Source organism: Microbacterium sp. NPDC097977, from assembly GCF_040302605.1.
GTDB lineage: Bacteria > Actinomycetota > Actinomycetes > Actinomycetales > Microbacteriaceae > Microbacterium.
Genome location: NZ_JBEOUR010000004.1, coordinates 1 through 54,143 on the forward strand (window position 1 = coordinate 1; position 54,143 = coordinate 54,143).

The window sequence follows — 54,143 nt, forward strand, 5'->3', positions numbered from 1 at the left end:
GATGTCGTGGTCGGCGGCCGGGTTCGTGGACCGGTCGGTCGTTGTCATCTTCAGCTCTCCGTGTTCGCGTTCGTGTTCGTGTTCGTGTTCAGCAGGTCATCGGCGATGATCAGGGGAGGTTCGGTCGCGTCGACGACCTGCTCCACGCTCACGCCCGGTGCGGTCTCGACGAGCACCAGCCCTTCGCCGGTGACGTCGATCACGGCCAGATCGGTGATGATCCGGTCGACGACGCCGCGACCCGTGAGCGGCAGTGAGCAGGAGTCGACGATCTTGGCGGAGCCGTCCCGCGCCACATGCTCCATGAGGACGATGACGCGAGCGGCACCGTGCACGAGGTCCATCGCACCGCCAGGACCCTTGACCATCTTCCCCGGGATCATCCAGTTCGCGAGGTCGCCCGTCGCCGACACCTGCATCGCCCCGAGGATGGCCGCGTCGATCTTGCCGCCTCGGATCATCCCGAAACTCGTCGCCGAGTCGAAGAACGCCGCCCCCGGACGCACGGTCACGGTCTCCTTACCGGCGTTGATGAGGTCGGGATCCACGGCATCCTCGCGCGGATACGGGCCGACACCCAGAATGCCGTTCTCGGACTGCAGCACCACGGTGACCGCGTCGGGCACGTGGTTGGGGACCAGCGTCGGCAGTCCGATCCCGAGGTTCACGTACGACCCGTCCTGCAGTTCTGCTGCCGCCCTCGCGGCCATCTCGTCGCGGGTGAGAGCCATGTCAGGATCCTTCCGTGGCGACCGTGCGTCGCTCGATGCGCTTGGGGATGTCGCGGCCCACCTCGACCACGCGGTGCACGAACACACCGGGAAGATGGATGCGATCGGGGTCGAGCTCCCCGGGTTCCACGAGCTCCTCGACCTGTGCGATGCAGATGCGTCCGGCCATCGCGGCGAGCGGGTTGAAGTTGCGTGCAGCCTTGTTGAAGACCAGGTTGCCGTGCCGGTCGCCGGCCAGCGCGTGCACGAGCGAGAAGTCCGTCGTGATGGCCTCCTCGAGCACATACTCCCGCGGCCCCTGGCCGTTGTCGAAGGTGCGCACGTCCTTGACGGGCGATGCGACGGCGACGGACCCGTCGGGTGCGTAGCGTCGAGGCAGCCCGCCCTCGGCGACCTGGGTCCCCACCCCGGTCTGCGTGAAGAAGGCGGCGATACCCGATCCGCCCGCCCGCAGCTTCTCCGCGAGCGTGCCCTGCGGCGTCAGCTCGAGCTCCAGCTCGCCCGAGAGGAACTGTCGCTCGAACTCGCGGTTCTCGCCCACGTACGACGAGGTCATCTTGCGGATGCGCTGGGCGGCGAGCAGCACCCCGAGCCCCCAGTCGTCGACCCCGCAGTTGTTGCTCACCACGCTCAGATCCTTCGTCCCCTGTGCGAGGAGCGCCTCGATCAGCGCGATCGGATTGCCGGAGAGCCCGAACCCGCCGACCGCGAGCGAGGACCCGTCCGAGATGTCGGCGACGGCGTCGGCCGCAGAGGCCCAGTGTTTGTCGATCACGCGTGCTCCTTCGAAGGGTGACTGTCTCCAGCATCCCTCCGCACCGCGCGATCGGGAAGAGCGCCGCTTGCGATGTGGGCGTATCTGCCCGTAGCGTCCACATCATGGACAAACCAGCCCAGGTCGTTCCCGGCACGCAGGCGATCGCCCGAGCTGCGAGGCTCCTTCGTGCGGTCACGGCGAGCGGCGCGGACGGCGCCTCGGTGGTGGACCTCGCGCGTGCGGCGGACCTGTCGCGGTCCACCGCGCACCGGCTCCTGTCCGCCCTGCGCGTCGAGGGGCTGGTCGACCGCGACGAGGTGAGCGCCCGATGGATGCCCGGTCCCGAACTGTTCCTGATGGGTTCGGTGGCGGCGACCCGCTACGACGTGACGGGACTGGCGCGTGACATCGTCCGCTCGCTCGCGGTGAAGACCGAGGAGAGCGCGTTCCTCTCGGTGCGCCGCGCGGACGAGACGGTGTGCCTCGTGCGCGAGGAGGGCTCGTTCCCGATCCGCTCCTTCGTGCTGAGCGAGGGCGTGCGGTTCCCCCTCGGCGTCGCCAGCGCCGGACTCGCCATCCTCGCCTTCCTGCCCGACCACGATGTGGACGCATACCTGGAGCGGCATCCGGAGCTGGAGATCACATGGGGTCGCACGCACGGCACGAGCGCTCTGCGCACTCGGCTCACCGAGACGAAGGAGCGCGGATACGCCGTGAACCCCGGGCTGATCGTGGAAGGCAGCTGGGGGCTGGGCGCTGCGGTGTTCGACCGGACGGGTCGCCCGGAATGGGCACTGAGCCTCACGGGCGTCGGCTTCCGGTTCGGACCGGAGCGGATCACCGAGCTCGGACGCATCCTGCTCGCGCACGCGCACCAGCTCTCGGCACGGATCGCCGGCGCGCGACGCTGAACACGGTCACCGCCGAATCCAATTCATACCATCGGGTATATACTTTTTGGTATGCAACGTCAGGATGTCATCCCCTCCCTCGTGCTCTCGGGATACGCGCTCGGGCGCATCGCCGCCCAGGACGCGGGGAACGACGCGCCCGCCGCCCAGTGGCGGGTGCTCAATCTGCTGGAGCGATCCGGGCCCCGAAGGGTGGGTGAGCTCGCCGCGGCCGCACGCACCACGCAACCGGGCATGACACGACTCGTCGGCGTCCTGGAGCGCGACGGTCTGGTGCTCCGCTCCCCCGTCGCTGAGGACTCGAGAGCGACCGCGGTCGCCATCACCGAGGCGGGATCTGACGCGCTGCAGGCATGGCGCGCAGAATTCCGCGACACGCTGGCCCCGCGCTTCGCCGAGCTGGCAGACGAAGACTGGAGCATTCTCACGCGTGCGGCGGAGATCCTCGCCGCCCACACCACGAACGACCCGACAGGAGCAGCACAGTGAGCACCGCCACCCCCTCCGTATGGAAGCAGCCGGCACAGGTCTGGGCCGTGGCGTTCGCGTGCGTGGTCGCCTTCATGGGCATCGGCCTGGTCGACCCGATCCTCCCGGCGATCGCCGAGTCCCTGCAGGCGAGCCCGTTCGAGACCGAGCTGCTGTTCACCAGCTATCTCGCTGTGACCGGGCTCGCCATGCTGGTCACCAGCTGGATCTCCTCGCGCATCGGCGCGAAGAAGACCCTGCTGATCGGACTCGCGCTGATCGTGGTCTTCGCGCTCTTCTGCGCCCTCAGCGGCAGCGTCGACGCGGTCATCGGATTCCGTGCAGGCTGGGGGCTGGGCAACGCGCTCTTCATCTCCACCGCTCTGGCCACGATCGTCGGGGCGGCCTCCGGTGGCAGCTCGGCAGCGATCATCCTCTACGAGGCCGCCCTGGGCCTCGGCATCGCGATCGGGCCCCTGCTGGGCGGTCTGCTCGGCGAGCAGAGCTGGCGCGCTCCGTTCTTCGGAGTCGTGGTGCTCATGGCGATCGCCTTCCTCGCCGTGCTCGTGCTTCTGCGCGGTCCGGGCGAGAAGCGCACCCCCGTGCCATTCTCCGCGCCCTTCAAGGCCCTCGGCCGCCCCGCCCTCGCGGTGCTCGCCACCGCGGCGTTCTTCTACAACATCGGATTCTTCATCCTGCTGGCGTTCTCGCCGTTCCCGCTCGGGTTCGGGGCGATGGGCATCGGCTTCACCTTCTTCGGATGGGGCCTCGCTCTCGCCATCACCAGCGTCTGGGTCGCCCCGATGCTCATGCGTCGGATGCCGCGCACCCGGGTGATCCTCCTGGTGCTCCCGCTCCTCGCGCTCGATCTCGTCGTCGCCGGCCTCCTCGTAGAGTCCGCGGTCGCGCTGGTCATCTGCATCGTGATCGGCGGTCTGCTGCTCGGAGTGATGAACACCGTGCTGACGGAAGCCGTCATGGAGGCGACGGACCTCCCCCGGTCGGTGGCGTCGTCGGCGTACTCCTCGGTGCGCTTCCTCGGTGGCGCGATCGCCCCGCCGCTCGCAGCGGCACTCTGGCACGCGTTCAGCGCCACCGTCCCCTACCTGGTGGCGGCGATCGCGGTGCTGGTGGCAGCGCTGACGATCCTCCTCGGCAGGAAGACCCTGGCGCACATCGACGACGAGCCCGAGGACCCGGCCGCCGAGGATGCCGCGGCCATCCTGGTGGGCGATGCCGCATGAGGCGAGGACGCCGCCTGGCTACTGCTTGACCGTCACGGTGATCTCGGCGCTTCTCCGGTCGCTCTCCTCGTCGGGCACGGCACCGCGGAACCGGTACTCGAACTCGATCACCGTGGTGCCGAGTCCGACCGGAGCGAAGCGATAGTGGAACTCGCTCGGCGCGCCGACCTCCCCGTCCTCACCGAGATAACGCGAGTCGGCGGCACCCGGATCGAGGACGGCGGGATCCGGTTCGCGCGTGATCACCCACTCGTCGCCGACCGTGGGATTGATCTCTCCGAAGTCCACGACCAGCGCCGAACCGGGCGCGAGCGTCACGGCTGACGTGGTGTAGTCGACGGTCTCCGAAGAACCGGCGGCGCACCCCGTCAGCACCAGCGCGAGCAGCGCGCAGGCGAACACCGCCCCACCCTCGATAATCCGTCGCCGCATCGCCACCCCTTCGCGTGTGCCTCAAGGTAGCGCACGCGTGCGGCTCCGGGCAGCAGCGCCGTGAAAGCAGAAAAGCCCCGATGACTGGCGAGAGTCATCGAGGCTGATCCGTGCACCCCCTCGGACTTGAACCGAGAACCCACTGATTAAGAGTCAGTTGCTCTGCCGATTGAGCTAGAGGTGCGTGACCCGGTTTCCCCGGCCGAGGAATTACATTACCAGCCGACGGTCGCGGTGCGAAATCGAGCCTCCTCCTCCGGGTCCGCCGCGCGTGTCGCAGCGTGTCGAAGGGCTCGCGGTCGCGAAGGGTCGGGCGACTATCCTGGACGGGTGACTGCCTCCCCCAGCGCCGACCGCCGTTCCCTCGACCTCGATCTCGCCCTCGCGCTCCGCCTCGCCGACGCCGCCGATGCGCAGTCGCTTCCCCGGTTCGACAGCCCCGACCTCGAGGTGTCGACCAAGGCGGACCACTCCCACGTCACCGACGCCGACCTCGCGACCGAACGCGCCATCCGCGCGATCCTCGCGACGGAGCGGCCCGACGACGGGATCTTCGGAGAGGAGTTCGGCGCGGAGGGCAGCACGCACCGCCAATGGATCATCGATCCGATCGACGGGACCGCCAACTTCCTGCGCGGCGTGCCGCTGTGGGGCACCATGATCGCGCTGGCCGTCGACGGAGTGCCGCAGGTCGGTGTCGTCAGCATGCCCGCCCTGGGGCGCCGCTGGTGGGCCGCTGCGGGCGCCGGGGCCTGGACGGCGACGGACGCCGAGCCGCGCCGCATCCGCACCTCCGCCGTGTCGTCTCTCGATGACGCCAGCGTGAGCTTCCAGAGCATCACCCAGTGGGCGCAGTCGGGGCACCTCGACCAGCTGCTGACGCTCGCCGACCGCGTCTGGCGCGACCGCGCCTACGGCGACATCTACGCCTACATGCTGCTGGCCGAGGGCCGTATCGACATGGTCGCCGAGTTCGGCGTCAAGGAGTACGACGTCGCCGCGGCCGTTCCGATCGTGCGCGAAGCCGGCGGACGGATGACCGGATTCGACGGCACCGAGACGATCTCCGACCTGTCGACACTCGCCACCAACGGCATCCTTCACGATGCCTTCCTCGAGCTGCTGCACGACTGACGAAAGCGCATGATGACGAACCGCAAGATCTCGGCCGCCCTGGGCGCTCTGACACTGGCCGTCGTGCTCGCGGCGTGCGCCGGCGCTCCGGATGCCGCCGCCACTCCGGCGTCGGCGTCGCCGTTGCCCTCCGCCGAGGCGAGCACGGAGCCGAGCCCGACGCCGCCGCCTGCGACACCGACCGCTCCGACGTGTGACACGATCGTCTCCGCCGGCACCGTGAAGTTGCTCACCGACGCGGGATGGACGTTCCAGGAGAAGGAGTTCGTGGTCGGCGGAGTGCCCCTGCCCGACGGTCTGCTGTGCTTCTGGGCGGACTACACCGTCGCCTCCGACCACGGCCAGCTCTACGGATGGTCGCCCATCTCGGCGGAGGACGCGACCGAGGCGCAGTCGTCGCTGCTGGCCGCCGGCTGGACCCGCGAGGACGGGGATGACGGCATCTACATCACCGAGAACCCGCAGTACTCGATGGGTACGGACACGGAGGGTTACGGCATGACGTATCTCTTCGGTGACGGATGGGTGAAGTTCGCGGACACCCGGCAGAGCCTCATCCTCATCGAGTGGGCCGGCTGACCGCGACGCCCATCCGCATGGACGGTGCGATCGGTGAGAACGGCCTGCGCACCGTCGTCACCTCTGCGACGTGTCCAGCACCTCGTCGAGCAGCATGATCCCGCCGGTGGAGTTGACCGACTGCATGAGGTCGTCCACCCACTGCGGGTTGAGTTCCGGCTGTTCGGGGTCGTCGAAGGTGAACCGGAGCGGGATCGACGGGTGGATCCAGATGGTGGAGCGTCCGCCGGCATCGCCATCGGGATGCCGCCACGAGAGCGTGAAACTCTCCTGCCGGCGCAGCTTCGTCGCGATGACGATCTTCAAGTGCGCGAGCGCCCGGTCCTCGATGTGGATCGGGACATCGGACGCACCGTAGAACAGCGTGGCCATTCCCCCAGAGTACTGACTGATCGCGGCTCCGAGGACGGTTGCGACCGCCACATTCCAACCGCAGGTCCGGTGTATCGTCGCTCGCATGACCTCTGGGTTGTCGGACATCGCGAGAGAGCTCTACGTCACTCCGCTCGCAGAGTTCATCGCCGCACGCAATGCCCGCGCCGCAGACGCGTCGGACTCGACACTCGCCGCCGAGATCCGCGCACTGAAGAAGCCCTCGGTCGCCGCGTGGATCGTCAACGTGTTCGCGCAGGAGCGTGCCTCCCAGCTGGAGGAGGCGCTGCACCTCGCCGACGAGCTGCGGGAGGCTCAGGAGGACCTGGACGCCCGCGCGCTCGCGCAGCTGGGTCGCGACCGACGAGCGTTGACCAACCGGCTCGCCGCGGCCGCGGCGGAGCTCGCCGAGACGCGAGGAGGGCGTGTCACCGCCTCCACCCGTGAGGCGGTGCAGCAGACGATCACGGCCGCGTTCTTCGATCCTGTGGCCGCCGTCGCGGTTGCCTCGGGCCGGCTGCTTCGTGAGCTGGAACCCTCAGGCGTCTTCGACGAGGGCGCGGACGCCCTCGTCGGCGGTGGCGCTCCGGAGCTGCCGGATACCGCTGCCGCACCGCGCGATGAGGTGAAGGCACGCCGCGAACGGCGGGAGGCCGAACGCGCCCTGCGTGCCGCCGAACAGAGCAGGGAGCGAGCGGTGCGCGACGCGGCATCCGCGGACCGCAGCCTGCGCGCCGCGTCTCTGCGCGTCGAGGAACTGGATCGCCGGGAGCGCGAACTCGAGGCAGAGCTCGGCTCCATCCGCCGCGATGCGACGCGAGCCCGAGCCGCGCTCGAGGAGGCGGATGCGGAGCAGGCGGCCCGAGCGCGCTCCGTGGAGGATGCGGAGGCGGCGGTCGAACACGCGCGCCGCGGTATCGAGGATCCGCCTGGAACCTGACCCGCGAGCCTGATCCGGCCGCACGCTCGCCGCGATGCCTCCGTGGACATCGAAAAAGGCCCGCCTCCCTAGTGGTTACTAGGGAGGCGGGCCTCTTTGCTTGTGACAGCGACCTGGTGGAGCTGGGGGGAATCGAACCCCCGTCCAACGCTGAGACTCCACGTCTTCTCCGGGCGCAGTCTGTGCAGACGTTCTACTCGGCTCCGACCTTTGTCACAGACACCTAAGTCGACAAGCCCAGCCTGGGAAGAGTCCCACGTGACGTCCAGACGCCATCACGCAGCAAGATTCCTAGATGACGCCAGGATCCGTATCGGAATCACATACGGCCTGACGGACTATCGGGCTCGCTTATGCAGCGAGGGCGAAGTCGTTGCGCTTGGTTTCGGCAACTATTTTTTGCAGAGAGCGTTTACGAGATAACTCTGCATCCTCGGCCCGCTTCTCGTGGATTAACAGGCGCTGTCGAAACCGATCAGCCCCGTGTTCCTTCTCTCGAAGGAGCCGCTGTCACACTGTGGAATTACCTGCTCGGAACCGAAGTGCCCGAGCATCACAGACTACAACGTCCGACCGCGCTCCGCCATTCCACTCGCCGACGAAGCGCTGGCGTAGAGTCGCCCCATGAGTGAAGTCACCGTCACCGTCCGCGGCGAACACGAGATCCGCGTCGCCCCCGAGCGCGCCACGATCCGCGTCAGCGTGCGCGCCGAGGGCCCGGAGCGCGCCTCCGTCGTCGAGCATGCGATGCGCCTCACCGAGCCGGTCCGCGACAGCATCACGGCGCGCAAGGAGTCCGGCGCCGTCGTCGACTGGACGAGCACGCGCCTGTCCGTGCGCGCCGAGCGTCCCTGGAACAACGAGGGCAAGAGGCTCGCTCCGGTGCACTACGCGAGCATCGATCTGACGGCGACCTTCACCGAGGCATCCGAGCTCTCCCTCTGGGTGTCGGACATCTCCCCGTGGGACGGCGTCGAGGTCGGGTGGGTGAACTGGCACCTCACTCCCGAGACGAACGCCCGGCTGGAGAGCGAGGTCGCCTCCGAGGCGGTCGGGGTGGCCGTGGCCAGGGCCCGCGCATATGCGACCGCACTCGGACTCCACGACGTCGAGCCCGTCGAGATCGCGGATGTCGGGCTGATCACGCCCACCGCCGCACATCCCGCCGCGGGTATGGCGAAAATCCGTGGCATGGTTCAGGAATCGGGCGATATGACCGGCGCGTCGATGGCCTACGAGCCCGATGAGATCGTCATCACGGCGACCGTCGAGGCGCGGTTCATCGCCCGCTGAGCCGCCCGTCCGGGGCTCGGCCCCGGGCGGACGACGTCAGGCTGCGGCGAACGGAGCCAGGTCGGCGGCGAGCCGCTCCGACACCCGTGCATGGACGACCGTGCCGTCCTCGCTGTGCTCGACCGACAGCAGCATCCCCGTCTCGTGGATCGCCGCGACGAGGTCGCCTCGGTCGTACGGGACGACCGCGTGCACCTCGACCGCGGGCTTCGGCAGCGCTTCTTCGATCGCGGCACGCAGCTCCTCGACGCCTTCGCCCGACCGCGACGAGACGAAGTGCGCCTTGGGCTCGAGGCCCTGCAGCACCAGACGGTCGTCGTCGTCGATGAGGTCGGCCTTGTTGAAGACCACGAGCTCGGGCATGTCGCGCACGCCGACGTCGCCCATCACATCGCGGACCGTCTGCAGCTGGCCCGCCGGGTCGGGGTGGGAACCGTCGACGACGTGCAGCACGACGTCGGCGTCGCCGACCTCCTCGAGGGTGGAACGGAAGGCCTCGACGAGCTGGTGGGGAAGGTTCCGGACGAATCCGACCGTGTCGGTGAGGGTGTAGACGCGGCCGTCCGAGGTCTCGGAACGGCGCACCGTCGCATCCAGCGTCGCGAACAGCGCGTTCTCCACCAGTACGCCGGCGCTCGTCAGAGCGTTCAGCAGGCTCGACTTGCCGGCGTTCGTGTATCCGGCGATCGCGACGGACGGGATCGTGTTGCGTTTGCGCTCCGCGCGCTTCGCTTCGCGAGCGGGACCGAAATCGCGGATCTGCTTGCGCAGCAACGCCATCTTCGTGCGGATGCGACGGCGGTCGAGCTCGATCTTCGTCTCACCCGGTCCACGGGATCCCATACCGGCTCCGCCGGCGCCGACCTGGCCACCGGCCTGACGGCTCATGGAGTCACCCCAGCCGCGCAGACGCGGCAGCAGGTACTCCAGCTGCGCGAGTTCGACCTGCGCCTTGCCTTCGCGACTCTTCGCGTGCTGGCTGAAGATGTCGAGGATCACGGTGGTGCGGTCGATGACCTTGACCTTGACGACGTCCTCCAGAGCGCGGCGCTGGCTGGGCGCGAGCTCCGTGTCGGCGATCACCGTGTCGGCACCGGTGGCTGCGACGATGTCCTTGAGCTCCTGCGCCTTGCCACGCCCGATGTAGGTGGCGGCGTCGGGGTGCGGGCGACGCTGCAGCACACCGTCGAGCACGACGGCGCCGGCGGTCTCTGCGAGAGCCGCGAGCTCGCGGAGCGAGTTCTCGGCATCCTCCTGAGCGCCCTGAGGGTACACGCCCACCAGGACGACGTTCTCGAGCCGCAGCTGGCGGTACTCGACCTCCGTGACGTCTTCGAGCTCGGTCGAGAGTCCGCCGACGCGCCTCAGCGCGTGGCGGTCTTCCAAGTCCCACTGGTCGCCGTCCGACGACGCGTGCGACGCCGTCGATCGGTCCTGCAGCGCCTGTGCGGCGCCGAACACTCGAGCCTCCGTCCGCTTCTCCGCGTTCGCGAGTACCCGATCGACTGCTTCGTCGCCGGTGGAGTGTGAGGTGGTATCCGTCATCCGTTCCTAATCTCTGGGTTTCGTTGCGGTCCTTAACCTTAGCCCGCGGTGTCCGCTACGCTCACGGTATGGGGTCCGACCATTACTTCACTGCGGCCCCGGCAAGCCCCGAGAACCTGCGTCCGATCCGCGTGACGCTCGCAGGCCGAGAGCTGTCCGTCACCACTGCCGGTGGCGTCTTCAGCCCGGATCGGCTGGATGCCGGTACTGCCGTCCTACTCGCGAACATGCCTCCCGTACCGCCGGGAGGCCACCTTCTCGACCTCGGAAGCGGATGGGGTCCCATCACGCTCTCGATGGCCCTCGCCGCTCCGCATTCGACGGTGTGGGCCGTCGATGTGAACGAGCGTGCACTCGATCTCGTCCGTCGGAACGCGGCGGCGCACGGCCTCACCAATGTCAACGCCTCGCTCCCGCAGGATGTTCCCGCAGACGTGACGTTCCGGACGATCCGGTCGAATCCGCCGATCAGGGTCGGCAAGAACGAGCTGCACCGACTGCTGGAGAAGTGGATACCGCGCCTCGACGGGCGCAGCGATGCGTGGCTGGTGGTGCAGCGCAACCTCGGCGCCGATTCGCTGCAGAGGTGGATCGCCGCGACGTTCAGCCCCGGTTACAGCGTCCACCGCACGACGACCTCCAAGGGCTATCGAGTGCTCAAGGTCCGCAAGCACGGCAGTCCCCCGACCGAGCCCATCGCCCTCGTCTGAGTCCGGGCTCGAGGATGTTCACCCGCGCAGCAGTGCGGGCAATCGTCGCATGTCCGAGAACACCGTCGCACCCTCGCGCTCGAGCCACTCGGGCGGGGTGAGACCGCCGGAGTACCCGAAGACCTGCATCCCTGCGGCCCGCGCGGCCTGCACGCCGAACCGGCTGTCCTCCACCACGGCGCAACGTCCTGGAGCGACTCCGAGGCTGTCCGCCGCATGCAGGAAGAGGTCGGGGGCGGGTTTACCCTCCACGACGTCATCCGCACTGAAGATCCGTCCGGCGAAACGGGAGTGCAGCCCGGTCAGGCCCAGCGTGCGCCGGATCTTCGCGTGAGAGCCGCTGGACGCGACGCAGGTGCGAGTCGGGATCTCATCCAGCGCCGACTCCACACCGGGCACGGCGGTGAGTTCGCGGGAGAAGGCGTCCTCGTACCAGCTCTGGTACGGAGCCTCCCAGTCCTCGGAGAGCGAGGTATCGAGGTGGTGCTCGATCTCCGCACGGAAATGAGCAGCGGACCGTCCGACGAACCGGTGCAGGATCTCGCTGTGCGACAGCGACCATCCGAGGTCTGCCAGGACCCGACGATCCACCTCGATCGAGAGCCTCTCACTGTCGACGAGGACGCCGTCGCAGTCGAAGATGACGAGGTCGAACGGGCTCGAGGACCGCATCAGATCAAGTCGACCTCGCCGCTGTAGACGAGCTGTGCGGGGCCGGAGAGAGCGACGTGCTCGCCGTCCTCCGCCGGGAACATCCGCACGCCGAGCGTGCCTCCCGGAACCTCGACCCGCCAATGGTGGGGGGCTTTCTCCCCCGCCCAGTGCCTGACGGCGAGAGCGGTGGCCGCGACGCCGGTACCGCAGCTGAGCGTCTCGCCGACTCCCCGCTCGGACACCCGCATGGTGACATGGCCGATCCCGTCGCGCACGAGGGGCTCCCCCGGCACGACGAACTCGACATTCGCCCCGGCAGGCAGGATCGGGTCGAGCGCCGGGGCGCGGTGCAGCTCGAGTGAAGCCAGCTCGTCCTCGGAGGCGAGGGCCACGACCACGTGCGGGTTGCCGACGTCGATTCCGAGTCCGGGCCGGGTGACCGACAGCCCCTCCGCGGTCACGAGCGGGTCGTCGCCGGAGAGCTTCCACAGCCCGAGGTCGACCTGGTATCCGGTCTCGCTGCGGGTCACGTCGCGGACCCCCGCCCGCGTGCCGATGGGCAGCGTCGATCCGGGCTCGATCGTCGCAAGCCCCGAGCGGACGAGATAGTGGGCGAAGACCCGGATGCCGTTGCCGCACATCTCGGCGATGGACCCGTCCGCGTTGCGGTAGTCCATGAACCATTCGGCGGCGGGTTCCTCGAGCAACGACGCACGGCCCTCGTCGATCGCGGCGGAGCGCACGACGCGGAGGATGCCGTCGGCGCCGATGCCGAAGTGTCGATCGCACAGGACCGCCACCTGCTCCGAGGTGAGCTCGAGAGCACCCTCGGGATCGGCGATGATGACGAAGTCGTTGCCGGTGCCGTGTCCCTTGGTGAATGCGACCATGTGTCCAGTCTAGAGTCGCCCCTCAGCCCAGACCGATCACCCGTCGACGATCACCCGTCGACGATCAACCGCTTGCCGAGGTTCGTGACCGAGAAGCGCTCGTAGTCCAGAGCATCGTAGAAGGCGAGGACTCCGTCGTTGCCCTCTCGCACCATGAGCTGGACCTTCGGGCAGCCCATCTCCTCCAGCAGTCGTTCGACCTCGTGCACCAGTGCCCGGGCGATACCGCGGTGACGGTGGGACTCCGCGCTGGCCAGGTAGTAGATCCATCCCCGATGGCCGTCGTAACCCGCCATGACCGTGCCGACGATCGCTGACTCGCCGACGTCGCCCGAGGTGTCCTCGGCGACGAGGAACAGCTCCGGTTGCACCCGCAGTTTGCGTTCGATGTCCAGTCGCGGATCGTTCCAGGGCCGGGTCAATCCGGCTTCCGTCCACAGCGCGACCACAGGTTCCGTGTCGGCGCGTTCGAACGCCCGTACCGCCCAGCTCATGGCTCCAGTCTACGATCGGCAAGAATTCAGCCTCGTCGCACGTCTCAGCCTCGCCGCACGTCTCAGCCTCGTCGCACGCGGTACCGACCGCACAGGAAGGCGCGGTTGCGTGCGACCTCGAGGAGTTCGAGGTCCAATGCCCTGGGCAGCAGGGGCGCCCCGGACCCGAGGGTGACCGGGGCGTACTGGACCCAGACCTCGTCGAGCAGCCCGGCGTCGGCGAACTGCCCGGCGAGATCTCCTCCCCCGACGATCCAGATGTCCTTGCCGTCCGCGGCGGCCAGCATTTCGGGGTGCAGGTCCGCCACGTCGCCCTGCACCGAGCGGATGTCGGAGCCCGACGGCAGATCGAGCTCTCTGTGAGTGAAGACCCAGGTGGGCTGCGTGTATCCCCAACGCCCTTCTTCGTGCCGCATGACCCACTCGAAGGTCGAGGCCCCCATGGCCAGTGCTCCGATGGACTTCTCGAACGCATCGTAGGCCATCGGCCCCTCGGGGTCGATGTCCTGAGTCAGCAACCAGTCCAGCGAGTGGTCGTCTGTGGCGATGAATCCGTCGAGGCTGCTGGACGTGTAGTAGTGGATGGCCATGCTCCGACCCTTGCACGCGCCACCGACATCAGGAGGGCGTGCGTCAGAGGCGCAGCAGCGTCTTCGCGTCGACCGGCGGCTCGTGCCAGGTCAGTCCCGGGTAGCGCTTGAACCAGGAGACCTGACGACGCGCGTAGCGGCGGGTGAGCGCCTGTGTCTCGGCGATCGCCTCCGGCTCTGTGAGGCGCCCGTCGAGCTGTCCGAGCGCCTGGGCGTACCCGATCGCGCGAGGGGCGGTCGTCCCCCGTTCGAGCCCCCGCTCGCGCAGCTCGCGTACCTCGTCGATGAGACCTGCGCGCCACATCCGCTCCACTCGATCATCGAGCCTTTGGACCAGGACGCCGCGATCGACATGGAGTCCGCACAGCCGCGTGTGCTCCTGCCAGAGAGCAGGGGCTTCCGGCAGTGCAGCTCCGTGCGTGCGGCTCCCCTGTTCGATGACTTCGAGAGCACGGATGACCCGTCGATCATTCCGTGGATCGACCCGCGCCGCCGTCTCGGGATCGAGCAGGCGGAGCCGATCAAGCAGCACCCCGACGCCCTCGACCGCGAGTTCCTGCTCGAGACGCTCACGGATCACGGGGTCTCTTGGGGGGAAGGCGAAGTCGAACACGACGCTCGAGACATACAGCCCGGAGCCTCCGACGAGGATGGCGTCCCCTCCGCGCTGCTGGATCTCCGAGACCGCCGCCCGTGCCAGCGGCTGATACCAGGCCACCGCCGCGTCCTCGTCGACGTCACGCACATCGAAGAGATGATGCGGGATACCGCGGCGCTCGTCGAGCGGCAGCTTCGCCGTACCGATGTCCATGCCGCGATAGAGCTGCATCGCGTCGGCGTTCACGATCTCGGCGGGGTTGCCGCGTGCGCGCAGTACCTCGGCGAGATCGAGAGCGAGATCGCTCTTGCCTGTCCCCGTCGCACCGACGATCGCCCAGAGGCGAGGAGCTCCGAGGTCGCGGGAGGGGGCGGGGTCCGCCGCCTCGTGCGCGGAAGTCACACGCCGACGCGCAGGGTGGGGAGTCCGAGCGAGACCGCCCGCGCCCCGTCACCGGAATTCGGCGCCGGAACGGCACAGGACTCCGCCTGGCCGCGCTCCCATGCGTCTCCGCCGCGAGTGCGACGGATGCGCAGAGGCGCAGCGGAGGGATCGTCGGCGAGCAGGTGGAACGGTGCCGCGTGGGTGATGATCACCGACACCACGTCACCGGGGCGCGGAACGTCCGACCCGGGCGTGATCTCGAAGTGCACCAGCCGGTTGTCCTGAGCGCGCCCGGTGAGCCGGTGCGTCTCGGCATCCTTCTTGCCCTCGCCTGTCGAGACGAGGACCTCGACCTCGCGGCCGACCTGGCGCTGGTTCTCCTCGAGCGAGATCCGCTCCTGAAGCGCGATCAGGCGGTTGTACCGCTCCTGAACGACCGCCTTGGGGACCTGGTCACCCATGGTGGCCGCCGGCGTGCCCTCGCGGATCGAGTACTGGAAGGTGAACGCGCTCGAGAACCGCGCCTTCTCGACGACACGCAGCGTGTCCTCGAAATCCGCATCGGTCTCCCCCGGGAACCCGACGATGATGTCGGTCGTGATGGCCGCGTGCGGGATGCGCTCCCGCACGCGATCGAGGATGCCGAGGAAGCGGTCGCTGCGGTACGAGCGCCGCATCGCCTTGAGGATGCTGTCACTGCCCGACTGCAACGGCATGTGCAGTTGCGGCATGACGCTCGAGGTCTCGGCCATCGCGTCGATCACGTCGTCCGTGAACGCCGCCGGGTGCGGGCTGGTGAAGCGGATGCGCTCGAGGCCCTCGATCTCGCCGGCGGCGCGCAGGAGCTTGCCGAAGGCCTGGCGGTCTCCGAACTCGACGCCGTAGGAGTTGACGTTCTGGCCGAGCAGGGTGACCTCGATCGCCCCGTCATCGACGAGCAGCCGGATCTCGTTGAGGATGTCGCCCGGTCGGCGATCCTTCTCCTTGCCGCGCAGGCTGGGGACGATGCAGAACGTGCAGGTGTTGTTGCATCCGACGGAGATCGACACCCAGCCGCTGTGCGCGGAGTCCCGTTTCGTGGGCAGAGTCGAGGGGAAGACCTCGAGCGATTCCAGGATCTCGAGCTCGGCATCGCCGTTGTGACGCGCACGCTCGAGGAGCCCCGGCAGGGAGCCCATGTTGTGTGTGCCGAAGACGACGTCGACCCACGGTGCCTTGTCGAGTACGGCCTGCTTGTCCATCTGGGCCAGGCAGCCACCGACGGCTATCTGCATGCCGTCTTTCCGACGCTTGACCGAAGCGAGCTGGCCGAGGGTTCCGTAGAGCTTGCCTGCGGCGTTGTCGCGGACCGCGCAGGTGTTGATGATCACGACGTCGGCTTCGTCGCCCTCGGTGGCGCGGACATACCCGGCGCTCTCCAAAGAGCCGGACAGCCGCTCGGAATCGTGGACGTTCATCTGGCATCCGAAGGTACGCACTTCGTAGGAGCGCTGGCGTCCGTCGAGGTCGATTGCCGCCGACGACGAACTGATGATCGTCGGCTCACTGCGCGGAATAGTCATGGTCCTCCCATTCTACGATCGCCTAATCGCGGATGCCGTGTGCGGGCCGCCGGACCGACGCAGCCCTGATGCGCACGCCGCCCTCCCCAAGGCTCCCGCCGACGCAGTCCCGGGTGATCCGGCGCCGTCGAACCCGTCAGTCGGAGTCGACGAAACGCACACCGGACCGCGGTCCACGGAACGATGACTCCGCGAGTGCCGTCTTGGCGGCGTTCATGGCGACCGAGCCGTTGTACCCGCGCCGCGAGAGCTGACCCACCAGTCGCCGCAGTGCGGTGTCAGCGTCGAGGCGGGACAGGCTCTGCGCCTTGGACCTCGCGAACTCCAGCGCGCGTTCCGCATCGTCGTCGGGCAGTTCGTCGAGCGCCGCGTCGATGATGTCGCGCGGGAGGCCTCTCTGCGAGAGTGCGCGCGAGAGCGCGACCCGGCCCTGCCCCTTGCGTCCGACCCCGGAGGTGACGAGCTGGTCCGCGAGAACGGCGTCGTCGAGATACCCTCGCCGACAGAAGTCGTCGATGATGTCGTCGATCACACTGGTCTCGAGCCTGATCCGATCCTGCTCGTACCCCTTCAGCACCATGCGCGATTCGGAAATGGACAGGGAACGGGAGCGGAGCTTGCGTACGAGCACCTGCTCTGCCGCCTCACGCAGTGCATCGGCGTCCGGCGCCTCTCGGCCTCCTGCGGAATCCTCGACTCCTGCAGAGTCCTCGCCCGTGTGCAGCGCCCGCAGCCTGGGAGTCGATCTCGCCGCTGCTCCTCGTGCCGGGTGACGCTCGCTCGGGTCACGCGGACCCGTCGCTGCACCTGCACCTGCCGTTGCACCTGCCGTCGCCGAACCGCCACTCCACGTCGATCGCCACGCACCGATGCCATCGGCAGTGTTGCGCTGGCTGTCGACGCCTGCGCTCCCGGCACCTGCACTCTCGGCGGCACCGTCTGCGGGTTCGGTCGCTGGACGCGCCGGCGTAGAGACGGCATCCGCACTCCCGCTGTCGGCCGGTGTCGCACGGGGCGTCCGACCGAACAGCGGGATCACGGGGGCGAGCTGTTCCGGCTCGCCCCCGTGATCACTCATCGCTCACTCCGAGTACGAAGCTGACGCGCGCCGATGATCACGCCGGTCGGCGCTCGGCGAGCTCATCGGCGGGAGCCTCGGAGGCTCCGCCGATGCCGAGCTTCTGCTTGATCTGCGTCTCGATCGCCAGAGCGATGTCAGGATTCTTGAGGAGGAACGTGCGGGCGTTCTCCTTGCCCTGACCGAGCTGGTCGCCGTCGTAGGTGTACCACGAGCCGGACTTCTTGACGATCGCGTGCTCGACACCGAAGTCGATCAGGCTGCCCTCACGAGAGATGCCGACTCCGTAGAGGATGTCGAACTCCGCCTGCTTGAACGGCGGGGCCATCTTGTTCTTGACGACCTTGACCCTGGTGCGGTTTCCGACTGCGTCGGTGCCGTCCTTCAGAGTCTCGATACGCCGGATGTCCATGCGGACGGAGGCGTAGAACTTGAGCGCCTTTCCACCGGCGGTGGTCTCGGGCGAACCGAAGAAGACACCGATCTTCTCACGCAGCTGGTTGATGAAGATCATCGTGGTGTTCGTCTGATTGAGACCACCGGTGAGCTTACGCAGCGCCTGCGACATCAGGCGGGCCTGGAGTCCGACGTGCGAGTCGCCCATCTCGCCCTCGATCTCGGCACGCGGCACGAGCGCGGCGACCGAGTCGATGACGATCAGGTCGATGGCGCCCGAGCGGACGAGCATGTCTGCGATCTCGAGTGCCTGCTCACCCGTGTCGGGCTGGGAGACGAGGAGGGCGTCGATGTCGACGCCGAGCTTGGCGGCGTAGTCCGGGTCGAGCGCATGCTCGGCGTCGATGAAGGCGGCGATGCCGCCGGCGCGCTGAGCGTTGGCGATCGCGTGCAGAGTCAGCGTCGTCTTACCGGAGGATTCCGGGCCGTAGATCTCGACGATACGTCCACGCGGCAGTCCTCCGACGCCGAGCGCGACGTCGAGGGCGATGGAGCCGGTCGGGATGACGGCGACGGGTGCGCGCTCGTCGCTGCCCAGCCGCATGACCGAGCCCTTTCCGAACTGACGATCGATCTGTGCGAGTGCGGTCTCGAGGGACTTCTCGCGGTCAGCGGGTGATGGCATGTCGTGCTCCTAATGCTCGCATGGTGCCGCCTGTAGGCTGTCGCGGTCCTCCCGGCTGGGCGGAACTCTCCGACAAGGCGTATGGCTCTTCGGCTTGTTCCTCACGGTACGAGGCACCTCCGACATTGCGTCGTCGGTACCGAGAATTCGGGAGAACAGTTCCGCTGAACCACTTGTGCAGAACACTACGCCGATATCGAACACATCTTCGACGACACGCCGATTTCACGGCGCGTCCTACCGAACGAATGACGGGTGGGTGCGTCAGCGTCCGCGCGGCTCGAGCCGTCCGGCTCCGTGGCGCCGCTCGACAGGGACATCGGTCTCGACGCAGAGCGCCGACCAGATGTCGCGGGGCGGGACGCCGGCCTCGAGAGCCTCGTCGGCCGTACGGCCCGAGAGCTGAGGCAGGGAGAGATCGTTGACGAGAGAGGACGCACGGCCGCCGAACTCGGCGTCGACGGCGCGGAGGAATTCGCTACGACGCATGCGAGTCCGGGGATCCGGGCGTCAGTGCAGCGAGAGCTCGGGCTCGACCGATGCGACGAGGTCGTCGGGAACGACATCCGGGAACACCTGGATGCCCTCGAGGACCGAGATCCGGTCTCCCACTTCACGCATGATGATCGAGATCGGAACGTCGAGGGCGTCGGCCACCGATGCGAGGATCTCGCTCGAGGCCTCCTTCTGACCGCGCTCCACCTCACTGAGGTAGCCGAGGGCCACAGAAGCCTTGCTCGCAACCTGCCGGAGCGTGCGCCCCTTCTGCAGGCGGAAGTCCCTCAGCACATCGCCGATTTCCTGTCGTACAAGAATCATCGGAACCTCCTCCCAGGTCGTCCGATCGAGGTCTTCCTCGATGAGATCGCCAGTCTAGTCCTACCGAACTTCACAAAATCTACCCTTGCACGCTGTGGTTTCCGTGTGAGCACATTCCAGACAACCGTCGATGGCTCGCTCCTATTCCCCGACCACGCGCACGAGCAGCGCGAGTGCGGCTTCGACCGTGAGGGCACGGATCTGCGCCCGATCCCCCGAGAACCCGAAGACCTCTGCACTCGCTGCCTCCGGTGTCACGACGGCGATGTGCACGGTTCCGACGGGCTGGCCGTCGGGCGAGTCGGGTCCGGCGATGCCGGTCGTCGACACACCGACATCGGCGTCACGTCCGTGCACCTGCACCGCTCGGCGCACGCCGGAGGCCATCTGCAGAGCGACCTCGGCATGCACGGGTCCGTGGCGCGCCAGCAGCTCGGCATCGACGCCGAGAAGGCTGTGCTTGACAGGCGTCGCATACGCCACGACACCGCCGAGAAGAACGGTCGACGCTCCGGGAACCGCGACGATCTCAGCCGCGAGTGCCCCGCCGGTGAGCGACTCGGCGATGCCCAGCGTCCACCCGCGCGCCGAGAGCGCTGCGACGACCGCGGAGGATGCGGTCACGACGATCGCCGGGACCCTCGCACCTGCGCGACGATGTAATCGATCCCGCTCGCGACGGTGAGTATCAGCACCGCGATCATCAGGATCGCCGTGATGACGATCCACAGCTCTGCGCCGATCAGCACATGCAGCGGGAGCAGCGCCCAGGAGAGTGCGACGCCCTGCACGGCGGTCTTCACCTTGCCCATCCAGGCCGCGGCGACGACGTGCTCCTTCGCGACGACCAGGCGGTGCACCGTGATGCCGATCTCGCGGATCAGGATGACGATCACGAGCCACCACTGCAGTTCGCCGAGAATGGCCAGTCCGACGAAACCGGCCCCGGTGAGGAGCTTGTCCGCGATCGGATCCCACAGCTTGCCGAAGTCGCTGACGATGTCGAAGCGTCGGGCGAGGTAGCCGTCGACCCAATCGGTCGAGATCGCGACGATGAAGAGTACTCCGGCGACCCATCGCATCGCGAGACTCTCGATGCCGTACGTTCCTCCGAGGAGGAGAACGACGAAGAAGACGACGGCGAGCGGGATTCGCGCGACCGTGATCGCGTTCGGGAGCTGGCGTGGGATGCCCATCAGTCGCGCCCCGTCAATCCCCAGGCGTCTTCATCGCCGTCGTCATCGGACTCCACCACGGGCAGACCCTGGAACTGTGCCTCGACCGGATCGTGCGGCGCGCCAGCGGCCGTGGCTCCGACAGCCGTCGGCGCGGCGTTCGCGGCAGGAGCATCATCACCGCGCAGCTTGGCCATGACCTGGGGCAGCTGCTCGGCCGTGGCCAGCACGTCGCGCGCCTTGGATCCTTCCGAGGGTCCGACGATCTCTCGCGATTCGAGGAGGTCCATGAGGCGTCCGGCCTTCGCGAAGCCGACGCGCAGCTTGCGCTGGAGCATCGACGTCGAACCGAACTGCGACGAGACGATGAGCTCGGCGGCCGCGAGAAGGAGCTCGAGGTCGTCGCCGATGTCCTCGTCGACCTCCTTCTTCTTCGTCGGCTCCAGGGCCTCCTGCACGTCGGGACGGTAGTCGGGCCGGGCCTGACGCGTGACGTGCTTGACGACGGCGTCGATCTCCTTCTCGTCGACCCACGCTCCCTGCAGACGGAAGGGCTTGGACGACCCCATCGGAGAGAAGAGCGCGTCACCCTGTCCGATCAGCTTGTCGGCGCCGGGGCTGTCGAGGATGACCCGGCTGTCGGTGACGCTGGTCACCGCGAAGGCGAGCCGGGACGGGACGTTCGCCTTGATCAGGCCGGTCACCACGTCGACGCTCGGACGCTGCGTGGCCAGCACCAGGTGGATGCCGGACGCGCGCGCGAGCTGCGTGATGCGCACGATCGAGTCCTCGACGTCACGCGGGGCGACCATCATCAGGTCGGCGAGCTCGTCGACCACCACGAGCAGGTACGGATACGGCTTGAGCACGCGCTCGCTGCCCACCGGAAGCTGCACCTCGCCGGCGCGGACCGCGCGGTTGAAGTCGTCGATGTGTCGGAAGCCGAACGATGCGAGATCGTCGTACCGCATGTCCATCTCCTTCACGACCCACTGCAGCGCTTCGGCCGCCTTCTTCGGGTTCGTGATGATGGGCGTGATGAGGTGCGGAACCCCCGCGTAGCTCGTCAGCTCGACGCGCTTCGGGTCGATGAGGACCATCCGCACATCGCTGGGTCGCGCGCGCATCAGCAGGCTCGTGATCATGGAGTTCACGAAGCTCGACTTGCCCGAGCCGGTGGATCCGGCCACGAGCAGGTGGGGCATCTTCGCCAGGTTCGCGATGACGATGTTGCCCCCGACGTCCTTTCCGACGCCGATGGTCATGGGATGCGTGCTCTTGTGCGCCGCGGGCGAGCGGAGCACGTCGCCGAGGGCGACCATCTCCTTGTCGGCGTTGGGGATCTCGATGCCGATGGCGCTCTTGCCGGGGATCGGCGAGAGGATGCGCACATCGTTGGAGGCCACCGCATACGCGAAGTTGTTGCTCAGCTGCAGGATCTTCTCGACCTTGACACCGTGACCGACCTCGACCTCGTACTGGGTGACCGTCGGACCGCGCGAGAAGCCGGTCACCTTGGCATCGACCTTGAACTGGGTCAGCACGCTGGTGATCTGCTCGATCACCTTGTCCGTCGCCTCGGATCGCACGACCGGAGGCGGCCCTTCGACCAGGAGACCCGGCGAGGGCAGGATGTACGGCGCGACGGGAGCCTGCGGCCCGCGCTCCCCCGGACCCGCCGTTCCGAAGCCGTCGAGACCGGGAAGCTCGGGAGCCTCGCCGGTGTCGGACCCGTCGTCGAGGAGCGCCGTGGTCTGCTGCCCGGCGAGCGAGTCGGCGACCGCGCGCACCTCCGACAGCACCTCGGTGGCCGCGTCGTAGGGGTCTTCGACGACGACGGCCTGGTCGTAGGCGGGCGTCGGCTCAGCGGTCGTCAGCAGGGCCGTGATGTCGTCGGAGCCGAGGGTGCCCTCGTCGGGGTCCTCCTCGCGTCCGGTCTTGTTGCGTCGCCACCATGGCAGCACATCGGGGTCGTCGACCTTGTCGGCGTCGTCGATCGATGCGGCGTCCTTGGCGGGCTTCTCGGTGCGCTCCGCGTCGAACATCCACGCGTACAGGTCGCCGAGGCGCTGGCCGATGCGGTTGGGCGGCGTCTTCGTGAGGATCAGGATGCTGAGGGCGGCGAGGACCGACAGCAGGATGTACGCGCCGACCGGGGTGAGGTAGGACAGCGGTTCCCCGAGCATCCAGCCGAACAGACCGCCTGCCTCGCTGAGAGCGGGCATGCCGTCCTTGGGCTGCGGACGCACGAGGAGACCCGCGGAATCCGCGCGGCCTGCCGCTGTGTGGCAGAAGCCCGCGAGAGCGAGGATGAACAGCCCGAACCCGATGCCGATGCGTCCGTTGTCGTGCACGGACGACGGGTGGCGGAACAGCCAGCCGGCGAGCAGGAGGAGCAGGACCGGCATGACGAAGGCCACGCGCCCGACGAGAAGCCCCACCGAGTAGGCGCTGATGTTCGCAGCGACCTCGTTGCCGATGAAGAACCATTCGTTGACCGCGCCGGCGATCGCCAGCAGCACGAGCAGGAACGGGAAGCCGTCGCGGCGATCGTCCTTCTCGAGCGTCTCGGGCCCGAATGCCCGGAAGAGTCCGCCCACGCCGTGGGCGAGTCCGTTCCACGCCCGCACCGCCACCGGAGGCTTGTCGATCTCGTCGATGTACTTCTTGGGCGCCGCCTGAGCCTTCGGAGCGGCCTGCCTCTTCGGGCGAGGCGTGGCGCTCTCGGACGCGCGCGCTGATTTCGTGGTGCTCCTGGCCATGCTCTCACGTTACGGCGAGAGGCCGACATTCCCCGTAATGACGCGGCATTCCGGACGCTTCCGCGCCCCGGCGGCACGGTCAGGACATCCGATTCACCATCGTGTCGCGCGCGGGTCCCGACTCGGTGACGATGAAGCCCTCGGAGCGGTAGAGCGTCTTCGCGAAGTTGTCGTGCTCCACGCTGAGGCTGATCCGGGGATGCCCCTGGCTGCGGGCGTGGGCCACCAGCCGTCGCAGGAGCGCCCGCCCGACCCCGTGCGCCCGCCATACCGGCCGCACCCCGATGATGAGTTCGGGCACGGCCGTGCCGACGAACCCGAATCCCGGGTCGTCCTGCGCGAGGATCCGGTACCAGGCCGCCCCGATCGGCCCGTCGTCGGAGTCGACAGCCACGAAGCCCGCATCCGCCGGTCGCATCCACCCCGCCACGTAGCGACGGTGCTCGACGGCGGTGAGGATCTCATGCCGCGCGCGGGCTCCGCCCGCGCGCCAGTTCGCCGCCTCGACGACCATGTCGCCGAGGAAGCTCCCGTCCGCCTGTGCGGCGGTGCGGATCGAGAAGGCGTCCGGCATGCCTGGAGGGTACGACGCCCGCGTTACAGCCGCATGACGCGCGGCTGTGAACGGGGTCGCGGTCGAGGATCAGGCCTCGATGACGAGCGGGACGATCATCGGACGGCGACGGAGCTTCTGGTTCACCCAGCGACCGATGGTCCTGCGGATCACCTGCGAGAGCGCATGCGTGTCGCGGACTCCGTTGCCGGAGGCCTCCTTCAGCGCGGCGATGATCTTCGGCGTCACGTCGTCGAACACGGAGTCGTCCTCGGCGATGCCGCGGGCGTGGATCTCGGGCCCGGAGATGATCCGGCCGGTGGCGGCGTCGACGACGACGATGACGGAGACGAACCCCTCCTCGGCGAGGATGCGACGGTCCTTGAGGTCGGCATCGGTGATGGCACCGACGGTCGAGCCGTCGACATAGACGAATCCGAGGTCGAGCTGCCCGACCACGCGCGCGTCGCCGTCCTTCAGGTCGATCACGGTGCCGTTCGACGCGATGATCGTGCGCTCGGCCTCGACGCCCGTGTCCTGCGCGAGCTTGGCGTTAGCGATCAGGTGTCGGTACTCCCCGTGGACGGGGAGGACGTTCTTGGGCTTGAGGATGTTGTAGCAGTAGATGAGCTCGCCGGCGGCGGCGTGACCGGAGACGTGCACCTTGGCGTTCGCCTTGTGCACGACGTTCGCGCCGAGCTTGGTCAGGCCGTCGATCACGCGGTAGACCGCGTTCTCGTTCCCCGGGATCAGGCTGGACGCGAGGATGACCGTGTCACCGGGTCCGGGCTCGATCGCGTGGTCGAGGTTCGCCATGCGGCTGAGCACGGCCATCGGCTCGCCCTGCGACCCCGTGGACATGTACACGATCTTGTCGTCGGGGAGGTCCTTGGCCTTCTTGTAGTCGATCAGCAGCCCGCTGGGCACCTTCAGGTACCCGAGGTCCTCGGCGATCGTCATGTTGCGCAGCATGCTCCGTCCGAGCAGGGCGACGCGACGGCCGTGCGCGTGGGCGGCGTCGAGGACCTGCTGCACACGGTGGACGTGGCTGGAGAAGCTCGCGACGATGACCCGGCGCGGGGCCTTGCCGATGACCTGGTCGAGCACGGGGCCGATCGAGCGCTCCGTGGGGGTGAATCCGGGGACGTCGGCGTTCGTGGAGTCCACGAGGAAGAGATCGACGCCCTCCTCGCCGAGGCGCGCGAAGGCACGCAGGTCGGTGATCCGGCCGTCGAGCGGGAGCTGGTCCATCTTGAAGTCGCCGGTGGCGAGGACGAGGCCGGCGGGGGTGCGGATCGCGACCGCGAGAGCATCCGGGATCGAGTGGTTCACGGCGACGAACTCGAGGTCGAAGGGCCCGACCTTCTCGTTCTGCCCCTCCTTCACCGTCAGCGTGTACGCCTTGATGCGGTGTTCCTTGAGCTTCGCCTCGACGAGGGCGAGGGTGAGGCCCGAGCCGATCACCGGGATGTCGCTCTTGAGGCGCAGCAGGTAGGGCACGGCGCCGATGTGGTCCTCGTGGCCGTGGGTGAGCACGACGCCGACGATGTCGTCGAGGCGGTGCTTGATGGGCTCGAAGTCCGGCAGGATCAGGTCGACGCCCGGCTGGTGCTCCTCGGGGAAGAGCACGCCGCAGTCGACGATCAGGATCTTTCCGTCGAACTCGAAGATCGTCATGTTGCGGCCGATCTCGCCGAGTCCGCCGAGCGGGGTCACTCGGAGGGTTCCCTCGGCGAGGGCAGCGGGTTCTGAGAGCGGAATGGACATGTGGTCTCCTCAGTCGGATGCCCGAGGCATCCGTTCGTTCGTTACGACGCGCCTCGGCGCGTCAGGTGTCAGCGGGTGGTGCCGTGCACTTTCGGCAGGGCGCCGCCCGCGGCCGCGTTGCGGTCGGGGCGGAAGTTGGAGAAGTCGGCACCGGCGAGATCGCTCACGAGGTCGAGCTCGTCCTCGATGAGGGCGGCCTCCCACTCTTCGGGACCGACGAGCGGCAGACGCACGCGGGGGCTCGAGATGCGCCCGAGGCCGTGCAGGATGTACTTCGCCGCGACCGTTCCCGGCACGTGCGTCATGACCGCGCGCACCAGGGGCTCGAGACGCTTGTGCTCGACGGTGGCGGCGGCGAGATCGCCGCGGTTCACCGCATCGATGATGGCGCGGTACGGGGTGGCGGTGATGTTCGCGGTCACGCCGATCAGGCCGGTGGCCCCGATCGAGAGATGCGGGAGCGCATTCGCGTCGTCGCCGGAGAAGTACATCAGATCGGTCTGGTTCAGCACGCGGCTGACTTCGGAGAAGTCGCCCTTCGCATCCTTCACCGCGAGGATGTTCGGGTGCTTCGCGAGGCGCAGGATGGTCTCGTACTTGATCGGCACGCCGGTGCGCCCGGGGATGTCGTAGAGGATGACCGGCAGATCGGTGGCGTCAGCCACGAGCCGGAAATGCGTGAGGATCCCCGCCTGCGTGGGCTTGTTGTAGTACGGGGTGACGATCATGATGCCGTCCGCCCCGGCCTTCTCACTGGCCCGATACAGCTCGATCGCGTGCGCGGTCTCGTTCGATCCACCGCCGGTGATGATCTTCGCGCGACCGGACGAGACGGACTTGCCGACCTCGACGAGCCTGAGCTTCTCGGGGTCGGTGAGCGTGGAGGTCTCCCCCGTCGTCCCCGTCACGACGATGCCGTCGGCACCCGCGGTGATGACGTCGTCGATGTGCTTCTCGACGGCGGGCCAGTCGACTTCGCCGTCGGCCGTCATCGGAGTGACGAGCGCGACGAGGACCTGTCCGAAGGGATTGCCCGAATGCGTCATGCCCCCCAGCGTATCGCTTCGGCTGCTGCTGACGCAGACGGGGCGGGGCGGATGACGTCGCCGCGGGCGACGGCGATCTTCTCGCGGAGCAGAAGACCCGCCAGCTCACCGACCGTGGCCTCTTTGACATGCTTCCGGAACATCTCGATGCCGGTGATGCGCGTCTGCGCCTGCACGACGCCCTCACGGAGCACCTGGATGTCATCGTCCACCCGCAGCACGCCTGATCTCATCGTGCCCGTGGCGACCATTCCGCGCCCTGTGATCGTGAAGACGTCCTCGACCTGGAACTCCGCCCCGGTCGAGTGCACGGACAGCGCGCCGGATGCCGCAGGGCGCGTCCTGTCGTCGACCGTCGGCTCCGGCGCGGCACCGGAGGTCATCGCCGTGAGTCGCGCGGCCTCGGCCTCGTTGTACCGCCGGAGCACCTCGTTCGCGTCCTCGGCGTCTCGCTTTCTTCCGAACAGCCATCCCATACGGACGATCCTACGGAGCCACCTAGGCTCGACACCATGACATGGGTCACACACGAGTCGTCGACGGTCTACGCGAACCGGTGGATCGAGGTGCGGGAGGACCAGGTCACGGGCCCCGCCGGCGACGGGATCTACGGCGTGGTGACGATGCGGCATCCGGCTGTCTTCGTGATCGCGCTCGACGACGAGGATCGGGTCTGCCTCGTCACCCTCGAGCGGTACACGACGGGCGTCTCGATCGAGGTGCCGGCAGGGGGAAGCGACGGCGAGGACCCTCTCGTGGCCGCGAAGCGCGAGCTGCTCGAGGAGACGGGGTTCGTCGCCGCCGACTGGACGCCGCTCGGAACCATGAACGCCCTGAACGGCATCGCGGATGCACCCGAGCACGTGTACCTGGCCCGCAGCCTGACCTCGGCGGACGATTCCACGCGCACGCAGGCGGAGGAGGGCATCGATGCCGTCAGCTGGGTGCCGTTCGCCGAGACGCTGCGCATGATCGCCGACGGACGCATCACCGACGGGGAGACCGTGGCGGCGATCGCCTACGCCGGCATCCACCTGCGCAGATTCCGCTGAGCGGCGTCGGTGCGCCCGAGGGCGATCGCTCCGAGCACCCGGATCAGACGCGACCGCGCCTCGCCACACCTGATGTCACGGAGCTCGGGAGCAGGCTCGCGACTGCCACGATCGCCTTGTAGCGCAGCGACGGGACCGAGACGGCCCTGCCTCGCGCCGCATCGCGGAGACCCGCACGGACCACGTCTCGCGCATCGAGCCACAGGAAGGACGGGACGCCCTCGTGACCGGGGGCGAGTCCCATCCGCTCATGGAACGTCGTGTGCGTGAACCCCGGGCAGACCGCCGTCACGCTGACCTTCTCGGACGCGTATTCGACATTCGCCCAGCGACTGAAGCCGATGAGCCAGCTTTTGCACGCCGAGTACGTGGACCGAGAGATGAAGCCGGCGACGGAGGCGACGTTGATGATGCGTCCTCCGCGGCCGCGCATCGATCCGAGCGCGGCGTGCATGAGGCGCATCGATGCCTCGACATGCACCCGCAGGTGGCGCACCTCGTCGTCGATGTCGTTGTCGGCGAACTGCAGCGGCAGCCCGAAGCCCGCGTTGTTGATCAGCAGGTCCACCGGGTCCGACGCATCGCCGAGACGATCGGCCACGCGCTGCACATCGGCCGTGATCGACAGATCGGCCGCGAGCACCTCCACCGCCACACCGAATTCGCCGCGCAGTTCCGCAGCGACGTCCTCGAGAGCCTCGGTCGTCCGCGCGACGAGGATCAGATCCGCCCGTCGACGAGCCAGCTCGCGGGCGAACTCGGCGCCGAGTCCGGCGCTCGCGCCCGTGATGAGTGCGGTGGGCATCAGCGCTCGTATCCGAGGAAGCGGTAGCGGATGCCGGAGCGCGAGGTCTCCCATTCCGACTCGTCGACCAGCCGCCAGCCGGTCTTGTCGGGCGCGTAAGCGTCGCCGGTGACGTCGAGATCGAGCTCCGTGACCTCAAGGCGGTCCGCATCGGCGATCACCAGGCGGAAGATCTCCGCCCCGCCGATGATCCAGACCCTCTCGTGTCCGCGCACCGCATCGGTCACGGTGGCGGCACGTGTCGCACCCTCCGCGGACCAGTCCTGCTGCCTCGTGACCACGATGTTGTCGCGACCGGGAAGAGGACGGAATCGCGGGGGCAGAGAGTCCCAGGTCTTGCGCCCCATGATGACGGGCGCGCCGAGGGTCGTCTCCTTGAAGTGGGCGAGGTCCTCGGGGACGTTCCAGGGCATGCCGCCTTCGGCGCCGATGACCCCTCCCCTGGCTTCCGCCCAGATGAGGCCGACCCAGGTCATACCGCGACCGCCGCGCGGATCGGGGCGTGGTGCTGGTAGTCCTCGACGACGAAGTCCTCGTACCGGTAGTCGAACACGGACTCCGGGGTGCGGGCGAAGCGCAGCGTCGGGTACGGATACGGCTCCCGGCTCAGCTGCTCGCGCACCTGCTCGACGTGGTTGTCGTAGATGTGGCAGTCGCCACCGGTCCAGACGAAGTCGCCGGGCTCGAGCCCCACCTGCTGCGCGACCATGAGGGTGAGCAGCGCGTAGGAGGCGATGTTGAACGGCACTCCCAGGAAGAGATCGGCGCTGCGCTGGTAGAGCTGGCAGGAGAGCCTGCCGTCGGCGACGTAGAACTGGAAGAGGGCGTGGCAGGGCGCGAGGGCCATGTCGGGGATGTCGGCGGGGTTCCACGCCGACACGATGAGGCGACGAGAGTCGGGCGACTGACGGATCTGCTCGATCACCTCGGCGAGCTGATCGATGCTCCGGCCGTCCGGAGTCGGCCACGAGCGCCACTGCACGCCGTACACCGGACCGAGGTCGCCGGTCTCGTCGGCCCATTCATCCCAGATCGTGACCCCGTTTTCCTGCAGCCACCTGACATTCGACTCGCCGCGGAGGAACCAGAGCAGCTCGTAGGCGATCGATTTGAAGTGCACGCGCTTCGTCGTGATCAGGGGGAAGCCCTGGGAGAGATCGAAGCGGATCTGCCGGCCGAAGACGCTGGTGGTCCCCGTGCCGGTGCGATCCGACTTGTGCGTGCCGGACTCCAGCACGTCGCGGAGCAGGTCTTCATACGGCGTCGGGACGGCTGCGCTCATGTCTGCCAGACTACCCGCCCTCGGGGCGCGGATGCCCGATCGTCACGAGCCGACACAACCGCCCTCGGCCCGTCATCGGCCCCGTATCCTCGATCCATGTCGCCCGCACTCGCCCTCGCCGCGGCCGTGGCTCTGCTCGCGCTCGCCACCGCCGTCGGTATCGTGCTGCGCGTCCGCGACGGCCGCCGGCGAGCGGGCGGTCGACTGCGTTTCGACCCCGCAGATGCGGGCGTCGGCGCTCTGGGCTCTCATGCGACCCTGGTGCAGTTCAGCACCGAGATGTGCACCCGCTGCCCGCAGGTGCGACGGATGCTCTCGTCGTACGTCGCCGAGCACGACGGCGTGCACCATGTCGAGGTCGATCTCACCCATCGCCCCGACCTGGCGTCCCGCTATCGGGTGCTCCAGACCCCCACCACCTTCGTCGTCGACGCCTCGGGCGCCGTCGTAGCCCGCTTCCACGGCGTGCCGCAGCGCCACGCCCTGACCGACGCCCTCGCCGCCTGACGAGAGATCCTGGAGCAGAGATGACCAGCACCCCCGGTATCGACCCGCGCGGGCCGCGTTTCGCGGCCACGATCACGACAGTGCTTCTGCTGGTGGCCACCTTCCTCGGTCTGATCGGGATCTCGACAGCCCGGACGTTCGGCTGGTTCGCATACCAGCCGCTCGCGACGGCGGAATTCGGATCCGGCACCTGGGCGGTCGCCTCGGCATCGCTCGCCCAGCGGGCAGTCGACCCGGGCTTTCTCCTCGCCGTCGTGATCGCGTTCCTGTTCCTCTGGGGCGTCGCATGGCCATCGACCGCACCCTGGGGCGTCGTCTTCCGGCGGTTCGTGCGCCCTCGGCTCTCGCCTCCGACCGAGCTCGAGGACCCGCGTCCGCCGCGCTTCGCACAGGGCGTCGGGCTCTTCGTCGTCACCGTCGGACTCGTCCTGCATCTGGTCGGCGTGCCGTGGGCGCTTCCGATCGCGACCGCCGCGGCCTTCGTCGCCGCGTTCCTGAACGCCGCCTTCTCGGTCTGCCTCGGCTGCCAGCTGTACCTGCTCCTGCAGAGCGCAGGACTCGTCGCGCGCGGCTCCACCGCGACCTGAGGATCACGCGCCGGCCGCCCGACGGCTGTTCCCCCGCCTCGCCCCGCTCGGTAGGCTGACCGGACACGCGTCCGCACATCCCGCGGCGCGAGAATCGGAGAGATCATGCCCGTCACCAGCGAAGCCGCCACCACCTGGACCGGATCCCTCGCGGAGGGCTCGGGCACCGTGTCGTTCTCCTCGTCGAAGCTCGGCACCTTCCCCATCAACTGGAAGGCGCGCAGCGAAGGCAGCGACACGACCACCACTCCGGAGGAGCTGATCGCCGCCGCTCACGCCTCGTGCTTCAGCATGGCGCTGTCTCACGCGCTCTCCGAGAACGGCACTCCGCCCGAGCGCGTCGACACCAGCGCCTCGGTCACCTTCAAGCCGGGCGTCGGGATCTCCGGCAGCCACCTCAACGTCAACGCCGTCGTACCGGGGCTGAGCGCCGAGGACTTCCAGCGGATCGCCGCCGACGCCAAGGTCGGCTGCCCGGTCTCCCAGGCTCTCGCGGGCATCGAGATCACGCTCGAGGCCACGCTGGCCTGAGTCGCCTCAGCCTCGGGCCGCGCGGATCGCCGCGCGGATGCTCGCACGGGCGTCCTTGCGGCGCCCTGCGGCGTCCTGCACCACCCCGAGCCGATACCGTGCTCGCCAGTCGCTCGGGGCAGCGTCGGCCTCGGCTGCATACCGCGCGATCAGCGGGTCGGCATCCGCGCGAGCGATACGCCCACTGGGGGTGAGCTCCGACTCCGCCTCCGGCATGCCGCCCTCGGAATCGAGTTCACGGCCCAGACGGTCCGCCGCGAATCCGAACTGCATCTCCCGCACCAGCGCCCAGGCACCGATCGGCGCGAGCACGATCAATGCGACTCCCATACCGATCGACACCGCGGTGCCGACGGCGAAGAACATCACCGCGAGCCAGATCGCGACCGCGAGGTAGACCAGCAGCGCCGCGGCCATGAGGGCGACGCCGATCCTCGACATCATGAGCGGATGCCGATGTCGATCATGCTCTCCAGCCCGACGTGCACGCCGGTGGCCTGCGCGGCGAACGGCACCGCGAGGCGGATGCCGGGCGCGTAGGCGAGAGCGGGCTCGACGGTGTCGTGGGTGAAGGTGAGCGACTCCCCGGGTCCCGCGAGCACGACCTCCTGCTTCGCGATCACCCCTGGACGGCGCAGGGAATGGATGGGCACACTGCCCACCTGCTGACCGCGGGCACGCTGGTCGGCGTGAGGCGCGCTCACCGGCCCCTGCTCCGCCCTGGCGGCGGCGATCAGCTCGGCCGTCCGCACGGCGGTGCCGCTCGGGGAATCGACCTTCGCCTCATGGTGCGCCTCGACGATCTCCGCGGACCCGAAGAACGGTGCGGCCGCGGCGGCGAGGGCGGACCCCAGCACGGATCCGAGGGAGAAGTTCGGGATGAACACGGCACCGGTACCCGCGTCCTCGACGAGCGGACGCACCAGTGCGAGCCGCTGGGTCGACCAGCCGGAGGTCGCCACGAGCACGTTGATGCGGCGCTCGACCGCCGCGCGCACGACGTCGATGCTCACCTGGGGCGTGGTGGCGTCGATCACGAGTCCGGCGCCGTCCAGCTCGGCGAGATCGCTGCGCGATGTGAGCACGCGGCCCACCTCGAAGCCGTCGAGGTCGTCGATCACCGCGCGGATGATCGAGCCGAGCTTGCCGGTGCCGCCGACGAGTGCTACCTGGATGGTCATGCGCCCAGTCTATTTCGCTGCGGCTCCCTGCCCCGGCGGCGGGCCGAGGGCGGGAGGATCAGACCGGCATCGTGTCGGGGATGCCGGTGCGGAGCTCGACCGGAAGATGGCCGGTGTCGTTGTGCGTGAGCAGCGTCCACGGTCTGCCCTGCTTCTGCGCGATGACCGTGAGTCCGCAGTGCGCCTGGTTGAGGGTCATCCACCGCCACTCCGGAGCTCCGAGCACCTCGCGCACGAACCAGGAGATGACGAAGTTGTGGGTGATGAGGACCTCGTGGACGTCTCCCGGCTTGCGCACCAGGAACTCGTTGACGGCGTCGAACATCTGCGCCCGCCCGGCCTCGAGCTCGGCGTCGGTGACGGCCCCGAAGAACGGCTCGTACGCCGCGGGAGTCTCGTCGGTCATGCCGGTGGGCACGCAGTCGAACAAGAGCGCCGTCGGTGCGGGGTCGACCGACGGCAGGCGAGCGGCGATCGCCCTGGCCGTCTCGTTCGCCCGCAGCAGGGGCGAGTGCCAGACGGCGTCGAGCGGAAGGCCCGAGAGGCGGTCGGCGATCAGCTCGGCCTGGCGCTGACCACGGGGCGACAGGGGTCCGTCGGCGAGGCCGTGCTCGGCGTCCTGATGTTCGCCATGTCTGACCAGATATATGTAATGCGTCACAACTCGCTCGCTTCATCGACAGCGTTTGTCGGTTCCACCCCACCCTATGCCAGGTCTATGACAGCGTCGTGACGCCGCTCAGTTGCCGGCGCGAGTGAGCTCTGCGACCTGTGCGCGCGACAGCGTCACACCGGCGCCCTGCATCAGCTCGTCGACGTGCTCGGCGGCGAAGGCGTTCACGATCGGCGCAGCGACCGTGCGCTGGGCGAGCAGCCACGCGATCGACACGGCGGCGACGGGCACCTCGAGTTCGGTGGCGACCTGATCGAGGGCGCGGAGGATCTTGGTGCCGCGGCGGTTCAGATGTCCGCGCAGCTGCTCTCCGCGCACGCCCTTCGAGGCCAGCGCCTTGCTGCGGTGCCGCCCCGACAGGAATCCGTGCTCCAGCGCATGCGACGGGGTCACGGCGAGACTCTGCGCTCCCGCGACGAGTCGCAGATCCCCCTCGAACGGCTGACGCCTGACCAGGTTGTACGGAGAGTCGATGACCTCGATGCGCGGGTATCCGGCCGAGGCGAGGATCCGCGCCTCGACGAGGCGTTCGGGTGCGAAGCCGAAGGCTCCGAGCGCGCCGATCTTCCCGGCGTCGACCATCCATTCGACGGTCGCCAGCGTGTCTTCGAGGTTCGTCGTCCTGTCGAGAGTCGCGTCGAGGTAGAGCACGTCGATCCGCTCGACTCCGAGTCGGGTGAGCGATCCTTCGACGGCGCGAACGAGGTTGACGGATCCGAGACCCGGATTGTCGGCGTGCGCACCGATGCGCACGCTCACGACGGAGCGTTCCCGCTGACCGCGGGACTGCAGCCACTGGCCGATGATGTGCTCGCTGCGTCCGCCGGAGAAGCCGTCGGCGGTGTGGATCGCATTCCCCCCGAACTCGACGTAGCGATCGAGGATCCCGTGACTGGTCTCCAGGTCGACGTTCCAGCCGAACTCCGCGGCGCCGAGCATGAGCGGGAAGGTCTCGAAACCCGTCTCTCCGAGCGGGACGCGGATGCCCTCCCCTATTCCGGGTCCGACGATCGGGATGGGTGCCGACGGATGCTCCGCCACGCCCTCCTGCGCACGGTCGTTCGAGGCTCCTGCGCCTACGCCGAACAACCGCATATCCTCACCCCGCTTCGGCCGTGGACCACGGCCCGCATCACTGCCCGAATACACCCCCCGGTGCGTACTTCGAGAGTAGGCGAGTTCCGCGAACTCGCCGACCAATCCGGGGAACGGCGAGCGAACTTCCCATAACGGTTTGGTCACGTCGGGGACGACGAAGCCCGGGCGTCCTGACGGACGACCGGGCTCCGTGCGAAGCGCTGGGGATTACTCCGCAGCGGACTCCTCTGCCGCAGCATCCGCAGGAGCCTCGTCGATGACGGGCTCGAGCGACAGCTTGCCGCGGTCGTCGATCTTCGTGATCTTCACGAGGATCTTCTGTCCGACGGAGAGGACGTCGTCGACGTTCTCGACGCGCTTGCCACCGGCGAGCTTGCGCACCTCGGTGACGTGCAGCAGACCGTCCTTGCCCGGAAGCAGCGAGACGAACGCACCGAACGTCGCGATCTTCACGACGGTTCCGAGGAACTGCTCACCCACCTCGGGGTTGGTCGGGTTCGCGATCGCGTTGACCTGGGCGCGCGCGGCCTCGGCCGACGGTCCGTCGGTCGCGCCGATGTAGACGGTGCCGTCCTCCTCGATGGAGATCTGCGCGCCGGTCTCGTCCTGGATCGCGTTGATCGTCTTGCCCTTCGGGCCGATCAGCTCACCGATCTTGTCGACCGGGATCTGCACGCTGATGACGCGAGGCGCGGTGGGCGCCATCTCGTCGGGCGCATCGATCGCGGCGTTCAGGACGTTGAGGATCGTCAGACGGGCATCGCGGGCCTGCGTGAGCGCACCGGCGAGGACCGAGGTCGGGATGCCGTCGAGCTTCGTGTCGAGCTGGATGGCGGTGATGAACTCACCCGTACCCGCGACCTTGAAGTCCATGTCGCCCAGAGCGTCTTCCGCACCGAGGATGTCGGTCAGCGCCGCGTAGCGGGTCTCACCGTCGACCTCATCGGAGACGAGGCCCATGGCGATGCCGGCGACAGGTGCGCGCAGCGGCACACCGGCGTTCAGCAGCGACAGGGTCGACGCGCAGACCGAGCCCATCGACGTCGAGCCGTTGGAGCTCAGCGCCTCGGACACCTGACGGATCGCGTACGGGAACTCCTCGCGGCTCGGCAGGACCGGCACGAGCGCGCGCTCGGCGAGGAAGCCGTGCCCGATCTCGCGACGCTTCGGCGAACCGACCCGGCCGGTCTCACCGGTCGAGTAGGGCGGGAAGTTGTAGTGGTGCATGTAGCGCTTGCTCGTGGTGGGCGACAGCGAGTCGATCTGCTGCTCCATCTTGAGCATGTTCAGTGTGGTGACGCCCAGGATCTGGGTCTCACCGCGCTGGAAGATCGCCGATCCGTGCACGCGCGGGATGACCTGCACCTCGGCGTCGAGCGGACGGATGTCGGCGAGGCCACGGCCGTCGATGCGAGCGCCCTCGGTGAGGATGCGACCGCGGACGATCTTCTTCGTCACGGACTTGTACGCCGCGGAGAACTCCAGCGGGGCGCCGGCCGGGAGCGAACCCGACTCGGTGGCCTCGATGAGCTCTGCCCGGACGCGGTCCTTGATCGCGTCGTCCGCAGCCTGACGGTCGGACTTGTCGGCGATCTGGTAGACGCCGACGAGCTCGTCGTAGGAGCGGCCGGCGACGAAGTCGTAGACCTCCTGGCTGTACGCCGGGAAGACCGGGTACACGCCCGGCTCCTTCGACGAGGTCGCTGCGAGCTCGGCCTGAGCCTTGACGAGCTGAGCGATGAAGGGCTTCGACGCCTCGAGGCCCTGCGCGACGATGGTCTCGTCGGGCTTGGTGGCGCCGGCCTTGATCAGGTTCCAGCTGCCCTCGGTGGCCTCGGCCTCGACCATCATGATCGCGACGTCTTCAGAGCCGTCGGACTTGGTGACGACGCGACCGGCGACGATGAGGTCGAACACGGCCTCTGCGACCTGCTCGGCATTCGGGAACGCGACCCACTGGTCGGCGTGCTCGCCGTGGCCGGGGACGAACGCGAGACGCACACCGGCGACGGGACCCGAGAAGGGCAGACCCGAGATCTGCGTCGACGCGGAGGCCGCGTTGATCGCGAGAGCGTCGTAGTACTCGCCGGGGGCGATCGACATCACCGTGATGACGACCTGAACCTCGTTGCGCAGGCCGTCGACGAACGACGGACGCAGCGGACGGTCGATCAGACGGCAGACGAGGATCGCCTCGGTGGAGGGGCGGCCCTCACGACGGAAGAACGAGCCGGGGATCTTGCCGGCGGCGTAGGAGCGCTCCTCGACGTCGACCGTCAGCGGGAAGAAGTCGAAGCCCTCGCGCGGGTGCTTGCCTGCGCTGGTGGCCGAGAGGAGCATGGTCTCGCCGTCGAGGTACGCGGCGACTGCGCCCTGAGCCTGCTGCGCGAGGCGGCCGGTCTCGAAGCGGATGGTGCGGGTGCCGAAGCGGCCGTTGTCGAGAACGGCCTCGGTGGCGGTGATTTCAGGACCTTCCAAGAGGTCTCTCCTTCTTTGTTTAGGCTCGCGTACCCGTATGGCGCGCGAGCGTATTCATGAAGGAGCGGATGCGGCAGGATATGGGCGCGCGGGCATTCCCGCGAATGTCACCTGCGCTGGCCACCAGTAGAAAGCCACCCGACGCGACCCGCCGAGGAACCCACCACAGGGGACCAGCTCTCCGCCGATCGCTCCATGAGTCGATATGAAGTTATGCGGTCGACACGCGTCGACCGCCTCCAGCCTATCAGCGGCGGCCCGAAAAGCCCCGTGGGCTCGGCGCCCGGCTGTTCCGACATGCACCGTCCATGCGGCGTTCATCCCTCGGACGCCCTCGCGTGAGGAGCATCCGGTCTCGTGGGCACATGCGCATGTCAGTGATCGGATGCGGGTACCTCGGTGCCGTGCACGCCGCAGCGATGGCCTCGATCGGACACGATGTCGTCGGTATCGACGTCGACGAGCACAAGGTCGCGGTGCTCTCGGACGGCACGGCGCCGTTCTTCGAACCACGGCTCGAGGAGCTGCTGCGCGAGGGCCTCTCGTCTGGGCGCCTGCGGTTCAGCAGCGATATGGCGGAGGCGAGCGGATCCGACGTGCACTTCCTCGCCGTGGGCACCCCGCAGGTCGCGGGCGGGCACGCGGCCGATCTGCGCTTCGTCGACGCGGCCGTGGAGTCGCTGCTCCCCCATCTCCGCCGTGGCGATGTCGTCGCCGGCAAGTCCACGGTGCCGGTCGGCACCGCGGAACGACTGGCCGCGCGTGTCGACGAGACGGGCGCGACACTGGTGTGGAACCCCGAGTTCCTTCGCGAGGGCTGGGCCGTGCACGACACGCTCACACCCGATCGACTCGTCGTCGGCGTACCAGACGGAGCCGAGGGCGTCAGGGCCGCGACGCTGCTGCGGGAAGCGTACGCCTCCGCCGTGACCGCGGGCAGCCCGTTCCTGGTCACCGATCTCGCGACCGCCGAGCTCGTCAAGGGCGCCGCGAACGCCTTCCTCGCCACCAAGATCTCGTTCATCAACGCGATGGCCGAGATCGCCGAGGCCGCGGGCGCCGACGTCGCACTGCTCGCGGATGCGCTGGGCCACGACACCCGCATCGGCAGACGCTACCTCGGGTCGGGGATCGGCTTCGGCGGCGGGTGCCTGCCCAAGGACATCCGTGCCTTCACGGCACGCGCCGAGGAGCTGGGACGCGGAGAGGCCGTGGGGTTCCTCCGCGAGGTCGACGCGATCAACCTGCGTCGTCGCGACAGGGCGGTGCAGATGGTCGTCGACGCACTGGGCGGGCTCGTGTTCGGTCGACGGGTCGCGGTGCTCGGCGCGGCGTTCAAGCCCTTCAGCGACGACATCCGCGACTCCCCCGCGCTCGACGTCGCTGTGCGGCTGCGAGGGCTGGGCGCCGACGTCGTGGTGACGGATCCGGCGGCGCTCGCCAACGCGGCGGCCGCGCACCCTCAGCTCGGATACGCCGCCGAACGCGACGACGCGCTGCGTGACGCGGACGCCGTCGTGATCGTCACGGAATGGGACGAGTACCGCCGGGACCTCACCCCCGAGCATGCGGGATCGCTCGTCGCCGGGCGCGTGATCATCGACGGCAGGAACTGCCTCGACGCCGATCTCTGGCGCGCGGCCGGCTGGTCGTATCACGGCATGGGTCGCCGCTGACTCGCGGCCGCGCCGACGATCAGCCGACGCTGACCCCGCGCGGCGCTCGCGAGCGCCCGAGGTAGACGTAGTCGTCGTGTTTCGCGACCCGGCCGTCTCCGGCCGCACGGCCGTGCAGGCGTCGCCACACCCAGGGCAGCGCGTGGCGACGCCACCACAGCCCGGCACTGATCGCCTCGTCCTCGTGGAGCGACGCGTCGAGCGCACCGAGCGCATCGGCGTGCGGGACGCCGAGCACCTCCCCCACCCGGTACGCGAGGAAGCGATGACCGCGGCTGCTGAGATGCACGAGGTCCTCACCCCAGTGGGGACGCTCGGGCAGCGTCGGATGCAGATCGGTATCGATCAGGATCGCGCCGGTGCGTGCCGCGATACCGGCCAGTGCGGTGGCGAACGACGCGAAGCGCGCGGCGTAGACCGCTGCCGCACGGCGGTCGGGGAGAAAGGGCGTGACCAGGACCACGTCTGCGCCGATGCCGCGGAGGCGGGCCACGGCGCTCTCGAGCTCTGCGGCGAGCGCGGGCACGTCGACACGGGGTTTCACGAGGTCGTTGGCCCCGATCAGCACCGACACGAGGTCGGGACGGAGCTCGATCGCCCGCGGCAGCTGGATCTCGCAGACATCGCGCACGCGCTTCGAGCGGATGGCGAGGTTGGCATAGTGCAGTCCTCCCCTGGACGCGAGCAGCAGCGCCAGCCGGTCCGCCCATCCCCGCAGGGTTCCCTCGGGTCCGGGGTCGCACAGCCCCTCGGTGAGCGAGTCCCCCAGCGCGACGTACCGCTGCCAGCGACGGGCGACGATCGGCCGAGACGGCTCGGGTCTGGTCCTGCGGCGAGCACGCGCTCCCGCGTCGACGGCCTGCAGTGCGGTCGCCTCGTCGAAGTGCCCCAGCAGCTGGTCGCAGACGCTGGCCCAGCTGCGTCCCTGCACGGCCTGATGCCCGGCGGCCCCGAACGCTCTGCGCTTTCGGACGTCGCCGGCGAGATCGGCGACGCGCATGCGCAGATCGTCGAGATCTCCGGGGCGGTAGAGCCATCCGTCGATCCCCATCCGCACGAGGTCGAGCGGCCCGCCGCGTCCGGTGGCGACGACAGGCACTCCGCTGGCGTGCGCCTCCTGGAGCGTCTGACCGAAGGTCTCGCTCTCGCCGGGGTGCACGAACACGTCGAAGGAGGCCAGCGCGGCGGCGAGCGCATCCCCCTCGAGATGCCCGAGGAACACCGCGCCCGGCATCAGCGCTTCCAGTCGGGGTCGGGTCGGCCCGTCCCCCACGATCACGAGGCGCGCCCCGGGGATGTCCTGCAGCACCGCGAGGTCTTCCACCTGCTTCTCCGGAGCGAGTCGGCCGACGTAGCCGATCACCGTCTCGGCACCCCATTCGGCACGCAGCTGCACACTCCGGCGCATCGGCTGGAAGCGCTCCGCATCGACTCCCCTGCCCCATCGCCTGACCCGATCGACTCCGAGGTCGGCGAGTCGGAGAGCGGCGTCCTCCGAGGGCGCGAGCGTGAGGGTCGCGCGCCGGTGCAGGCGCGCGATGTGGGTGTGGGCGAGCCCCGTGGTCGCCGGGACCCGGTATCTCGCCGCGTACGCCGCGACATCGGTCTGATAGGCCGCCACCGAGGGCACGTCCAGACGCTCTGCGGCGAGCGCACCGCGCCATCCCAGCGCAAACGGCGAGGCGAGGTGCACGACGTCGGGCTCGAACCGTCGGAGGGAGGCCGCCACGCGATGCGCAGGCGAGGTCCCCACCCTGACGTTGCGGTAGCCGGGGAGCGCCAGGCTCGGGATGGCTTCGACGGCCGCACCGGAGATCTCGGTCGGCAGGCCGACGGCATCCGGTGCGAGCACGTGCGCCTCATGGCCCGTGCGCTCGAGGTGCCGGAGGATCTGCAGCACGGATCCGGTGACACCGTTCATGTGCGGAAGGAAGGACTCGGTCACGATCGCGACTCTCACCCGCCCAGGATGCCCGGTGTCGGCCGCGGCTGAGGCGCGAACGGGCTGCTGCCACCAGAAGTTCACCGGATGCTGGAGCGCCGGTCACCGGTTATCCCGACGTTGGTTGCCGTTCACCTCCGGCGCGCACTGTGGAGGGGTGCCGCTCGATCTGCTCACCGGCCCCTGGGCCCTCCCCGTCATGAGCCTCCTCGTGCTCGGCGACGCCTTCCTGGTGGTCGTGCCCGGGGAGATCGCCGTGACCGTCCTCGGCGCGATCGCCTCGTCGTCGGGGTCACCCTCGCTGTGGGCGGTCATCGGGTGCGCGGGAGCGGCAGCGGCCCTGGGAGACATCGCCTGCTACCTCATCGGACGCACCGTGGGTCTCGAGCGCTGGGCGTGGATGCGCCGCCCTCGCATCCGGGCGGCGCTGGACTGGGCCGGGCTCCGGCTCGACAGCGGCACGGCGAGCGTGCTCTTCACGGCGCGTTTCGTCCCCTTCGCGCGGTTGGCGATCAACCTCGTCGCCGGTGCCTCGCGCATCCATCCCGGCCGGTATCTCGCCCTCGTGACGACGGCCGCTCTCGGCTGGGCCGCGTACCAGGCGTCGGTCGGCGCGGTGGTGGCCGCGGTGATCCCCGGGGGTCCGGCGGTGGCCGTCGTCGTCTCTGTCGCCGTGGCTCTCGGTCTCGGTGCGGTGATCGACCTCGCGGTGCGACGGGGACGACGCGGACGACGCGGACGACGCGGATCGTCGGACTCCGCTCGGCCGCCGCGCAGCGACGTGGCCTAGGCTTGCGGGCATGAGCACCGAAGAAGGCGCCTCCTCCACCGAGGACATGAAGCGCAAGTTCAAGGAAGCGCTCGAGAAGAAGAACGCGCACCACCGTCAGGGCGAGTCGCACCTGGATGGCGACTCCGCCGTCCACGGCGCAGCGGCCCCGCAGACGCGGCGCGAGTTCCGACGCAAGAGCGGTTGACCGCACGGATGCGGGAGCCGACGAATCGCCGACTCCCGCATCCCTCTCCTCGACTCGGGTTCAGCCGCGCACCTCGCGGGCCCGTGCACGTGCCTGCTTGGCCGCCATCTCGTCGAGGGCGGACTCCTTGAGCCCCTGCACGTCGACGGCCTTCTCCTCGTCGACCATGCCGTGCTCGTCGACGCCGTCGAGCTGCGACTCCTCGAACGGGATCCGGCCGCTCAGCACCTGCGTCACGCGGTCACGGTCGATCTGACGCGTCCACGTGCCGATGAGCAGGGTGGCGACCGCGTTGCCGGTGAAGTTGGTGAGCGCACGCCCCTCCGACATGAAGCGGTCGATGCCGACGATGACGCCGACGCCGTCGACCAGGTCGGGGCGGTAGGCCTGCAGGCCGCCGGCGAGGGTCGCGAGCCCTGCACCGGTGACCCCGGCGGCGCCCTTGCTGGCGATGATCATGAACACGAGCAGACCGATCTGCTCACCGATCGTCATCGGCTGGCCCATGCCGGTGGCGATGAACAGCGAGGCCATCGTCAGGTAGATCGCGGTGCCGTCGAGGTTGAACGAGTATCCGGTCGGCACGGTGATGCCGACGACCGGCTTCGAGACGCCGATGTGCTCCATCTTCGCGATCAGTCGGGGCAGTGCGGACTCCGACGACGACGTGCCGACGATCAGGAGGTACTCCCTGGCGAGGTACTTCACGAGGCTGAAGATGTTGACGCGGGTGACCGCGTAGAGCAGCGTCCCCAGCACGACGACGATGAACAGGATGCAGGTGATGTAGAACGCGATCATGAGCACGCCCAGGCTCCAGATCGCGGCCACGCCGGTCTTGCCGACGACCGCGGCGATCGCGCCGAAGGCACCGAGCGGCGCGAGCCAGAGGATCATCCCGAGGATGCGGAACACCAGCTTCTGCAGGTTCTTCACCGCATCCATGATCGGGGCACCCTTCTCCCCGAGTCCCTGCAGGGCGAAGCCGACCAGGAGGGCGATGAACAGCACCTGGAGGACGCTCTCACCGGTGAACGCGGAGAAGAACGTGGTGGGGATGATGCCGAGGACGAACTCGGTCGTGGTCTTCGCCTCGGTGTCGGTCGCGTCGTAGCTCGAATTGGCCATGTCGAGGCCGGATCCGGGGTGGATGATGTTGCCGACGACGAGGCCGATCGCGAGGGCGAACGTCGACATGACCATGAAGTACAGCAGCGCCAGCCCGCCGATCTTGCCGACGGTGGCGGCCTTGGCGATCGATCCGACGCCCACCACGATCGTGCAGAAGATGATCGGGGCGATCATCATCTTGATGAGCGACACGAACCCCTTGCCGATCGGCTCCAGGCTCTGACCGACCTGCGGCCAGAGCAGACCCACCGCCGCGCCGAGGACGACCGCGATGATCACCGACACGTACAGCCAGGTGTGCCTGTCCCAGGCCTGCTTGCCGCGGCGAGAATTGAAACCGGGAAGGGAGAACCCCGTCGTGATGGCCATGTTTTCCTCCTTGATCATGAACGTCGTCGTCTCATGACCGACGGCGTCGTCGCCTGTCGGTGTGTTCACCGTCGCCGACTTCCCTCCGCGGCACCATTTGTGGTCGTATTGGTCACTACCGGGATCGCAGACCCCGCGATCACCGCCGATCGGAAGGACCCGATGAGACCCGCGCGCAGCATCGCCTCACGGGTCTTCCTCGTGCTGCTGGTCGCGGCGATCGTCCTCGGAGCGCTGGTCGCGGTGTTCCTGGTGGTGGATGCCCAGCGGGCCACCCATGCCGAGGCCGAACGCGTCACGGCGGCGACGGCGGCGACCGTGGCATCCTCCCCGCTCGTGGTCGACACGCTCGGGGGCGACGATCTCACGGCGACGAGCGTCGCACTCGAGCCCTACGCGCTGGACGTCATCGCCGATGCGGGCCTGGACTTCGTGACGATCATGACCCTGGACGGCACGCGCGTGACGCATCCGGATCTCGATCAGATCGGCGCTCGCTACCTCGGCACCATCCCCGATGCCCCGCGCCCGTTGACGGAGGTGTTCACCGGGACGCTGGGCCCGTCCGTGCGCACGATCGTGCCGGTGATCGGGCCCGGCGGCGCCGCGGTGGGCTGGGTCTCCTCCGGCGTGACCATCGAATCGATCTCGGAGACCCTGGTGCGCAGGCTCCCCCTCTCCCTCGGCATCACCGCGGGGCTCGTCGCCTTCGGGGCGCTCGGCGCTCTGGCGGCTCGCCGGTTCACACGCCGGATCGCCGGGGATCTGCCGCCGGGGCAGGTGCGCGACGCGGTGTCGTCGTACGAGTCCCTGCGCACCCTCGGCGACGCGATCCGGGCACAGACCCACGAGCACGGGAACCGCATGCACACCGCCGTCGCCCTGCTCGAGCTCGGACGCACGGACGAGGCGATCGAGATCCTGACCGAGACGTCGCGGCAGAGCCAATCCCTGGTCGACCAGGTCACGGCCCGTCGCGCCGGCGACCCTGCGGTGGGCGCGCTGCTGCTCGGCAAGGCGTCACAGGCCAAGGAGCGTGGCATCGACTGGCGGGTGCGCATAGATCCCGACACGCCGCGGTCGCCGCTGTCGGCGGTCGAGAGCGTCGCCGTGCTCGGCAACCTCATCGACAACGCCATGGATGCGGCGGGCGAGGCCGAGGAACGCTGGGTCGAGGTCGCTCTGCAGACATCCGCCGACGGGGGCATCCTGCTGGAGGTCTCGGACAGCGGCCACGGCATCCCCGCGCCGCTCCGCGAGCAGATCTTCGTCCAGGGATTCTCGACCAAGCAGGCGGACACGCAGGGACGCGGCGTGGGCCTCGCACTGGTCCGCTCGGTGGTGCTCGGGGCCGGGGGCACTGTTGCGGTGTCCGAGAATCCGACGACTTTCCGCGTCGTCCTCCCCCCGACGCGGGGGAAGGCGTCGACATGATCCGCACCCTGCTCGTCGACGACGACGCCCTGACGATCGAACTGCATCGGTCCTACCTCGACCGGATCGACGGCTTCGTCGTCGCCGGGGAGTGCGCCGGGGCCCGCGCCGCGCTCTCGGCCCTGCTGGCGCAGCCGTCGGATCGGCCGTTCGACCTCGTCCTGCTCGATCTGACCATGCCCGACGGTTCGGGGATCGACGTCCTGCGCGCACTTCGCGCCCGCGGTACGGCGATCGACGTGATCGCGATCACCGGTGTGCGGGACGCCGAGAGCGTTCGGCAGATGGCCGCGCTGGGGGTGTATCAGTACCTGGTCAAGCCGTTCCCGTTCGCGGTCTTCCAGGAGCGTCTGACCGCCTACCGCTCGTATCGCGAGCAGGCGCGATCGACCGACGGCGAGGCCACCCAATCGGAGATCGATGCCCTGCTGGGCCGTGCCACCGGCACCGTCCTCGTCCCCAAGGGGCTCTCCGACGCCACCCTGCAGAAGGTCACCGGCGCGCTGCGTTCCGGAAGTGCGATGTCGGCGAGCGAGGCTGCCGAGCGGCTCGGCATGTCCCGTGTCTCGGTGCGTCGGTATCTCGAGCACCTCGCCGCGTCCGGAGTGGTCATCCGCAGTGCACGGTACGGGGCGCGGGGTCGTCCGGAGACCGAGTACGGCTGGAATCGGCGCACAGACGGACGCGACTGACATGGCCCGGTCCCGAGACCGCGCGTACGCCGCTCGATCGTCGTCGAGCGGCGCACGCCGAGGTCACTCGCCGGCGAGACCGCCGAGCATGTGACCGAACGACCGGCCCTCGCCGAGGTAGGTCGCGGGATCGTACGGGTCGAGGACCTCGGTGGTGTCCCGCCTGGCGACGGCCTCGGCGAGCTCACGCGCGCCCTTCTCCACCCTCTTCGCGAGAGGGGCGACGTCGTCGCCCGCCCCGCCCCAGTCGCTGGAGGCCGCGAACACGCCCGTCGAGACGGCATCCGCATGCAGATAGGCGAAGAGCGGGCGGATCGCGTAGTCGATCGCGAGCGAATGCCGGGCCGTACCGGCGTTCGCGCCGATCAGCACGGGCATCCCGGTGAGGGCGTCGGGGTCGAGCACGTCGATGAACGACTTGAAGAGGCCGTTGTAGCTCGTGGAGAAGATCGGCGTGACCGCGATGAGCGCATCGGCGGACACCACGGTGTTGATCGCCGTCTCCAGCGCCGGCGGCGCGAACCCCGTGAGCAGGTTGTTCGTGATGTCGTGCGCGTAGTCCCGCAGCTCGACGACGTCGACCGTCGCCTCGATGTCGTGACCGGCAAGTGCCTTGACGGTCTCAGCGGCGAGGCGATCGGCCAGCATACGCGTGGACGACGGGTTCGAGAGTCCGGCCGAGACGACCGCGATCCGACGGCTGGCCATCTCAGGCGCCCTTCCGGCTCAGACCGAAGGCGGAACCGGCGGGAGCGGGCGTGTCCTGGTAGGGCGAGTCACCCGTGAGGTTGTCGCCCCGGTTCGCTCCGGGCCGCGCCTGACGCGTCGGGCCGTCGCCGAACTCGGCCAGCACTCGCGACGCATGGGTTGGCGCGTCCGGGACGTTCGCCGGACGATCCTTCGCCAGCTCCTTGCGCAGCACCGGCACGACCTCGGAGCCCAGGATGTCGAGCTGCTCGAGCACGGTCTTCAGAGGAAGACCGGCGTGGTCGATGAGGAAGAGCTGCCGCTGGTAGTCCCCGTAGTGCTCGCGCATCGCGGCATAGCGGTCGATCACCTGCTGCGGCGACCCGACAGTGAGCGGGGTCATCTCGGTGAAGTCCTCCATGCTCGGACCGTGCCCGTACACAGGGGCGTTGTCGAAGTACGGGCGGAACCGGTTCACGGCATCCTGCGACTTCGCCGCCATGAACACCTGACCGCCCAGACCGACGATCGCCTGCTCCGGCGCGCCGTGTCCGTAGTGCGCGTAGCGCTGACGGTACAGCTCGATCAGACGCTGATAGTGCTCCTTGGGCCAGAAGATGTTGTTCGCGAAGAACCCGTCGCCGTAGTAGGCGGCCTGCTCGGCGATCTCCGGTGTACGGATCGAGCCGTGCCAGACGAACGGAGCGACACCGTCGAGGGGACGCGGAGTCGAGGTGAAGCCCTGCAGGGGTGTGCGGAACTTGCCCTCCCAGTCCACGACGTCCTCCCGCCACAGCTTGTGCAGCAGCGCGTAGTTCTCGATCGCGAGCGGAAGGCCCTGGCGGATGTCCTGGCCGAACCACGGATACACCGGTCCGGTGTTGCCGCGACCCAGCATGAGGTCCATGCGGCCGTCCGACACGTGCTGGAGCATCGCGTACTCCTCGGCGATGCGCACCGGGTCGTTCGTGGTGATGAGGGTCGTCGAGGTCGACACGATCAGACGCTCGGTCTGCGCGGCGAGCGCAGCGAGGAACGTGGTGGGGCTGGACGACCAGAACGGCGGGTTGTGGTGCTCGCCGATCGCGAAGACGTCGAGACCGACCTCCTCCGCGTGCGTGGCGATCCGCAGGGTCGCCTTGATGCGCTCCTGCTCGCTCGGCGTGTTGCCGGTCGTGGGATCGCGGGTGATGTCGCTGACCGACATGATGCCGAACTGCACCGGGACGCCTGCCTGCTCGCTCATGATTGCTCCGTCTTCTCGAATCGGGTGCCGCGCATCCGGTTCTATTCATGTGAATGTATCTGAGTCAACGCGATGCCAGCAACTTTATTCCCCGAGTAGCCTCGGAGCATGCACAGCACCGGAGCCGACCCGACGAGCCCCGCCACCACGTCCGCCCCGAGACCGCGCAAGAGGGTCCCCTTCTGGGACAACGCACGGTACGCCTGCATCGTGCTGGTGGTGCTCGGACACGCGATCCAGCGCCTCACGTACGACTCCGACATCGCCCTCGCCGCGTATCTCGCGCTGTACGCGTTCCACATGCCGGCATTCGCGATCATCTCCGGCTACTTCTCGAAATCCGGCTCCCCCACCCGGGTGCAGATGGCGAGGGTCATCACCGACATCCTCGTCCCCTACGTCATCTTCGAGTTCCTCTGGACGCTGACGAAGTGGTTCGTCGAAGGACAGGCGGATCCGAACTTCACCAAGCCGTCGTGGACGCTCTGGTTCCTGCTGGCGCTGGGGATCTTCCGTCTGGTCCTCCCCTATCTCGCCCTGCTGCGCTGGCCGCTGCTGTGGACCGTGATCATCTCGGTGGGCGTGGGCTATCTGCCCAACGTCGACAGCACGTTCTCGCTGTCACGCACCCTCGGACTGCTGCCGTTCTTCGCGCTGGGATGGTGGCTGCGCGACCGCGACATCGTCACGCGCCTCCGCCTGCTCGACGTGCGCCCGTGGTGGGTCAGGGCGACGGCCCTGTGCGTGCTCGCGATCGCGGGCTTCGCGGCGTGGAACTGGATCGACATCTGGAAGCAGGTCGACCTCGGTCGGTGGTTCTTCTATGAGGACGCGTATGCGGATCTCGGCGGCGAGCAGTGGTGGGCGGGTGGCGCGCGCATCGCGTTGATGCTGCTTGCGGTCATCCTCAGCGCCGCGTTCTTCGCCCTCATCCCCCGCGGCACCCACTGGTGGACCCGGTTCGGCCAGTACACGATGTACGTGTTCCTGCTGCACTCCTTCGTGCTCTACCCGTTCCGAGAGTCCGGAGTGCTGCGCGACCTCGATCCGACCTGGCTGTGGCTGCCGCTCGTGACCCTGCTGTCGGTCGTCCTCGCCCTGGCTCTCGCGACGAAGCCGGTGCGGTCGATCTTCCGCCCCCTCGTAGAGCCCCGGCCGCGCTGGCTGTTCGCCGATCCGGAGCTCACCGGCAGGCAGGGCCACCGCAGCGACCCGACCGGCTCCCGTCGCCCCCGGCAGACCCCGGACGCGAGTGTGAAGCGGTGACCCGAGCCGAGCGGATCCGAGATCTCATCGTCGAGCAGAGCGACGCGACGGACTTCGTCGCGCACGGACTGCACGTGCGCATCGGCGACGACGTCGCCGAGCACCGGTGGACCGAGGATGTCCGCGAGGAGATCCACTCCGTGGCGAAGGCGGTGTGCGTGCTCGCCGCCGGCATCGCCGCGGACGAGGGGCTCGTCTCGCTCGATGCACCCGTCGCCGAGTACGTGCCGGACGTCGTCCTCGGCGACGGTGTCGACGAGGTGACCCTCCGGCATCTGCTCACGATGTCGAGCGGCATCGACCTTCCCTACTCGGAGACCCTGATGACCGACTGGCCCGATCTCGCCCGCGAGTTCCTCGGGCGGATGGCGCGCGGACGCGTGTTCCAGTACTCCAATGCCAGCAGCTACACCGCGATGGCGGTGCTGGCGTCGCGGACCGGCGACATCCTCGAGTATCTGCGGCCGAGGCTGCTCGACCCGCTGGGTCTCGGCGACATCGCCTGGGAGCGCTGCCCGCGGGGTCGGGTCGTCGCCGGCAGCGGCATCGCTCTGCGCACCGAGGAGATGTCGAGACTCGGACGACTCATCCGCGACCGCGGTGAATGGGAGGGCGTGCGCCTCGTCTCCGCGGAACTCGTCGACGGGATGCACTCCGACTGGGTCGCCTCGGGCGAGAACCCCGGGTACCGGCGGTATGCGCTCGCGGGCTGGGACGGCCCCGGACGCCAGTGGCGACTGCACGGCGCACACGGTCAGCTGATCCTCTTCGCCGGGGATGCGGTGGTGACCATCAGCGCCGACGACCACTTCGGAGCGGACTCGATGGCGGCCTTCGTCGCCGACCTCCTCGACGTCTGACTCCGGAGAAGGTCAGGCGAAGAGCTCCGCGCCGACGTAGGACCCCTGTCGCGCGCCGCGCGGGACCGCCCAGATACCCGATCCCACGTGTCGGATGTACTCGTTCATGCGATCCGTGGAGAGGGCTCGCTGGAGGCTGATGAACTGCGCGGGATCCCGCTGGTACGAGAGGAAGAACAGCCCCGCGTCGAGGCGCCCGAGGTCGTTGTTGCCGTTGACGTAGTTGAAGCCGCGGCGCAGGATGCGGATGCCTCCGTTCTGCTCCGGGTGCGCGAGCCGCACGTGCGAGTTCGCGTCGATGGCGGAGGTGCCGAAGTCGGGCGCGGTGAACTCGTCACCACCCGAGAGAGGAGCGCCCGAGCCCTTGTCCCGCCCGACGATCGTGTCCTGTTCCGACAGGCGCACCCGGTCCCAGGTCTCGATCAGCATCGCGATCCTGCGGGCCACGAGGTACGACCCGCCGGCCAACCAGGCGGGCTCGTCGTCCGCACCGACCCAGACGTGCGCCGCGAGGGCATCGGCGTCGTCCGCGAGGATGTTGGCCGTGCCGTCCTTGTAGCCGAAGAGATTGCGCGGAGTGGCCTGCGCCGAGGTCGTGCGCGACGTCTTGCCGAAGCCGAGCTGCGACCAGCGCAGCCGGGCGCGCCCGAAGGCGATGCGGCTGAGGTTGCGTATCGCGTGCACCGCCACCTGCGGGTCGTCGGCGCAGGCCTGGATGCAGAGGTCGCCGTGGGAGGACTGCGGGTCGAGGTCATCGCCCAGGAACGCCGGCAGCCGTTCGAGCCCCTCGGGTCGCCGCGCCGCGATGCCGTAGCGATCCCCCTCATCGTTCTCGAACAGGCTCGGTCCGAAGCCGATCGTGATCGTGAGCGACGCTGCCGGCAGGCCCAGCGCCTCGCCGGTGTCGTCGGGAGGCACCTCGGCGTCCCCGCCGACAGCGCCGGTGGCGCTCACCTCGAGTCCCGCAGCCATCCTGGAGGCCGCGTACGACCAGTCCTGCAGCAGCGAGATCAGGTCGTCGCGGTCGGTCCGGGGCATCATGTCGAACGCGGCGAAGTGCAGATGCTCCTGCACGGGCGTGGTGATGCCCGCCTGATGCGCACCGAAGAAGTCGTATGCTCGCTGCGCGTCCTCGACCGCCTCCGCCCTCGCCACCGCGGCACCACCGACGAAGCCCGCTCCGACGCCTGCCGCGAGGGATGCGACCCCGCCGCCGAGCGCGAGTCCGAGCAGACCTCGCCGGCTCAGACCCCCCGACGAGGGTGCCGAGGCCGCAGGATCCGGCACCGGCGCGGAGTCCGCGGCTGCGGCGTCGTTCGATCGTTCGTCCACGTGCGAGACCGTACCCTTCGGATCAGTCGAGGACCGTGCCGGTGAGCTGCGACAGCGGCTCCGCGAGGGCGTTGATGAGATCGGTGAACTCGCGCTTGTCGGCATCCGTGAGCTCCGAGTAGCCGACGAATCCGTCGGCGAGGGAGCCATGGGCCGCCAGAGACCCCTCGAGGGCGGTGTATCCGTCCTCGATCTCGGACACCAGCGCGGCGCCGTCGTCGCCCTGCGCCGTCGCGAAGTCCTGCACCAGGGAGAACGCCATCTTCGACCCCTCGACGTTCGCCGCGAAGTCGTAGAGGTCGGTACCCGACCACCAGTCCTCCTCGCCCGAGATCTTGCCCGTCGCGACCTCGTCGAGCAGCGCGATGGCGCCGTTGGAGATACCGCCGATGCCCTGATCGTCCAGCGCCGTGGTGAAGTCATCGGAGTGCACGTACTCGTACAGCTCCTGCACGTCGGCCATCAGCTGGTCGCCGTAGTCCGCGCGCTCCTGGGGCGTCGACGGCACCCAGTCCTGCCAGGCCGGCGTCTCGCCGTCGGCGTTGAGAGCATCCTGCGCCGGCACCCACAGGTCCTTCTCGATGCGGTGGAAGCCCGTCCAGTCGAGCCCTTCCGCCACGGCGTCCACCTCGCGGTAGTCGATGCGGGGGTCGAGTGTTCCGAGCGCCTCGGCGACAGGCTCGATGCGCTCGTAGAAGGCGCGCGTCTGCGGGAAGAGCGTGCGCGCGCTCTCGTCGTCGCCCGATTCGTACGCGGCGACGAGCTCCTCCACGGAGGGCACGAGCTGTCCGACCTGATCCTTCACGAAGGCGGCGTAGAGGTCCACTGCCTGCTGCTTCTGCTCGGAGTCCTCACCGGCGACCTCGACCCGGTCTCCGGTGACCGTGAATTCCGACTTGCCGACGCCCTCGCCGATCATGCCCGGCTTGCACAGGGTGAAGTACTTCCCGGGCTGGGCGACGACGGTCAACGTGCGCGACGCGGACGGCGCGATGTTCTCGACCTCGCCGACGATGCGCAGGCCGTCCTCAGCCAGGAGGTAGAACTCGGACGTCTGCCCGCTGTCGTTCTTCACGTCGAAGGTCAGGGTGCCGCTCGCCGCCGTGGCACCGGACACGGCGCACGCGGAATCCGTCGACGACACATCGAACGCCGCACCGGAGGCGACGTCGCTCTTCGCGACGCATCCGCTCAGGACGAGTGCGGCCGCGCCTGCTGCGGCGACGGCACAGAGGATTCGACGAGAGGTGGTCATGCTGCTCCTTGCTGGGTGAGGGTGGCCGTCGCGCCGCTGTCCGAGGACACGGTGGCAGACGGGCGAGGGGTGGCGGGGCGACGCGATCGCAGCCCGCGAATGAAGAAGAATCCGACGATGAGGATGTACACCGACCACGCGGCGACCTGGAGCCAGGTCATGCGGGGCATGAAGCCGACGGTCGCCTGGAGGACGGTCGCCCAGGCGCTGTCCGGAGCGATGACGCTCGTGACGTCGAAGGCCCAGCCGAAGGGGAAAGCAGCCCAGCCGAGCGCCACGGCGCCTGTGACCGCGTCGATCGGTGCCGCGGCCGTGAAGGGCCCTGGCAGCGCTCCGGCCTCCTGCAGATCCATGACGGCGTAGGCGAGGACACCGGCCGCGACGATGACGAGGAATCCGCTCGTCCAGGTGAAGAACCGACGGAGGTCGAGTCGCACCGCACCGCGCGCGAGGAGCCAGCCGATCACCACGGCGACGAGCAGACCGAGGACGGCACCGATGAGCGCGGTCGGTGCGTCACCGAACGACTGCACCATCGACCACAGCAGAAGCGTGGTCTCGATGCCCTCGCGTGCGACGGAGACGAACCCGATCGCGATCAGCGCCCAGATGCCGCCCTGGGTGAGCGCCCGGTCGAGCCCGCCCTCGAGGGTCGCCTTCATGGTGCGGCCGGCCTTCTGCATCCAGAAGATCATCCAGGTCACCATGCCCACCGCGAGCAGGGAGAGCAGACCGCCGATCAGCTCCTGCGCTTCGAAGGTGAGAGTGTAGGCGCCGAAGGTGAGGATCGCTCCGATGCCCAGCGCCAGGGCGATGGCGAGTCCGACTCCGATCCAGAGCCTCGGCAGCGCATCGCCGCGTCCGAGCCGACGGAGGTAGGCGACGAGGATGCCGACGACGAGTGCGGCTTCGAGGCCTTCACGGAGGCCGATGAGGAAGGTGGCGAGCACGGAGGAACACTCTCTGACACAAGAAATGAGGTAAGGCATCCCTTACCTCCAGAGACTTTAGCACCACCGCCCATGCGTGTTTCACCACACGCCCACCGGGCCGTCCACGGGTAACGCGACGCAACACAGCGCCACCCGCGACGGGGCCGAATTACGCTCGGGTCATGGCTGATCTCTCGCTCCCCATCCTCGACCTGTCCCAGCTCGACGCCGGCCCCGAGGCCGCGGCGCGGTTCCGTGACGATCTGCGCGCCGCGACCCATGACGTGGGGTTCTTCTACCTGACGGGCACCGGCATCTCCCCCGCTCTCGAGGAACGTCTGCATCAGGCGGCCCTCGACTTCTTCGCGCTCCCGGAGGAGGACAAGCTCGCCATCGAGAACGTGAAGAGTCCGCACTTCCGCGGCTACACGCGTATCGGCGGAGAGCGCACGCAGGGCAAGGTCGATTGGCGGGAGCAGATCGACATCGGCCCCGAGCGCGAGCCCCTCGAGGGAGGCCCGGCCTTCAATCGACTGACCGGTCCGAACCTGTGGCCCGCCGCGCAGCCCGAACTCAAGGCCGTCGTCACCGAATGGCACGACACCCTGACCGAGATCGCCCGCAAGCTGCTGCGCGCTTGGGCGCTCACCCTGGGGGCGGACGAGTCCTACTTCGACGAGCCGTTCCACGACCCGTCGACCCTCATCAAGATCGTGCGCTATCCGGGCACGCACGACCCCGAGCCGCAGCAGGGCGTCGGCGCGCACAAGGACTCGGGCGTGCTCACGCTGCTGTGGGTCGAACCGGGCAAGGGCGGTCTCCAGGTGGAGCGCGACGGCGAATGGGTGTCCGCACCGCCGGTCCCCGGCGCCTTCGTCGTCAACATCGGTGAGCTTCTGGAGTACGCCACCGGTGGCTACCTCAAGGCGACCAACCACCGGGTGATCTCGCCTCGCGCCCCCGAGGAGCGCATCTCGATCCCGTTCTTCTTCAACCCCGCGCTGGATCAGCAGCTGCCTCTGCTCGAGCTCCCCGCGGATCTCGCCGCCGAGGCGACCGGGATCACCGAGGACCCGAGCAACCCCATCCACGCGACCTATGGCGAGAACGCGATGAAGTCGCGCCTTCGCGCGCATCCCGATGTCGCGGCGATCCACCACCCCGACCTGGTGTCGCCCCGGAACTGAACCGATCAGAGCGAGGGGCCGCCGCCGAGCGCGACGATCTCCCGCAGCGCCTGGAGGTGGCCGGCGAAAGCCGCGCGACCGGCCGCTGTCGAGTGGACCCACGTGCGTGGGCGATTGCCGAGGCTGACCTTGCGGGCGACGACGTACTCCGCGGCCTGAAGGTGCGAGATGGCCTTGCTCAATGGCGAATCACCGCATTGGAGGATCTCGCGCAACGCCGCGAAATCCAGTTCGACGCCGTCGCCGAGCGATGCCAGGAGCGAGAAGCGGATCGGAGACGCGAAGTTGTCGTCGAGCCTGGTCCGCGGGTGCGGCCGAAATGGACTCTCACTCACGCAGATCACGTCCGGGGGCGAACGAGACGGCGATGAACAGGGCGATGATGCCCAGACCG

Annotated in this window: 59 protein-coding genes, 1 tRNA gene and 1 other RNA gene (1 of these 61 running past the window's edge); 20 read left to right on the forward strand and 41 right to left on the reverse strand. The window is 68.7% G+C overall.

Going from position 1 to position 54,143, the window contains the following annotated elements; all coding sequences use genetic code 11:
* Positions 1–50: 50 nt before the first annotated feature.
* Entirely contained in the window at positions 51–731 is a 681-nt protein-coding gene (locus tag ABTZ43_RS01715; protein ID WP_350537628.1) for a 3-oxoacid CoA-transferase subunit B, read from the reverse strand.
* Between the two features lies 1 nt (position 732).
* Positions 733–1,506, reverse strand: a complete 774-nt coding sequence (locus ABTZ43_RS01720) for a CoA transferase subunit A (protein ID WP_056416959.1) — start codon at positions 1,504–1,506, stop codon at positions 733–735.
* 104 nt (positions 1,507–1,610) lie between these two features.
* Here ABTZ43_RS01720 and ABTZ43_RS01725 point away from each other — a divergent pair, with 104 nt between their 5' ends.
* From ABTZ43_RS01725 to ABTZ43_RS01735, 3 genes are read left to right on the forward strand one after another with little or no spacing between them, the layout of a single operon-like run.
* The gene (locus ABTZ43_RS01725) at positions 1,611–2,399 is read left to right on the forward strand and encodes an IclR family transcriptional regulator (RefSeq protein WP_350537629.1); all 789 of its coding nucleotides are present in this window, start codon (positions 1,611–1,613) and stop codon (positions 2,397–2,399) included.
* Positions 2,400–2,450: 51 nt separating this feature from the next.
* Entirely contained in the window at positions 2,451–2,888 is a 438-nt protein-coding gene (locus tag ABTZ43_RS01730) for a MarR family winged helix-turn-helix transcriptional regulator (RefSeq protein ID WP_350537630.1), read from the forward strand.
* The gene (locus tag ABTZ43_RS01735) at positions 2,885–4,111 is read left to right on the forward strand and encodes an MFS transporter (protein WP_253385964.1); all 1,227 of its coding nucleotides are present in this window, start codon (positions 2,885–2,887) and stop codon (positions 4,109–4,111) included. Before ABTZ43_RS01730 ends, ABTZ43_RS01735 begins: the two co-directional genes overlap by 4 nt.
* A gap of 18 nt (positions 4,112–4,129) precedes the next feature.
* On the opposite strand, the gene ABTZ43_RS01740 is transcribed toward ABTZ43_RS01735, so the two are convergent.
* On the reverse strand, positions 4,130–4,543 hold the full coding sequence (locus tag ABTZ43_RS01740; RefSeq protein WP_253385963.1) for a protease inhibitor I42 family protein: 414 nt from the start codon (positions 4,541–4,543) through the stop codon (positions 4,130–4,132).
* Positions 4,544–4,654: 111 nt separating this feature from the next.
* Positions 4,655–4,727 (reverse strand) — tRNA-Lys (locus ABTZ43_RS01745).
* A gap of 146 nt (positions 4,728–4,873) precedes the next feature.
* On the opposite strand from ABTZ43_RS01745, the gene hisN reads away from it, so the two are divergent.
* Complete coding sequence (gene hisN / locus ABTZ43_RS01750; RefSeq protein WP_314095781.1) at positions 4,874–5,677, forward strand: histidinol-phosphatase; 804 nt, start codon at positions 4,874–4,876, stop codon at positions 5,675–5,677.
* A gap of 9 nt (positions 5,678–5,686) precedes the next feature.
* Positions 5,687–6,256: a hypothetical protein gene (locus ABTZ43_RS01755; protein WP_314095783.1), complete on the forward strand. Its 570-nt coding sequence runs from the start codon at positions 5,687–5,689 to the stop codon at positions 6,254–6,256.
* A gap of 57 nt (positions 6,257–6,313) precedes the next feature.
* Here the strand turns inward: ABTZ43_RS01755 and ABTZ43_RS01760 are convergent, their stop codons facing one another.
* Positions 6,314–6,628 (reverse strand): DUF7882 family protein, encoded by a 315-nt coding sequence (locus ABTZ43_RS01760; protein ID WP_056416939.1) that lies wholly within the window; start codon positions 6,626–6,628, stop codon positions 6,314–6,316.
* Positions 6,629–6,713: 85 nt separating this feature from the next.
* On the opposite strand from ABTZ43_RS01760, the gene ABTZ43_RS01765 reads away from it, so the two are divergent.
* Positions 6,714–7,568, forward strand: coding sequence for a transposase (locus ABTZ43_RS01765; RefSeq protein ID WP_350537631.1), 855 nt, complete (start codon positions 6,714–6,716; stop codon positions 7,566–7,568).
* A 114-nt stretch (positions 7,569–7,682) separates the two neighbouring features.
* On the opposite strand, the gene ssrA is transcribed toward ABTZ43_RS01765, so the two are convergent.
* Positions 7,683–8,051, reverse strand: a transfer-messenger RNA (tmRNA) gene (gene ssrA / locus ABTZ43_RS01770).
* A 141-nt stretch (positions 8,052–8,192) separates the two neighbouring features.
* Between ssrA and ABTZ43_RS01775 the strand changes: the two genes are divergently transcribed.
* The gene (locus ABTZ43_RS01775) at positions 8,193–8,861 is read left to right on the forward strand and encodes an SIMPL domain-containing protein (protein WP_350537632.1); all 669 of its coding nucleotides are present in this window, start codon (positions 8,193–8,195) and stop codon (positions 8,859–8,861) included.
* A 36-nt stretch (positions 8,862–8,897) separates the two neighbouring features.
* Here the strand turns inward: ABTZ43_RS01775 and hflX are convergent, their stop codons facing one another.
* Entirely contained in the window at positions 8,898–10,406 is a 1,509-nt protein-coding gene (hflX, locus tag ABTZ43_RS01780) for a GTPase HflX (RefSeq protein WP_149423187.1), read from the reverse strand.
* 68 nt (positions 10,407–10,474) lie between these two features.
* Here hflX and ABTZ43_RS01785 point away from each other — a divergent pair, with 68 nt between their 5' ends.
* Positions 10,475–11,116: a class I SAM-dependent methyltransferase gene (locus ABTZ43_RS01785; protein WP_350537633.1), complete on the forward strand. Its 642-nt coding sequence runs from the start codon at positions 10,475–10,477 to the stop codon at positions 11,114–11,116.
* A gap of 18 nt (positions 11,117–11,134) precedes the next feature.
* Here ABTZ43_RS01785 and ABTZ43_RS01790 read toward each other — a convergent pair whose 3' ends face one another.
* The 17 genes from ABTZ43_RS01790 to ABTZ43_RS01870 form a co-directional block, all read right to left on the reverse strand.
* The gene (locus ABTZ43_RS01790; protein WP_350537634.1) at positions 11,135–11,788 is read right to left on the reverse strand and encodes an HAD family hydrolase; all 654 of its coding nucleotides are present in this window, start codon (positions 11,786–11,788) and stop codon (positions 11,135–11,137) included.
* A complete protein-coding gene (dapF, locus tag ABTZ43_RS01795; protein ID WP_314095786.1) occupies positions 11,788–12,660 on the reverse strand; it encodes a diaminopimelate epimerase in 873 nt (290 codons plus the stop codon). Before dapF ends, ABTZ43_RS01790 begins: the two co-directional genes overlap by 1 nt.
* Before the next feature lie 50 nt (positions 12,661–12,710).
* Positions 12,711–13,154, reverse strand: a complete 444-nt coding sequence (locus ABTZ43_RS01800; protein ID WP_056416918.1) for a GNAT family acetyltransferase — start codon at positions 13,152–13,154, stop codon at positions 12,711–12,713.
* 62 nt (positions 13,155–13,216) lie between these two features.
* The gene (locus ABTZ43_RS01805; RefSeq protein WP_350537635.1) at positions 13,217–13,744 is read right to left on the reverse strand and encodes a dihydrofolate reductase family protein; all 528 of its coding nucleotides are present in this window, start codon (positions 13,742–13,744) and stop codon (positions 13,217–13,219) included.
* A 43-nt stretch (positions 13,745–13,787) separates the two neighbouring features.
* Complete coding sequence (gene miaA / locus ABTZ43_RS01810) at positions 13,788–14,744, reverse strand: tRNA (adenosine(37)-N6)-dimethylallyltransferase MiaA (protein WP_350537636.1); 957 nt, start codon at positions 14,742–14,744, stop codon at positions 13,788–13,790.
* Positions 14,741–16,288, reverse strand: coding sequence for a tRNA (N6-isopentenyl adenosine(37)-C2)-methylthiotransferase MiaB (gene miaB / locus ABTZ43_RS01815; RefSeq protein ID WP_350537637.1), 1,548 nt, complete (start codon positions 16,286–16,288; stop codon positions 14,741–14,743). The genes miaA and miaB overlap by 4 nt, the downstream gene beginning before the upstream one ends.
* A 136-nt stretch (positions 16,289–16,424) precedes the next feature.
* A complete protein-coding gene (locus ABTZ43_RS01820; RefSeq protein WP_301285466.1) occupies positions 16,425–16,868 on the reverse strand; it encodes a regulatory protein RecX in 444 nt (147 codons plus the stop codon).
* A gap of 535 nt (positions 16,869–17,403) precedes the next feature.
* Positions 17,404–18,447: a recombinase RecA gene (gene recA, locus ABTZ43_RS01825; RefSeq protein ID WP_056416904.1), complete on the reverse strand. Its 1,044-nt coding sequence runs from the start codon at positions 18,445–18,447 to the stop codon at positions 17,404–17,406.
* Between the two features lie 264 nt (positions 18,448–18,711).
* Positions 18,712–18,936, reverse strand: a complete 225-nt coding sequence (locus ABTZ43_RS01830) for a DUF3046 domain-containing protein (protein WP_350537638.1) — start codon at positions 18,934–18,936, stop codon at positions 18,712–18,714.
* Positions 18,937–18,957: 21 nt separating this feature from the next.
* On the reverse strand, positions 18,958–19,266 hold the full coding sequence (locus ABTZ43_RS01835; protein WP_042541772.1) for a helix-turn-helix domain-containing protein: 309 nt from the start codon (positions 19,264–19,266) through the stop codon (positions 18,958–18,960).
* Positions 19,267–19,407: 141 nt separating this feature from the next.
* Positions 19,408–19,896, reverse strand: coding sequence for a CinA family protein (locus ABTZ43_RS01840; RefSeq protein WP_502885299.1), 489 nt, complete (start codon positions 19,894–19,896; stop codon positions 19,408–19,410).
* Complete coding sequence (gene pgsA / locus ABTZ43_RS01845; protein ID WP_350537640.1) at positions 19,887–20,462, reverse strand: CDP-diacylglycerol--glycerol-3-phosphate 3-phosphatidyltransferase; 576 nt, start codon at positions 20,460–20,462, stop codon at positions 19,887–19,889. The genes ABTZ43_RS01840 and pgsA overlap by 10 nt, the downstream gene beginning before the upstream one ends.
* Positions 20,462–23,203, reverse strand: coding sequence for an FtsK/SpoIIIE family DNA translocase (locus ABTZ43_RS01850; protein WP_350537641.1), 2,742 nt, complete (start codon positions 23,201–23,203; stop codon positions 20,462–20,464). Before ABTZ43_RS01850 ends, pgsA begins: the two co-directional genes overlap by 1 nt.
* Before the next feature lie 79 nt (positions 23,204–23,282).
* Positions 23,283–23,777 carry a GNAT family N-acetyltransferase gene (locus ABTZ43_RS01855; RefSeq protein WP_314095794.1) on the reverse strand — a complete coding sequence of 165 codons (495 nt, stop codon included), beginning with the start codon at positions 23,775–23,777 and terminating at the stop codon, positions 23,283–23,285.
* 69 nt (positions 23,778–23,846) lie between these two features.
* On the reverse strand, positions 23,847–25,523 hold the full coding sequence (locus ABTZ43_RS01860; RefSeq protein ID WP_056416885.1) for a ribonuclease J: 1,677 nt from the start codon (positions 25,521–25,523) through the stop codon (positions 23,847–23,849).
* 68 nt (positions 25,524–25,591) lie between these two features.
* Entirely contained in the window at positions 25,592–26,569 is a 978-nt protein-coding gene (dapA, locus tag ABTZ43_RS01865) for a 4-hydroxy-tetrahydrodipicolinate synthase (protein WP_350537642.1), read from the reverse strand.
* A complete protein-coding gene (locus ABTZ43_RS01870; RefSeq protein ID WP_350537643.1) occupies positions 26,566–27,045 on the reverse strand; it encodes an EF-Tu/IF-2/RF-3 family GTPase in 480 nt (159 codons plus the stop codon). The genes dapA and ABTZ43_RS01870 overlap by 4 nt, the downstream gene beginning before the upstream one ends.
* A gap of 36 nt (positions 27,046–27,081) precedes the next feature.
* Between ABTZ43_RS01870 and ABTZ43_RS01875 the strand changes: the two genes are divergently transcribed.
* Positions 27,082–27,621, forward strand: a complete 540-nt coding sequence (locus ABTZ43_RS01875; protein WP_350537644.1) for an NUDIX domain-containing protein — start codon at positions 27,082–27,084, stop codon at positions 27,619–27,621.
* Between the two features lie 43 nt (positions 27,622–27,664).
* On the opposite strand, the gene ABTZ43_RS01880 is transcribed toward ABTZ43_RS01875, so the two are convergent.
* From ABTZ43_RS01880 to ABTZ43_RS01890, 3 genes are read right to left on the reverse strand one after another with little or no spacing between them, the layout of a single operon-like run.
* A complete protein-coding gene (locus ABTZ43_RS01880; protein ID WP_056416875.1) occupies positions 27,665–28,426 on the reverse strand; it encodes an SDR family NAD(P)-dependent oxidoreductase in 762 nt (253 codons plus the stop codon).
* Positions 28,426–28,902 carry a dihydrofolate reductase gene (locus ABTZ43_RS01885; protein WP_350537645.1) on the reverse strand — a complete coding sequence of 159 codons (477 nt, stop codon included), beginning with the start codon at positions 28,900–28,902 and terminating at the stop codon, positions 28,426–28,428. The genes ABTZ43_RS01880 and ABTZ43_RS01885 overlap by 1 nt, the downstream gene beginning before the upstream one ends.
* Positions 28,899–29,708: a thymidylate synthase gene (locus ABTZ43_RS01890; protein WP_350537646.1), complete on the reverse strand. Its 810-nt coding sequence runs from the start codon at positions 29,706–29,708 to the stop codon at positions 28,899–28,901. Before ABTZ43_RS01890 ends, ABTZ43_RS01885 begins: the two co-directional genes overlap by 4 nt.
* A gap of 96 nt (positions 29,709–29,804) precedes the next feature.
* On the opposite strand from ABTZ43_RS01890, the gene ABTZ43_RS01895 reads away from it, so the two are divergent.
* The 3 genes from ABTZ43_RS01895 (at position 29,805) to ABTZ43_RS01905 (ending at position 31,333) form a co-directional block, all read left to right on the forward strand.
* Positions 29,805–30,215 (forward strand): thioredoxin family protein, encoded by a 411-nt coding sequence (locus ABTZ43_RS01895; RefSeq protein WP_350537647.1) that lies wholly within the window; start codon positions 29,805–29,807, stop codon positions 30,213–30,215.
* Positions 30,216–30,235: 20 nt separating this feature from the next.
* A complete protein-coding gene (locus tag ABTZ43_RS01900; RefSeq protein WP_350537648.1) occupies positions 30,236–30,802 on the forward strand; it encodes a DUF4395 domain-containing protein in 567 nt (188 codons plus the stop codon).
* Between the two features lie 105 nt (positions 30,803–30,907).
* Positions 30,908–31,333 (forward strand): OsmC family peroxiredoxin, encoded by a 426-nt coding sequence (locus tag ABTZ43_RS01905; RefSeq protein WP_056416857.1) that lies wholly within the window; start codon positions 30,908–30,910, stop codon positions 31,331–31,333.
* Positions 31,334–31,339: 6 nt separating this feature from the next.
* Here the strand turns inward: ABTZ43_RS01905 and ABTZ43_RS01910 are convergent, their stop codons facing one another.
* The 5 genes from ABTZ43_RS01910 to ABTZ43_RS01930 all read right to left on the reverse strand — a co-directional run bounded on the left by ABTZ43_RS01910 (position 31,340) and on the right by ABTZ43_RS01930 (position 36,763).
* Positions 31,340–31,777: a hypothetical protein gene (locus tag ABTZ43_RS01910; protein WP_262492120.1), complete on the reverse strand. Its 438-nt coding sequence runs from the start codon at positions 31,775–31,777 to the stop codon at positions 31,340–31,342.
* Complete coding sequence (gene dapB, locus ABTZ43_RS01915; protein ID WP_350537649.1) at positions 31,774–32,514, reverse strand: 4-hydroxy-tetrahydrodipicolinate reductase; 741 nt, start codon at positions 32,512–32,514, stop codon at positions 31,774–31,776. Before dapB ends, ABTZ43_RS01910 begins: the two co-directional genes overlap by 4 nt.
* 58 nt (positions 32,515–32,572) lie before the next feature.
* On the reverse strand, positions 32,573–33,175 hold the full coding sequence (locus ABTZ43_RS01920; protein ID WP_056416844.1) for a histidine phosphatase family protein: 603 nt from the start codon (positions 33,173–33,175) through the stop codon (positions 32,573–32,575).
* A gap of 78 nt (positions 33,176–33,253) precedes the next feature.
* Positions 33,254–34,282 (reverse strand): aldo/keto reductase, encoded by a 1,029-nt coding sequence (locus ABTZ43_RS01925; protein WP_056416840.1) that lies wholly within the window; start codon positions 34,280–34,282, stop codon positions 33,254–33,256.
* Between the two features lie 210 nt (positions 34,283–34,492).
* Complete coding sequence (locus ABTZ43_RS01930; RefSeq protein ID WP_056416836.1) at positions 34,493–36,763, reverse strand: polyribonucleotide nucleotidyltransferase; 2,271 nt, start codon at positions 36,761–36,763, stop codon at positions 34,493–34,495.
* Between the two features lie 365 nt (positions 36,764–37,128).
* Between ABTZ43_RS01930 and ABTZ43_RS01935 the strand changes: the two genes are divergently transcribed.
* Positions 37,129–38,439, forward strand: a complete 1,311-nt coding sequence (locus ABTZ43_RS01935) for a UDP-glucose dehydrogenase family protein (RefSeq protein WP_350537650.1) — start codon at positions 37,129–37,131, stop codon at positions 38,437–38,439.
* Between the two features lie 19 nt (positions 38,440–38,458).
* On the opposite strand, the gene ABTZ43_RS01940 is transcribed toward ABTZ43_RS01935, so the two are convergent.
* Positions 38,459–40,384, reverse strand: a complete 1,926-nt coding sequence (locus ABTZ43_RS01940; RefSeq protein ID WP_314096582.1) for a GDSL-type esterase/lipase family protein — start codon at positions 40,382–40,384, stop codon at positions 38,459–38,461.
* Between the two features lie 154 nt (positions 40,385–40,538).
* Here ABTZ43_RS01940 and ABTZ43_RS01945 point away from each other — a divergent pair, with 154 nt between their 5' ends.
* Both ABTZ43_RS01945 and ABTZ43_RS01950 read left to right on the forward strand, forming a co-directional pair.
* On the forward strand, positions 40,539–41,171 hold the full coding sequence (locus ABTZ43_RS01945; protein ID WP_350537651.1) for a DedA family protein: 633 nt from the start codon (positions 40,539–40,541) through the stop codon (positions 41,169–41,171).
* 10 nt (positions 41,172–41,181) lie between these two features.
* Positions 41,182–41,358: a DUF5302 domain-containing protein gene (locus ABTZ43_RS01950; protein ID WP_162247495.1), complete on the forward strand. Its 177-nt coding sequence runs from the start codon at positions 41,182–41,184 to the stop codon at positions 41,356–41,358.
* Between the two features lie 60 nt (positions 41,359–41,418).
* Here the strand turns inward: ABTZ43_RS01950 and ABTZ43_RS01955 are convergent, their stop codons facing one another.
* Positions 41,419–42,858, reverse strand: a complete 1,440-nt coding sequence (locus ABTZ43_RS01955; protein WP_350537679.1) for a cation:dicarboxylate symporter family transporter — start codon at positions 42,856–42,858, stop codon at positions 41,419–41,421.
* A 162-nt stretch (positions 42,859–43,020) separates the two neighbouring features.
* Here ABTZ43_RS01955 and ABTZ43_RS01960 point away from each other — a divergent pair, with 162 nt between their 5' ends.
* Both ABTZ43_RS01960 and ABTZ43_RS01965 read left to right on the forward strand, forming a co-directional pair.
* The gene (locus tag ABTZ43_RS01960; protein ID WP_350537652.1) at positions 43,021–44,292 is read left to right on the forward strand and encodes a sensor histidine kinase; all 1,272 of its coding nucleotides are present in this window, start codon (positions 43,021–43,023) and stop codon (positions 44,290–44,292) included.
* Positions 44,289–44,984 (forward strand): response regulator, encoded by a 696-nt coding sequence (locus ABTZ43_RS01965; RefSeq protein ID WP_350537653.1) that lies wholly within the window; start codon positions 44,289–44,291, stop codon positions 44,982–44,984. The genes ABTZ43_RS01960 and ABTZ43_RS01965 overlap by 4 nt, the downstream gene beginning before the upstream one ends.
* 63 nt (positions 44,985–45,047) lie before the next feature.
* Here the strand turns inward: ABTZ43_RS01965 and ABTZ43_RS01970 are convergent, their stop codons facing one another.
* Positions 45,048–45,692, reverse strand: coding sequence for an FMN reductase (locus tag ABTZ43_RS01970; RefSeq protein WP_056416824.1), 645 nt, complete (start codon positions 45,690–45,692; stop codon positions 45,048–45,050).
* 1 nt (position 45,693) lies between these two features.
* A complete protein-coding gene (locus ABTZ43_RS01975) occupies positions 45,694–46,917 on the reverse strand; it encodes an LLM class flavin-dependent oxidoreductase (protein ID WP_056416821.1) in 1,224 nt (407 codons plus the stop codon).
* Positions 46,918–47,025: 108 nt separating this feature from the next.
* Here ABTZ43_RS01975 and ABTZ43_RS01980 point away from each other — a divergent pair, with 108 nt between their 5' ends.
* Together ABTZ43_RS01980 and ABTZ43_RS01985 are read left to right on the forward strand one after the other, a co-directional pair.
* The gene (locus tag ABTZ43_RS01980; protein WP_350537654.1) at positions 47,026–48,183 is read left to right on the forward strand and encodes an acyltransferase family protein; all 1,158 of its coding nucleotides are present in this window, start codon (positions 47,026–47,028) and stop codon (positions 48,181–48,183) included.
* Entirely contained in the window at positions 48,180–49,043 is an 864-nt protein-coding gene (locus ABTZ43_RS01985; RefSeq protein ID WP_350537655.1) for a serine hydrolase domain-containing protein, read from the forward strand. The genes ABTZ43_RS01980 and ABTZ43_RS01985 overlap by 4 nt, the downstream gene beginning before the upstream one ends.
* Before the next feature lie 12 nt (positions 49,044–49,055).
* On the opposite strand, the gene efeB is transcribed toward ABTZ43_RS01985, so the two are convergent.
* From efeB to efeU, 3 genes are read right to left on the reverse strand one after another with little or no spacing between them, the layout of a single operon-like run.
* Positions 49,056–50,375: an iron uptake transporter deferrochelatase/peroxidase subunit gene (gene efeB, locus ABTZ43_RS01990; RefSeq protein WP_502885297.1), complete on the reverse strand. Its 1,320-nt coding sequence runs from the start codon at positions 50,373–50,375 to the stop codon at positions 49,056–49,058.
* 22 nt (positions 50,376–50,397) lie between these two features.
* Positions 50,398–51,630, reverse strand: coding sequence for an iron uptake system protein EfeO (efeO, locus tag ABTZ43_RS01995; RefSeq protein WP_350537656.1), 1,233 nt, complete (start codon positions 51,628–51,630; stop codon positions 50,398–50,400).
* Entirely contained in the window at positions 51,627–52,580 is a 954-nt protein-coding gene (gene efeU / locus ABTZ43_RS02000; RefSeq protein WP_149423219.1) for an iron uptake transporter permease EfeU, read from the reverse strand. The genes efeO and efeU overlap by 4 nt, the downstream gene beginning before the upstream one ends.
* Before the next feature lie 164 nt (positions 52,581–52,744).
* Here efeU and ABTZ43_RS02005 point away from each other — a divergent pair, with 164 nt between their 5' ends.
* The gene (locus ABTZ43_RS02005) at positions 52,745–53,749 is read left to right on the forward strand and encodes an isopenicillin N synthase family dioxygenase (protein ID WP_350537657.1); all 1,005 of its coding nucleotides are present in this window, start codon (positions 52,745–52,747) and stop codon (positions 53,747–53,749) included.
* Between the two features lie 5 nt (positions 53,750–53,754).
* On the opposite strand, the gene ABTZ43_RS02010 is transcribed toward ABTZ43_RS02005, so the two are convergent.
* Entirely contained in the window at positions 53,755–54,084 is a 330-nt protein-coding gene (locus tag ABTZ43_RS02010) for a transcriptional regulator (protein WP_350537658.1), read from the reverse strand.
* Positions 54,077–54,143, reverse strand: partial view of a hypothetical protein gene (locus ABTZ43_RS02015; RefSeq protein ID WP_350537659.1) — the 3' end only. Its footprint extends 833 nt past the window's final position; only the last 67 of its 900 coding nucleotides appear in the window; its start codon lies off the right edge, out of view; it ends in the stop codon at positions 54,077–54,079. Before ABTZ43_RS02015 ends, ABTZ43_RS02010 begins: the two co-directional genes overlap by 8 nt.

Excerpts from the sequence above, each read along its gene's own strand:
- ABTZ43_RS01860 (WP_056416885.1), bottom strand. The coding sequence starts at position 25,523 with ATGTCCATTCCGCTCTCAGAACCCGCTGCCCTCGCCGAGGGAACCCTC.
- ABTZ43_RS01755 (WP_314095783.1), top strand. The coding sequence starts at position 5,687 with ATGATGACGAACCGCAAGATCTCGGCCGCCCTGGGCGCTCTGACACTG.
- ABTZ43_RS01925 (WP_056416840.1), bottom strand. The coding sequence starts at position 34,282 with ATGCGGTTGTTCGGCGTAGGCGCAGGAGCCTCGAACGACCGTGCGCAG.
- ABTZ43_RS01725 (WP_350537629.1), top strand. The coding sequence starts at position 1,611 with ATGGACAAACCAGCCCAGGTCGTTCCCGGCACGCAGGCGATCGCCCGA.
- ABTZ43_RS01890 (WP_350537646.1), bottom strand. The coding sequence starts at position 29,708 with ATGAGCGCAGCCGTCCCGACGCCGTATGAAGACCTGCTCCGCGACGTG.
- ABTZ43_RS01905 (WP_056416857.1), top strand. The coding sequence starts at position 30,908 with ATGCCCGTCACCAGCGAAGCCGCCACCACCTGGACCGGATCCCTCGCG.
- ABTZ43_RS02005 (WP_350537657.1), top strand. The coding sequence starts at position 52,745 with ATGGCTGATCTCTCGCTCCCCATCCTCGACCTGTCCCAGCTCGACGCC.
- ABTZ43_RS01775 (WP_350537632.1), top strand. The coding sequence starts at position 8,193 with ATGAGTGAAGTCACCGTCACCGTCCGCGGCGAACACGAGATCCGCGTC.
- ABTZ43_RS01800 (WP_056416918.1), bottom strand. The coding sequence starts at position 13,154 with ATGAGCTGGGCGGTACGGGCGTTCGAACGCGCCGACACGGAACCTGTG.
- ABTZ43_RS01980 (WP_350537654.1), top strand. The coding sequence starts at position 47,026 with ATGCACAGCACCGGAGCCGACCCGACGAGCCCCGCCACCACGTCCGCC.
- ABTZ43_RS01955 (WP_350537679.1), bottom strand. The coding sequence starts at position 42,858 with ATGGCCATCACGACGGGGTTCTCCCTTCCCGGTTTCAATTCTCGCCGC.
- ABTZ43_RS01880 (WP_056416875.1), bottom strand. The coding sequence starts at position 28,426 with ATGCCCACCGCACTCATCACGGGCGCGAGCGCCGGACTCGGCGCCGAG.
- ABTZ43_RS01975 (WP_056416821.1), bottom strand. The coding sequence starts at position 46,917 with ATGAGCGAGCAGGCAGGCGTCCCGGTGCAGTTCGGCATCATGTCGGTC.
- ABTZ43_RS01875 (WP_350537644.1), top strand. The coding sequence starts at position 27,082 with ATGACATGGGTCACACACGAGTCGTCGACGGTCTACGCGAACCGGTGG.
- miaB (WP_350537637.1), bottom strand. The coding sequence starts at position 16,288 with ATGACTATTCCGCGCAGTGAGCCGACGATCATCAGTTCGTCGTCGGCG.
- ABTZ43_RS01785 (WP_350537633.1), top strand. The coding sequence starts at position 10,475 with ATGGGGTCCGACCATTACTTCACTGCGGCCCCGGCAAGCCCCGAGAAC.
- ABTZ43_RS01870 (WP_350537643.1), bottom strand. The coding sequence starts at position 27,045 with ATGGGATGGCTGTTCGGAAGAAAGCGAGACGCCGAGGACGCGAACGAG.
- ABTZ43_RS01950 (WP_162247495.1), top strand. The coding sequence starts at position 41,182 with ATGAGCACCGAAGAAGGCGCCTCCTCCACCGAGGACATGAAGCGCAAG.
- ABTZ43_RS01730 (WP_350537630.1), top strand. The coding sequence starts at position 2,451 with ATGCAACGTCAGGATGTCATCCCCTCCCTCGTGCTCTCGGGATACGCG.
- dapB (WP_350537649.1), bottom strand. The coding sequence starts at position 32,514 with ATGACCATCCAGGTAGCACTCGTCGGCGGCACCGGCAAGCTCGGCTCG.
- pgsA (WP_350537640.1), bottom strand. The coding sequence starts at position 20,462 with ATGGGCATCCCACGCCAGCTCCCGAACGCGATCACGGTCGCGCGAATC.
- ABTZ43_RS01740 (WP_253385963.1), bottom strand. The coding sequence starts at position 4,543 with ATGCGGCGACGGATTATCGAGGGTGGGGCGGTGTTCGCCTGCGCGCTG.
- ABTZ43_RS01965 (WP_350537653.1), top strand. The coding sequence starts at position 44,289 with ATGATCCGCACCCTGCTCGTCGACGACGACGCCCTGACGATCGAACTG.
- ABTZ43_RS01935 (WP_350537650.1), top strand. The coding sequence starts at position 37,129 with ATGCGCATGTCAGTGATCGGATGCGGGTACCTCGGTGCCGTGCACGCC.
- ABTZ43_RS01805 (WP_350537635.1), bottom strand. The coding sequence starts at position 13,744 with ATGGCCATCCACTACTACACGTCCAGCAGCCTCGACGGATTCATCGCC.
- efeO (WP_350537656.1), bottom strand. The coding sequence starts at position 51,630 with ATGACCACCTCTCGTCGAATCCTCTGTGCCGTCGCCGCAGCAGGCGCG.
- ABTZ43_RS01885 (WP_350537645.1), bottom strand. The coding sequence starts at position 28,902 with ATGACCTGGGTCGGCCTCATCTGGGCGGAAGCCAGGGGAGGGGTCATC.
- ABTZ43_RS01895 (WP_350537647.1), top strand. The coding sequence starts at position 29,805 with ATGTCGCCCGCACTCGCCCTCGCCGCGGCCGTGGCTCTGCTCGCGCTC.
- ABTZ43_RS01960 (WP_350537652.1), top strand. The coding sequence starts at position 43,021 with ATGAGACCCGCGCGCAGCATCGCCTCACGGGTCTTCCTCGTGCTGCTG.
- recA (WP_056416904.1), bottom strand. The coding sequence starts at position 18,447 with ATGCCATCACCCGCTGACCGCGAGAAGTCCCTCGAGACCGCACTCGCA.
- ABTZ43_RS01900 (WP_350537648.1), top strand. The coding sequence starts at position 30,236 with ATGACCAGCACCCCCGGTATCGACCCGCGCGGGCCGCGTTTCGCGGCC.
- hflX (WP_149423187.1), bottom strand. The coding sequence starts at position 10,406 with ATGACGGATACCACCTCACACTCCACCGGCGACGAAGCAGTCGATCGG.
- ABTZ43_RS01765 (WP_350537631.1), top strand. The coding sequence starts at position 6,714 with ATGACCTCTGGGTTGTCGGACATCGCGAGAGAGCTCTACGTCACTCCG.
- ABTZ43_RS01830 (WP_350537638.1), bottom strand. The coding sequence starts at position 18,936 with ATGCGTCGTAGCGAATTCCTCCGCGCCGTCGACGCCGAGTTCGGCGGC.
- ABTZ43_RS01835 (WP_042541772.1), bottom strand. The coding sequence starts at position 19,266 with ATGATTCTTGTACGACAGGAAATCGGCGATGTGCTGAGGGACTTCCGC.
- ABTZ43_RS01715 (WP_350537628.1), bottom strand. The coding sequence starts at position 731 with ATGGCTCTCACCCGCGACGAGATGGCCGCGAGGGCGGCAGCAGAACTG.
- ABTZ43_RS01970 (WP_056416824.1), bottom strand. The coding sequence starts at position 45,692 with ATGGCCAGCCGTCGGATCGCGGTCGTCTCGGCCGGACTCTCGAACCCG.
- ABTZ43_RS01910 (WP_262492120.1), bottom strand. The coding sequence starts at position 31,777 with ATGATGTCGAGGATCGGCGTCGCCCTCATGGCCGCGGCGCTGCTGGTC.
- dapA (WP_350537642.1), bottom strand. The coding sequence starts at position 26,569 with ATGACGCATTCGGGCAATCCCTTCGGACAGGTCCTCGTCGCGCTCGTC.
- ABTZ43_RS01820 (WP_301285466.1), bottom strand. The coding sequence starts at position 16,868 with ATGGTGCTGAAGGGGTACGAGCAGGATCGGATCAGGCTCGAGACCAGT.
- ABTZ43_RS01850 (WP_350537641.1), bottom strand. The coding sequence starts at position 23,203 with ATGGCCAGGAGCACCACGAAATCAGCGCGCGCGTCCGAGAGCGCCACG.
- ABTZ43_RS01855 (WP_314095794.1), bottom strand. The coding sequence starts at position 23,777 with ATGCCGGACGCCTTCTCGATCCGCACCGCCGCACAGGCGGACGGGAGC.
- ABTZ43_RS01760 (WP_056416939.1), bottom strand. The coding sequence starts at position 6,628 with ATGGCCACGCTGTTCTACGGTGCGTCCGATGTCCCGATCCACATCGAG.
- ABTZ43_RS01790 (WP_350537634.1), bottom strand. The coding sequence starts at position 11,788 with ATGCGGTCCTCGAGCCCGTTCGACCTCGTCATCTTCGACTGCGACGGC.
- dapF (WP_314095786.1), bottom strand. The coding sequence starts at position 12,660 with ATGGTCGCATTCACCAAGGGACACGGCACCGGCAACGACTTCGTCATC.